We start from the raw sequence: 57,671 nt of genomic DNA on the forward strand, positions 1-57,671 counted from the left end.
GCGGGCGCAGAAGTTCACCTGGAACGCGGACGGCACGCCCAACTTCGGCACCCCGGTCAACAGCGGCGTGGCCATCCAGGCCCCGTCCGGCGAACCCGCTTCCTGATCCGACACTCAAGTGCCGTGGCGCGCGACCCAGCGCGCGCCACGGCGTCGGGACGGCCTACGGCTCGGTGGGCGTGCCGAGGTCGGTCATCGTGCCGCGGTACCAGAAGAACGCGTGGCTGGACGCGTTGCCCGGAAGGCTCGCGGAGCCCACGACGGCGCCGCGGTCGTTGACCCCGTACGCCGTGGAGTAGGGCCCGCCGAGGGTGCCGAGATCGGTCATGGCGCCGTCGGCCCAGAGGTAGGCGTGGCTTTCGACGCCGCCGGTCAGGCCGCTGGAGCCGACGGCCTCGCCGCGCTCGTTGACGTCCCACACATCCGTGACCGCGCCGCCGAGGGTGCCCAGGTCGTGCTCCTCGTACCCGCCGTCCGAGGGTGTCCACAGTGTACCCTTCGACCACGCGGTCGAGCCCGGCTGGGTGGCGACGATCTCGCCCGCGTCGTTGAGGTCGCCGAGGCGGTCGGCCCCGGTGAAGGGCTGGCTCCCCAGCAGGGTGCCCTGGCGGCAGGCGTCCGCGCCGTGCCCCACGCGCAGGTAGCCGAAGCTGTTCACACAGGTGGCCAGCACGTCGCCGCGGTCGTTGACGGCGTGGGCCTCGCCGTCCCCGAGGTCGAGTACCCGCCCACGCGACCACAGGACCGCACGGTGGTGGTAGCCGGGCGGGGTGTTGCAGTATCCCACCGCCTCGCCCCGGTCGTTGACGTCCACCGCGACGCACTCGGTCGTGCCCGGCAGCACGCCCAGGTCGGTCATGCCGCCATCGCCGGACCACCGGAACGCGTGCCGCGAGCCGTCCGGTGTGTCGCTGACGCCGACGACCTCGCCGAGATCGTTGACGCCGAGCGCCGCGCTGTGTTTGCCGCCGAGGGTCCCCAGGTCGCGCGCGTAGTGCTCGCGGTCCCAGAAGACCGCGTGCCGCTGGCCGGAGCTCGTCGTCGACTCGCCCGCCACCTCACCCCGGTTGTTCACCGCCCAGGCGACGCTCCGCGCGGCGGCGGTGACGGCCGCGCCGGCGCTTCGCGGGTGAGCCACCACCGTGCCGGCCGCGGCGACCAGCATCACGAGGAATATCCGTTGTAGACGCACGACGGCGAAGGTGCCACACGCCGGTTTCAAAAAGCCTTCACGGCGCTGACACCGACGGGATCAGGCCTGCGGGCGCGGGCCGGTAGAGTCGCGGACCACGAGCCGGCACGGCTGCCGCACCACCCCGGAGGCGGGCTCGCCGTCGAGCGCCGCGAACAGGTGCTTGACGGCCGTCTCGCCGAGCTGCTGAAGGTTGAGGTCCACAGTGGTCAGCGGCGGCTGGCAGTCGGACGCGAACTCGTGCCAGTTGTCGTAGCCCACGATGGAGATGTCGTCGGGTACGCGGCGGCCGAGCTCGCGGACCGCGCCGGCGACCCCGGCGGCGATCTGGTCGTTGCCGCAGAAGATGGCGTCGATCTCGGGGTTGGCCGACAGCAGGATCCGGGCGGCGTTTCGGCCCCAGCGCTGCGACCACTCGCCGTAGAGCGGGTCGCCGCCGGCCAGGGCGAGGCCGGCGCTGGCGAGCACCTTGCGCACGCTGGTCACGCGGTCGCGGGCGGCGCGGTAGCTCTCCGGGCCGGTGATGTGCGCGATGGTGCGGCGGCCCAGCGACACGAGGTGCTCGGTGGCGAGGCGGGCGCCGTGCTCGTCGTCGGCGAGGACGGACAGGTCGTGGGGATTGTCCGATTCGCCGTACACGTAGACGACCGGGACCGGGATCTGGCGGGTGAGCGACGGGCGCAGGTCGTTGGAGTCGCCGAGTACGACGAAGCCGTCGACCTGGCGGGCGATCAGCGTGCGGATGTAGTGCTGGCGCCGGATCGCGTCGCCGCGGGCGTCGCAGAGCAGCACGGACATCTGGCCGTTGGCCAGGGCGTTTTCCACGCCGAGCAGGATCGGGATGGAAAACCGGTGGGCGAGCTCGTCGGTGAGCAGCCCGATCGTGCGCGTGTTGCCGGTCAGCAGGCCGCGGGCCAGGACGTTGGGCTGGAACGACAGCTCCTCGGCCGCCTCCAGCACCCGCCGCCGGGTCTCCGGGGCGACCTCGTCGCGCGCGTTGAGCGCCTTCGACGCCGTGGCCACCGACACGCCGGCGAGACGCGCGACATCGGTCAACGTGACCGTCCGGGATCGCTGCCTGCCCACCGAAATCCTTTCGAAAAAGCTTTCGGGGCGAAAGCCTACATCATCGAAATAGGCAAACTCCTCTCTTGACGTGTGCGTAATATCGCCGCTACATTGCCGAAAAGGTTTTCGGCCACCGGGCGGCCAGCGGTCCCGAAGGGGTGACCATGATCGGACCGGTGCGTCCATCGGCGGGTGCGCTGCGCCCGCTAGGCCTCGACGCCGTGCGTATCACCGGCGGCTTCTGGGGTGAGCGGCAGGAGCGCAACGCCAAGGCTTCCATCCCGCACGCCCATCACTGGTTGGAGGAGACCGGCTGGTTGGGCAACTTCCGCTTGGCGGCGACGGATGACCTGGTGCCGCATCGTCGGCGAGGTCGGGAGTTTTCCGATTCTGAGGTGTTCAAGCTGGCGGAGGCGATGGCGTGGGAGTGTGCGCGTGGTGGTGACGTGTCGGTGGGTGAGTTGTCCACTGTGGTCGCGGCGGCGCAGGAGCCGGGTGGCTATCTGAATACGATGTTCGGTCGGCCGGGTCAGCAGCCGCGTTACTCCGATCTGACCTGGGGTCACGAGCTGTACTGCTACGGGCATCTGATCCAGGCCGGTGTGGCCCGGCTGCGCGGCGGCGTCAAGGACGCCCTAGCCACGACCGCGATCCGGGCCGCCGACCACGTGTGTGTCGAGTTCGGTCCGACCGGGCGGCAGGCGTTGTGCGGTCATCCGGGGATCGAGATGGCTTTGGTGGAGTTGTTTCGGGCTACCGGGACGGCCCGTTATCTGGATCAGGCGCGGTTGTTCGTGGATCGGCGTGGTCAGGCGTCGTTGCCGGATGTCGAGTTGGGTCGGGCGTATTTCCAGGACGATGTTCCGGTCCGGGAGCGGGTGGTGTTCGCGGGGCATGCCGTGCGTGCGTTGTATCTGGCGTGCGGTGCGGTGGATGTGGCGGTGGAGACCGGTGACGACAAGTTGTTGGCGGCGGTGGTGCGCCAGTGGGAGCGGACGGTCGCGGCTCGTACGTATGTGACTGGTGGGATGGGTTCGCGGCACGAGGGGGAGGCGTTCGGAGAGGATTTCGAGTTGCCGGCTGATCGTGCGTATGTGGAGACGTGCGCGGCGGTGGCGTCGGTGATGTTGTGTTGGCGGTTGTTGCTGGCTACGGGTGAGGCGCGGTTCGCGGATTTGGCGGAGCGGACCTTGTTCAACGTGGTGGCGGCGTCGACGTCGTTGGATGGGCGGGCGTTTTTCTACACCAATCCGTTGCGGCAGCGGGTGGCGGGTGAGGTGTTGGATCGGTCGCGGCCGTGGCCGCGTGCGTCGTCGGGCGAGCGGGCGCCGTGGCGGGATGTGTCGTGTTGCCCGACGAATGTCGCTCGTACGCTGGCGTCGTTGGGTGGGTATGTGGCTACGGTCGACGACGGTGGCGTGCAGGTTCACCAGTACGCGGCCGGCACGGTGGCCAGCGGTGACATCGCGCTCACCGTGGCGACCGGCTACCCGTGGGACGGCGGTGTGGAGGTGCGGGTCGACCGCACGAGCCAGCGGCCGTGGCGGCTGTCGCTGCGCGTGCCCGCCTGGGCCGGCGAGGCCACGCTCGTTACCCCCGAAGGCACCCAACGGGTCACGCCGGGATACGCGGTCGTGTCCCGCACCTGGCGATCCGGCGACACCGTGCGGCTCGAACTGCCACTTACTCCACGGTGGACCGCACCCGACCCGCGCATCGACGCGGTACGCGGCTGCGTCGCCGTCGAACGCGGCCCGCTCGTCTACTGCGCCGAGTCGGTCGACCACGACCCGGCCACGGCGCTGGACGCGGTCAACGTCGACCGCTCCGCACCGCTCACCGAGCGGCCGCTGCCGGCGCTCGGCCGGGACGTCGTCGCGCTGGCGGTCCCGGCCTCGGCGACGTCCGATCCGAGGAGCGAAGCGACGAGGACGGACGAAGCCGACGACCGGGACCCGAGCGAGCCAGCAGGCGGAGTCCCGGCACGCACCACCCCCGCTGCCGGCGACGGCTGGCCGTACGGATCGATCAGCACCGCGGAAGCAGAGCCGGGCAACCTCACCCTCGTTCCGTACCACCTGTGGGCCAACCGCGGTCCGGCGACCATGCGGGTCTGGCTCCCGGTGGCCTCGTCCACACAGGACAGGAGGTAACCCGTGTCCCTCTCCCGCCGCACCGTGCTGCGCGCCTCCGCCGCCGGGGCCGTCGCGGCCGCCGGTGTCACCGCATCGCGCACGACGCCCGCCGTCGCCGCCCGCCCGGACACCGGGGTTTCCGTCTACCCCTTCCCGCTCTCCGCCGTCTCCCTGCTCGCCGGGCCGTTCCAGGCCAATACCGGACGCACTCACAGCTACCTCGGCTTCCTCGACGCCGACCGGCTTTTGCACATGTTCCGGGTCAACGTCGGGCTGCCCTCGTCGGCCACGGCGATGGGCGGCTGGGAGTCGCCCACGACCGAGCTGCGCGGCCACTCCATGGGGCACGTGCTCACCGCGCTCGCCCAGGGCTACGCGAACGGCGGCCCGGCCGCGTTCAAGACCAAGGGCGACTACCTCGTCGCCGAGCTCGCCAAATGCCAGGACAGGGCCACGACCGCCGGGTTCAACACCGGCTACCTCTCCGCCTACCCGGAAAGTTTCATCGACCGGGTCGAGGCGCGGCAGTCGGTGTGGGCGCCGTACTACACGCTCCACAAGATCATGGCCGGGCTGCTCGACACGCACCTGCTCGCCGGCAACGCACAGGCGCTAACCGTGCTGACCCGGATGGCGGGCTGGACGAAGTTTCGCAACGACCGGCTCACGCTCACCCAGCGGCAGAACATGCTGGACACCGAGTTCGGCGGGATGAACGAGACGCTCACCAACCTCTACCAGCTCACCGCCGACCCCAACCACCTGACCACGGCGCAGTACTTCGACCACGCCGAGATCTTCGACCCGCTCGCGTCCAACGTGGACAACCTGAACAACTACCACGCCAACACGCAGATCCCGAAGGTGCTGGGCGCGATCCGCGAATACCACGCCACCGGCACCACGCGGTACCGCGACATCGCCGTCAACTTCTGGGACATCGTGACCAGCCGCCACTCGTACGCGATCGGCGGCAACTCCAACGGCGAGTACTTCAAGGCGCCCAACCGGATCGCCGGCGAGCTGTCCGACACCACGGCCGAGTGCTGCAACACGTACAACATGCTCAAGCTGAGCCGGCAGCTGTTCTTCACCAACCCGGCCCGCGCCGACTACATGGACTACTACGAGAAGGCGCTCTACAACCACATCCTCGGCGCGCAGAACCCCAGCTCCAGCCACGGCTTCCACTGCTACTACGTGCCGCTGCGGCCCGGCGGCATCAAGACGTACAGCAACGACTACAACGACTGGACGTGCTGCCACGGCACCGGCATGGAGAGCAACACCAAGTACGTCGACAGCATCTACTTCCACGACGGCGGCGACACCCTGTACGTCAACCTCTTCATCGCCTCGGTGCTCAGCTGGCCCGGCCGGGGCATCACCGTACGGCAGGAGACCACCTACCCGGAGACGCCCTCGACCCGGCTCACCGTCACCGGCTCCGGCACTTTCACTCTCCGGTTGCGTATCCCGTCGTGGACCAGCGGAGCGCAGATCCTCGTCAACGGCACCGCCGCGGGCGTGACGGTCACCCCCGGCACCTACGCGACGATCACCCGCGCGTGGACGTCGGGCGACGTCGTCGACGTGACCCTGCCGATGGCGCTGACCCGCGAGTCCACACCGGACAACGCTGCGGTGCAGGCGGTGAAGTACGGGCCGATCGTGCTGGCCGGCGCCTACGGCACGAACAACCTCTCCACCATGCCGGCGCTCAACGCGTCGACGCTCGCCCCGACGTCGACGCCGCTCCAGTTCACCGCGACGGCCAGCACCGGGGCGGTGACGCTGCTGCCGTTCTACAAGATGCACGGCCAGCGGTACACCGTCTACTGGAACGTCGACAACACGCCGCCGCCGGCCCCGTTCGTCGCGCACTACCGCTTCGACGAGACCTCCGGCACGAGCGCGGCGGACGCCACCGGAAACGGCCGCACCGCCACCCTGGCCGGCGGCGCCGGCTGGACCGCCGGCCGCACCGGGGGAGCGGTCAACCTCAGCGGCACCAACGCGTACGTCGCGCTGCCGCCGGGGATCCTGGCCGGCGCCACCGCCTGCACGGTCGCCACCTGGGTCCGCCTCGACACCATCGCCAACTGGACCCGGCTGTTCGACTTCGGCTCGGGCTCCTCGACCAGCATGTTCCTGACGCCGCGCGGCAGCGGCGGCACCGCCCGCTTCGCCATCACGACCTCCGGATCCGGCGGCGAGCAACGCATCAACGCCCCGGCCGCGCTGCCGACCGGCGTGTGGACGCACGTCGCGGTCACGCTCTCCGGCGCGGTCGGCGTCCTGTACGTCGACGGCGCCGAGGTCGCCCGCAACGCGGCACTGACCCGCCGCCCGGCCGACCTCGGCAACACCACACAGAACTGGATCGGCCGCTCCCAGTACGGCGCCGACCCGTACCTGGACGGTGCCGTGGACGGTTTCCGCCTCTACAGCCGCGTGCTCACCGCGGCCGAGGTGGCCGACCTCCACGCCACCGGCCAGTAACCCACAGACCCCGGCTGGGGGTCCGACCTGCGCCCGGCTCGTCGGACCGCCAGCCGGCCATCCGTAGCCCCCACGGCCCCCCGCCCTGTCCCCCAAGAGGGCAGCCCTGTCACTGTCTGGGCGGGTATACGGGAGCCCTGTTGGGACTTCACGCCCAAGAGGGCTGCCCTCTTGGGGGACAGGGCTTGGGGCGCGGAGCTGGCAGCGGGGGCCGGGGGTTTCGGCGAGCCCTGGCGAGCCGCCGGGTCCCGCGGTCTCCGGCGGGAGCGGCGGTCCGCCGCTGACGCGGACCCGGGTAATGCAACAAAGGAGCTAAAGGGGGAACCCTCCCAGCATCTCGTCCGGGACCTCTTCGAAGACGAGTTGGGTTTGGGTGTTGCGGACGCCGGGGATCGACTGGATCTCGTCGAGGACGAGCGCGCGCAAATGCGCCTGGTCGGGCACGCGGACCAGCGCGATGATGTCGAACGCGCCGCCGGTCAGCGCGAAGTGCTGGATCGCGGGCAGGCGGATGAGGCGCTCGCGGACGTCGCGCCAGGCGTTCTGCTCGATCCGCATCGTGACGTAGACGGCGGTGGTGAGGCCGACCTGGGCCGGGTCGAGGCGTACCGAGAAGCCGCGGATCACGCGGTCGCGGACCAGCCGGGCGAGCCGGCTGTAGGCGTTGGCGCGGGAGATGTGCAGCCGCTCGGCCAGGGTGCGCACCGCGATCCGGCCGTCCTTGACGAGCTCGGCGACCATCCGCCGGTCGACGTCGTCGAGGGTTGCCGCCGGTTGTCTCGCCGGCGGCGCGGGTGTCCCTGATGGCGTGCCCGTTTGTCTTTCCACCGTGCCCCCCGGTGCGCATCTGTCTTGAAGATGTCCCAGTATATGGACAGATCTTCGAGGGCGGCCGCATGGTACGGAGATGGACCTGCTTCCCACGGCCGAGCCGGTGCGGCTGATCGAGGCGGACGGCACGCCGGTGGCCGGGCGCGCGCTGCCCGGCGGCACGGCGCTGCGGGCGGCGTACCGGGCGCTGGTGGTCGGGCGGCGCTTCGAGCAGCAGGCGACCGCCCTGGTCAAGCAAGGGCAGCTCGCGGTCTACCCGTCGGCGCGCGGCCAGGAGGCGGCCGAGGTCGGCGCGGTCCTCGCCCTGCGGCCCACCGACTGGATCTTCCCGACGTACCGGGACAGCGTCGCGCTGCTCACCCGCGGCGTCGACCCGGTCGAGATCCTCACGTTGCTGCGCGGGGAGTGGCACTGCGGCTACGACCCGTACGCGCACGGCGCGGCGCCGCAGTGCACGCCCCTGGCCACCCAGGCGCCGCACGCGGTCGGGCTCGCCTTCGCCGCGCAGGCCCGGGGTGAGGACACGGTGGCGCTCGCGTTCGTCGGTGACGGCGCGACTTCCGAAGGAGACTTTCACGAGGCGCTCAACTTCGCCGCGGTCTTCCACCTGCCGGTCGTATTTTTCGTGCAGAACAACCAGTACGCCATCTCCGTGCCGGTGAGCCGGCAGACGAGCGCGCCGTCGCTGGCGCACAAGGCCGTCGGCTACGGCATGCCGGGTGTGCTCGTCGACGGCAACGACGTCGCGGCCGTGCTGACGGTGGTGGGCGAGGCGGCGCGGCGGGCCCGCGAGGGCGAGGGGCCGACGCTGGTCGAGGCGATGACGTACCGGGTCGACGCGCACACCAACGCCGACGACGCCACCCGCTACCGGCCCGACGAGGAGGTCGCCGGGTGGCTGGCCCGCGACCCGCTGGACCGGCTGTCCGCGTACCTGACCAACTCCGGCCAGCTGAACGTCGACGTCGAGGCGGCCGTCGCGGCCGAGGCCGAGGAGCTCGCCGCCGACCTGCGCGCCCGCCTCGTCGCCGAGGTGCCGCCGGCGCCGGAGGAGCTTTTCGCGCACGTGTACCACCGACCCACGCAGCGGCTGCGCGCCCAGGCCGCGCTGCTGCGGGCCGAATCCGCCCCGTCGCGGGCCGAGTCCGACGGGAGCTGAGCGGCGTGGCGGTCTCGATGGCACAGGCGATCAACCAGGCGCTCGCCGACTGCCTGGCGGAGGACGAGCGGGTGTTCGTGTTCGGCGAGGACGTCGGCACGCTCGGCGGCGTCTTCCGGATCACCGACGGCCTGGCCGCCAAGTACGGCGAGCGGCGCTGCTTCGACACCCCGCTGGCCGAGTCGGGCATCGTCGGCATGGCGGTCGGCATGGCGATGCACGGCATGCGCCCGGTGGTGGAGATGCAGTTCGACGCGTTCGCCTACCCCGCGTTCGAGCAGATCGTCAGCCACGTCGCGAAGATGCGCAACCGCACCCGCGGGAAGGTGAGCCTGCCGATGGTGATCCGCGCGCCGTACGGCGGCGGCATCGGCGGGGTGGAGCACCACAGCGACTCCTCCGAGGCGTACTACGCGCACACGCCGGGGCTGACCGTCGTCGCGCCGGCGACGGTCGCGGACGCGTACAGCCTGCTGCGCGCGGCGGTCGCCTGGCCCGACCCGGTCGTCTTCCTGGAACCCAAGCGGCTCTACTGGAGCAAGGACGAGGTCACGCTGCCGGTCCAGGGCGAGCCGATCGGGCGCGCCGCGGTCCGGCGGTCGGGTGCCGACGCCACGCTCGTCGCGTACGGGCCCAGCGTGCCGGTCGCCCTCGCCGCCGCCGACGCGGCCCGCGACGAGGGCTGGGACCTCGAGGTGGTCGACGTGCGGAGCATCGTTCCGCTCGACGAGGAGACGCTCGTCGCCAGCGTCCGCAAGACCGGCCGCGCGGTCGTCGTCGCCGAGGCGGCCGGGTTCGCCAGCGTGGCCGCCGAGATCGCGGCCCTGCTCTCCGAACGCTGCTTCCACGCCCTCGAAGCTCCGGTGCGGCGGGTCACCGGCTTCGACATTCCCTACCCTTCACCGAAACTCGAACACCACCACCTGCCCGACGTGGAACGGATTCTGGACGCCGTCGCCACCTTGCAGTGGGAGGACGCGTGACCGCCCAGCAGTTTCGCCTGCCCGACCTCGGCGAAGGGCTGACCGAGGCGGAGGTGCTGCGCTGGCTCGTGAAGGTCGGCGACACCGTGGCCGTCGATCAGCCTGTGGTCGAGGTGGAGACCGCGAAGGCGAGCGTCGAGGTGCCGACGCCGTTCGGCGGTGTGGTGGCAGAGCTGCACGCGGCCGAGGGTGCGACGGTCTCGGTGGGTGCCCCGCTCATCTCGGTCGCCTCGGCCGAGGGCTCGGGCAACGTGCTCGTGGGCTACGGCACCACGCAGTCGCGGCGGGCCCGGCGCCGCCGGCCGGCCGCCGGCCCGCGACCCCTCGTCATCTCGCCGATTGTGCGCAAGCTGGCCCGCGACCACGACGTGGACCTGTCGGCGCTGACCGGCACCGCTCCCGGTGGCGTGATCGCCCGCCGCGACGTGGAGGGTGCGATAGCCGCGTCGGCGTCGCCGGCGCGTGGGCCGGTGGCTCCCGTCGATCCGCTGCCCGTGCGCGAACGGGTGCCGCTGACCGGCGTGCGGCGGTCGATGGCCGAGCGGCTCACCCGCAGCCGCCGGGAGATCCCGGACGCCACCACGTGGGTCGACGTCGACGTGACCGCGCTCGTCGAGACCCGCCGCCAGATGCTGGCCCGCGATCCCGGCAACCCGGTGGGCTTCCTGGCGTTCGTCGCCAGGTTCGTGGTCGCCGGGCTGGCCCGCTATCCCGACCTGAACAGCCGCGTCGACCTCGACGCCGGCGACATCGTGCACCTCGACGGCGTCAACCTCGGCATCGCCGCGCAGGGCGAGCGGGGGCTGCTCGTGCCTGTCGTCCACGACGCACACCGGCGCAACGTGCGCGAGCTGCACGCCGAGATCGCCCGCCTGGCCTCGGCCGCCCGCGCCGGCGAGCTCGGTGTCGGCGACCTGACCGGCGGCACGTTCACGCTCAACAACTACGGCGTGTTCAATGTGGACGGTGCGACGCCGATCGTCAACCACCCGGAGGCCGCGCTCCTCGGCGTGGGCCGGATCCTCGACCGGCCGTGGGTCGTCGACGGCGCGGTGGTGCCGCGCAAGATAGCCCAGTTCTCGCTGACGTTCGACCACCGGGTCTGCGACGGGGGCACGGCGGCCGGCTTCCTCCGCTTCGTCGTCGACTGTGTCGAGCACCCGGCCGAGGCGCTCGCCCGGATCTGACTCTCCGGGTGATGTCGGGGTTGCCCCGGATGGCTTCTCGCCGCCGCGGCGATCGACGATGGACGTCGTGACCTTTCGTGGTATCGCCGCCGCTGTCGCCCTCGTCCTCACCGGGACACTCGTCGCCGCCGCGCCGGCGCGGGCGTCCCGGCCGACCCTGGCGTGGGGCACGTGCGCGGACGACCTGCCCGGCGTGCCGATGGATCCCGTGGTGGGATGCGCGACGCTGCGGCTGCCGGTCGACTGGGCCGAGCCGCGCGGCGCCACGTTCGCGCTGTCGGTGGCCCGGCGCCCGGCGCGCGAGCCCGGGCGGCGGGTGGGCACGCTCGTCTTCGGCCCCGGCGGGCCGGGCGACTCCGGCGTCGAGCGGATCCGCAAGGGCGACCGCTTCAGCGACGAGCTGCTCGACCGCTTCGACATCGTCAGCTTCGACCCGCGCGGCGTCGCCCGTAGCGCCGCACCCCGCTGCGCGCCCGACCCGACCCTCCCCAAACCGCCGGTGCCGCTGGCCGGCCAGGCCGACCTCGACGCCATGGCCGCGTACAACCGTGAGCTGTGGGCGCGCTGCCGGCCGACCAGCCCGGTCTTCGACCACGCCGACACCCTGAGCCAGGTGTACGACCTGGAAGCGCTGCGCCGGGCGCTCGGTGAGCCGCGCCTGACGTTCCACGGCAGCTCCTACGGCACGCTGCTCGGCCAGCAGTACGCCGAACGGTTTCCCGGCCGGGTCCGGGCGATCGTCCTGGAAGGAGTCTTCGACCACAGTCTCGACCCGCGCGCGTTCGTCCGCACCCAGGCGGCGACGCTCCAGGACTCGTTCGACGAGTTCGTGTCCTGGTGCGACCGCTCGACCGAGTGCGTGCTGCACGGCACGGACGTGCGCGCCACCTGGACGTCGGTGCTCGCCCGCGCCGACCGGGGCGAGTACGCGCCGAGTACCGCTTTCGACGTCGCCGCGCTGCCGCTCGGCATGCTCAACGGTCCGAACTGGACAGGCTTCGCCCGGACCGTCGAAGGGCTGGCCGCGGGCGTGGCACCGCCGCCCCGCGCGCTTCCGCTCACGACGGCGGTCTTCTGCGCGGACTTCCCGGTGCCGCTCCGAAGCTACGCCGAGTACGCCGCGCTCGTGCGGGTGGCCGCGGCCGCCGCGCCCGACGTGCGGTACGGCGGCGGGCTGATGGCGCTGCACGCCTGCCTCGGCTGGCCGAACCCGGTGCGCAACCCTCCACATCGGACGAAGGTGACCGGCGACGCGCGGCTCCTGCTCGTCAACGGGCTGCACGACCCGCGCACCGGCTACGAGTGGGCCACGAGCGTCGCGGCGCAGCTGGGCCGGCACGGCCGGCTGCTCACCTACGAGGGCTGGGGGCACGGCGCGTACGAGCGCACGCCGTGCACGGTCGACGCGGTCGACCGCTACCTGGTCGACCGCGTCCTTCCCGCGCCCGGCGCGCGGTGCGCCGCGCCCTAGCCCTCGGCTGTCAGGCCACGGTGAACGTGTACGACCCGGACGGCAGCGCGTAGCCGGCGGCGCCGGCGGCGTAGCCCTGCGGCACCGCCTCCGGTGGCGCGGTGACCGCCGCCGCGGAGGGCGCCGGCACCTGGACGGTGGCGGTGGTGTTCGGTGGCACCACCACCCGCAGGGTCAGCCCGGTGCCGTTCCGCGTCCACTCGGTGCGCGCCGGCCCGTACCGCGTCACCAGTGAGGTGGCCGCGGCTGTGAGCGAGCCGCCGGGCTTCGGCGCGACCAGCAGGCGCTGGTATCCGGGCGCGGCCGGGCCGAGGCCGCCGACTGTCCGGTAGAGCCAGTCGCCGACCGAGCCGAGGCCGTAGTGGTTGAAGGAGTTCATGCCGGCGTCCTGGAGTGAGCCGTCGGTGCGGATGCCGTCCCAGCGCTCCCAGATCGTGGTGGCGCCGCGCGCGTTCATGTAGCCCCAGCCGGGGTAGTCGGGCTGCTGGAGGATACGGTAGGCGGTGTCGAGGTGCCCGTGCTCGGCCAGTACGGGCAGGAGATTCTCCACGCCCATGAAGCCGACCGACAGGTGTCCGTTTCGGGACGCCACCTTCGCGGCCAGCCGGTCCGCGACCGCCTGTGTCCGCTGTGGAGGGACGAGGCCGAACGCCAGCGCGAGCACGTAGCCGGTCTGGCTGCCGTTGCCGACGGTGCCGTCCGCGGCGACGAACCGGTTGGCGAACGCGGCCGCGATCTGGTCGGCGAGCGTACTGTAGGCGGCCGCCCGGTCCGGACGCCCCGTGGCCGCGGCCATCCGCGCGACGAGCCGCGCCGACCACCCGAAGAACGCGGTGCTGGTGAGGTCGTTGGCGGTGGGATCGTCCACGTTGAGCCAGTCGCCGTAGGTGTCCTGGTCGCGGACGAGGTCCGCACCCGAGGTGGCGCGCAGGTAGTCGACCCACCGCGCCATCGCGTCGAAGTGCCGGTCGGCCGCGGACAGGTCGCCGTAGCGCTGCCACAGCACGTACGGGACGATGACGCCCGCGTCGCCCCAGCCGGCCTTGCCGGCCCAGCCGAGCACGTCCGGTGCCACGTCGGTGAACGCCCCGTCGGCGCGCTGGGCGTCCACCAGGTCGTCGGCGTACTTGGCGAGCAGCCCGTGCGTGTCGAAGTTGAACGCGGACGTCGCGCCGAAGGCCGCGATGTCGCCGGTCCAGCCCAGCCGCTCGTCCCGCTGTGGACAGTCGGTCGGGATGGAGAGCAGGTTGGAGCGGGCACCCCACAGGATGTTGTGCTGGAGCTGGTTGACCAGCGGGTCGGAGGTGGTGAAGGTGCCGGTCTCCGCGCCCGCCGTCCACGCCGCCAGCCCGGTCAGGCTGTCCACTGTGGGCGTACCAGGAAAGCCGGTCAGCTCCACGTACCGGTAGCCGTGCACGGTGAACGACGGTTCGAAGGTCTCCACGCCCTGCCCGGCGAGCGTGTACGTGTCGGTCGCCTGCGCGGCGCGGAGGTTGGCGGTGTAGAGCGTGCCGTCCGCGTTCAGGATCTCGCCGTGCCGCATCGTCACGGTCGTGCCGGCCGGGCCGCTGACCCGCAGCCGGTTCCACCCGGCGAAGTTCTGGCCGAGGTCGGCTATCCACACGCCGGGCCTGGGCTGGGTGAGGCGCACCGGCCGCAGCTCCCGCTGCACGGTCACGCCGGGGTCGACCTGCGCGACGAGGCGCGGCTTCGGTCCGGTGTGGACGGTCACCGGCTGGGCCGGTCCGCCCGCCACCCGGGCGTCCCGGTCCTCGCCGTGGTAGAGGTCGTCGGAGACGATCGGGCTGCTCGTCCACGTCCACGACCCGTCGGTGCGCACGTCCGCCCGCGTCCCGTCGGTGTACTCGACGACCAGCTGCGCCGAGTACCAGGGGGACGTGCCGTAGTAGCGGCTGCCGGCGAAGCCGACGCTCCCGGAGTACCACCCGTTGCCGAGCAGCGCGGAGAGTGTGTTGCCGCCCTGCCGGAGCGTGGCCGTCACGTCGTACGCGCGGTACTGGAGCCGCGTGGTGTAGTCCGTCCAGCCGGGCGCGAGGCGTTCCGGGGTGACCTTCTCGCCGTTGAGGTACGTCTCGTGCAGGCCGAGCGCGGTCGCGAAGAGCCGGGCTCGGGCCACCGGCTTGCCGATGGTGAAGGTCTTGCCGAGCCGGGGCGCCGGGCTCGGCACCGTGACCTGGTTGCCCCACGGGCCACTCTGGTACGCCGCGGCCACCCGGGCCGCCGGCCAGCCACTGTCGTCATAGGACGGTTGCTCCCAGCCGGCCGGCCCGCTCTGGGACGCCTTCCAGGCGGCGTCGGTCGGGACGGTGACCGCGCCATGCAGCTTGGCGATGGCGGCGGCCGGGCCGGGTGAGGTGTTCTGCGCGGCGACCGCGACGGTGTTGCGGCCGGTGCGCAGGTGCGCGGTCACGTCGATCGTCGTGGCGCGCTTCCACGAGTCGGTCACCCGTCTCGACGCCGCCACCTTGACCCCGTTGACCCACGCGTCGGCGGTGTCGTCGCCGGTCACCACGAGCGTCGTGCGGCCCGGCGTCGCCACGTCGAAGGCGCGGCGGAAGTAGCGCGTCGCGACCGGGGCGTCCACTGTGGGATCCCCTTCCGGATACCAGATCCACGAGGCGCCGGCGAGGTCGGCCGTGCCGGGCGCGCCGATGAAGTCCGCCGTCCAGCTCGCCAGTGCGGTGTCGAAGCGGGCGGGCGCGCTCCAGCCGCTCGCCCGGCCCTGCGCGTCCCAGACCCGCACCCGCCAGTGGTACGTGCGGTTGGCGGCGAGGGCCGGCCCGCCGTACGGGACGTCGACGGACTGCCGAGACGCGACCTGCCCGCTGTCCCAGACGTCCGCCGCACCCGGGCCGGTGCCGACCGTGACCTGGTACCTGCCCTGGAGTTGGCCGGTCGCTGCGGTGGCGAGCTGCCAGCCGAAGCGGGGCCGCGGCGCGTCGACACCGACCGGGTTGGCGCGCCGCTCGGTGGTGAGGCCGGTGACCGAGACGGGCGAGGACCCGCCGGGGACCGGGACCTGGACGTCCGACCGCCACGGGCCGGTGCCGTACGCGCCCAGGTCCTGCGCGGCCACCCAGGCCTGCGGCACCGCGTTCGCGGCCTGCCAGGCCCCGTCGGTGGCGAGGCTGACGGTGCCGCCGGTCGCGGCGACGGTGAGCTGGCCGGCGACCCCGGCCGGGCCCTGGCTGGTGTTGCGGGCGGCGACCAGGAGGGTGTTGGCGCCGGGTCTGAGCGCGGCCGTGAGGTCCACGTAGACGCCCTGGCGCCACGAGTCGGCGACCCGCGGCGAGGCGGCGAGCCAGGTGTCGTTGAGCCAGACGTCGACGGTGTCGTCGCCGGTGACGACGAGGTGCGCGTCGGTGTACGGCCCGGACGGCGCCGTGAACGTCCGCCTCAGGTAGCGGGTCGCGGCGGGTGCCGCAACGGCGGGATCACCCTCGGGAAACCAGATCCAGTGTGCGTTCGTCAACGTTTCAACACGCTTGTGCCTCGGGGCGGCGGTGGCCGTGGACGCGGGCATCATGGTCGCGACGGCCAGGACGGAGGCCATGGCGAACCGGAGTGTTGCGGACATGCGGGCTCTCCTCGGTGGGCGGAGAAGGCACGGTAGCCAATCAACGATTTAAACGGTTCAATGCCATGGCCTCATGAGGATAGGCCGATACCGGTGCTTTATTCAAGAGTCTTAATTGAACGGGGCGGCGGACCCCGGCATGCGGCTGGTTGGATACCCGCCATGCAGCAGATGGTGGAGCGGCCGTGGGGTGTGTCGGCGTACGGGGCGGCCAGCGTGAAGGCGATGCCCGACCTGGTGCGGATCCGGTTCCAGGTGGTGCGGTCGGAGCAGGTGCCGGCGGAGTCGTTCGCCGGGGCCAACGAGGCCGTGCGGGCGGTCCGGCAGGCGCTGCGCGAGCACGGCGTGGCGGACAGCGGGGTGGAGCGCTCGCGGCTCGACCTGAGGTCCCGGTGGGACTACGGCAACAAGCGCACGTTCCTCGGCTACGAGTGCAAGGCGTCGTTCACCGTCGACTCGACCGACCTGGACGGCGTGGAGCGGCTGTTGGTCGACCTGGTGGCGGCGGGTGCCAACGAGATCGAGGACGTCGAGTTCGACGTGCGGGCCAAGCCCGACCTGCGGGCCGAGGCGCGCCGCGAGGCGGTGGCCGCCGCCCGGCGCAAGGCCGCGCTGTACGCCGAGGCGGCCGGGGTGCGGCTGGGCGCGGTCCTGCACATCGAGGACGTCGACCCGGAACGCGTCGGCGCGGAGCGCTACCGCGGTCACGGCTCGGCCGGCGCGGCGTCTCCGCAGGACCTGGCACCCGGCCACGTGGTGGTATCCGCCGCGGTGATCCTCGGCTTCGCCGTCGCGGCGGGTTGAGCTTTGTGGTCGGCTTCTCGCGGTGGGATCGAGCTTTAGGGCTTCGCGGTGGGGTGAGTCGCGGTGGTGGGGTTGAGCTTCAGGGGGTGAGCTTTCGCGGTGGGGCTGAGCTTCTGGGGTGAGCTTTCGCGGTGGGGTGCTGGGGCGCCAGGTCAGGATGGGAGGTCGACGATCGTGCCGGTGGTGCGGGCCCGCTCGGCGGCCCAGACGACGCGGTGGCTGAGCAGGCTCGACGCGGCGTCGGAGGGGAGCAGCGACGGGTCGCCCTCGGCGACGGCGGCCAGGAACGCGTCGGTGATCGCCGCGTCGCCGCCGTGGTGACCGTCGGCGGCGGTGTGCCCGCCGGGCGGGCCGGTGTCGATCGTCTGCCGCTCGCCGGTGCGAAAGTCGGTGTGGTGCAGCAGCGTGCCGTCGCCGTCGAGGTAGCCGTGCGTGCCGAACAGCCGCGTCTTGCGGTCTTCCATCGGGGTGAACGCGGTCAGCGTGAACGCACACGTCGCACCGTCCGCGAAGGACATCGAGACGACCTGGTGGTCGACCACGTCGTTGGCGCTCGCGTAGACGCACCGCCCGTACGGCCCGGTGCGCAGCGCCGCCTCGACACCCTCGGGCGTGTGGTCGGCGGTGACGGCGGAGAGCGGCCAGAACTCGCGGTCCGGGTCGCCGACGCAGGGGAGGTAGAGCTTGGGCGCCGAGTAAGGGCAGGTCGGCTCGACCGGGCAGGTGAGGCAGGTGTCGGTGGCGCCTTCCGGCCGCTGGTCGGGCCGAAAGTGGCTGAGCCCGCCGAAGGAGCTGACCCGGGTGGGCGCGGCGCCGAACAGGTACAGCAGCCAGTCGATGTCGTGGCAGGACTTGGTGAGCAGCAGCGGGGCGGACGTGTCGCTGCTGTTCCAGTTTCCGCGGACGAAGGAGTGGGCGTAGTGCCACCACCCGATCGGCTCGAGGTGCTGCACGCTGACGAGCCGCCCGATCGCCCCGCCGTCGAGCAGCCGCTTGAGCGCGTTCGTATACGGCGTGTACCGCATGACGTGGCAGACACCGAAGATGACGCCGGCCTTCTCGACGGCGGCGGCGATGCGCAGCGCGTCGTCCTCGGTGGTGGCCATCGGCTTTTCCAGGAGGATGTGGTAACCCAGCTCGGCAAAGGCCACCGTGGGGTCGGCGTGCATCTGGTCCTGGGTGGCGACCACGATCGCGTCGCCGACGCGGCCGGCGGCGGCCAGGTCGCGCCAGTCCGCGAACACCAGGTCGGCCGGGACGCCGAACTCGGCGGCGAACCGCGCCCGGCGCACCGGATCCGGCTCGGCGACCGCGACCACCCGGGCGCGCCCGGAAGCGGTGGCGCGGCGGGCGTAGCCGAGCCCGCGCAGCCCCGCGCCCGCCACGACCAGCCGCACCCCACCTAAAGTCATTTCACGTGCCTTCCGCCGGAGCTACTTTTTAAACTATCCATCATTAGTGGGCGGGCAAGACCCGGACGTCAAGGGGTGCGCACGTGACCGGACAGTTCGCCGGCGGAGACCTCTCCCGGCTGCGACAGCTCAACACGCTCGCGGTCGTGCACGCCCTGCGCCGCCAGCCGCCGCGGACGCTGACCGAGGTCGCCCGCGCCGCCGGCCTGTCCCGCCCCGCCACCGAAGACGTCGTGCGCGAGCTCGAAACGCAGGGCTGGGTCGAGCAGGTCGACCCGGCGGCCGGCACGATGGGGCGGCCGGCGCGGCGCTACAGGTTCCGCGCCGACGCGGGCTGGGTGCTCGGCGTCGACATCGGCGGCCACACGGTGCGGGCGATCATCACCGACCTCGACGGCAGCACCCAGTTCGGCACGCGCCAGCCGGTCTCGCCCGAGGCCGGGCGGGTCGACCGGCTCGCGGTCGTCGACAAGGTGGTGGCCGAGTGCCTGGCCGGCGCCGGCCGCAAGGGCTCGGAGATGTGGGCCACCACGGTCGCCACCAGCGGACTCGTCGACGCCGCCGGCCGGGTGGCGCTGTCCGTCGCGCTGCCCGAGTGGACCGGCCTGCACCTGGCCGACCACCTGCGCCGGCAGGTGTCCGGGCCGGTGCTGGTGGAAAACGACAGCCGGCTCGCCGCGCTGGCCGAGACCTGGCGCGGCGTCGCCCGCTACGCGCGCGACGTCGTCTACGTGCTCGCCGGCCTGCGCACCGGCGCCGGCCTGATCATCGACGGGCGGCCACACCGCGGGTTCGGCGGCGCGGCCGGCGAGATCGGTGTGCTGCCGGAGATGGGCTGGATCCGCGCGCAGGACCACCTGCGCGACTGGTCCGGCGCGCCGGACGGCACCGACCCCGACGACATGGCGGGCTTCGTCTTCGCGGCCGCGCGCGAAGGCGACCGCCAGGCGCTCGCGATCGTCCGGCGGTACGTGAAGGACCTGGCCCTCGGCACGTCGGCGCTGGTGCTCGCGCTCGACCCGCAGCTTGTGGTCGTCGGCGGGGGCTTCTCCCGGTCGGCCGACGTGCTCCTCGAGCCGTTTCGCCGCGAGCTCGACAAGCGGTGCGTCCGCACGCCCGAGGTGCTCCAGTCGGCGCTCGGCGAGGACGCGGTGGCGCTCGGCGCGGTGAAGCACGCCCTCGACCACCTGGAGCGCCACATCTTCGACCCCGGCAGCGGCCTCGCGGCCCCGGAGGCGCCGGCACGCTGAGGGTTCCGCCGTCGATCAGAGACCCGGCGGAGCGGCGCGCCCCGCGACTCACCCACGAAACCCTGACCGCCAGCGGGCGCGCGCCGCGACGGCTGCGCGCCGACCGCGCCGCGGGACGGCTGCGCACGCCACGGGCCGACCGCGCCGCGGGACGGCTCCGCGCGTCGCGGGCCGACACGCCGCGCGACGGCTGCGCACGCCGCGGGCCGACCACGCCGCGGGCCGAGGGCGCACGCCGCGCGGCGCGACGGCGGCTGCCGCGTCGAGCGAGTCGCGCGACGGGCGGTGTGGCGGGCAGCGGCGGCCGTGCTGAGCGAGTCGCGTGACCGCTGGCGGCGAATCGCGCAACCCACGGTCTGGGAGCCGGCCACCGGCTTCAACACCTGCTGCACACGGTGACCGTCGGCTGACTCTATCCACAACAGACCTTCGGAAATCAGCAAATCTCCGGTCGGCCGCAACGTTTCCCCCATCCGCGTCCTCTTTATAGATGGCGGCGCGCCTTTCGTCTCTGGCGAGGAGTGGTGCGGGCGTGGCCGTCATGGTCTCTGGTGGGTCCTCGCTGCCCGGATTCGACGCGCGTTCGCGCCGCCGCGTCGACCGGGCCGCGTGGGCCGCCACCGTTTGTGTCCTGCTGGGCGGGGCTTTCCGGCTGGTGCTGGTCCTGACCGGCATGCCGCCGACCAGCAGCGACGAGGCGACGATGGCGCTGGCCGCCCTGCACATCGCGGAGGGCCGGCACTTCCCGGCGTACTTCTACGGGCAGCACTACATGGGCACGCTCGAGGCCTTCCTGGCGGCGCCGGTCTTCGCCGTGGCCGGGCCCTCCCTCGTAGCGCTGCGGCTGCCGCTCGTGCCGATGTACCTGCTGTTCGGCTGGCTCATGTACCAGCTGACCCGCCGCCTCTACACGCGGTGGTTCGCGGTCGCGGTGGTGGCCCTGCTCGCGCTCGGCTCGCACAGCGTCGTGCAGGGGCAGGTGTTCGCCGGCGGCGGCTACCCGGAGATCCGGCCGCTCGGCGCCGGCGTCCTGCTGCTCGCCCTCCTGCTCGCCTCCGGGTGCCGGTGGCGGCTCGCCGCGTTCGCCGGGTTCGGGCTCCTCGCCGGCCTGGCGGTGTGGGACGACTGGCTGATCCTGCCGTACGTCGCGGCGGCCGGCCTGCTGCTCGCCGCCGGCTGCGGCCGCGAGCTGCTCGGCCGGTCCGGTGCCGTGCTGCTCGCCGGTGTGCTGGTCGGCGCCGCGCCGGCCGTCGTGCACCACGTGGCCCTGGGCGTGACCGGCACCAGCCTCTCGGCGATGCTGCACCTCGCGGAGGGCGAGCCGGCGCCGCTCGCCGACCGCCTGTACGGCGCGGTGCTGCTCGGCGTCCCGCTGGGCGGCGGGCTCTGCGCTCCCGGCTCGTGCGAGGGCTGGCCGCTGCTGCTCGGCGCGCTCTACCCGTTCGCGCTGCTGGCCGCCGGTGGGGGCGCGGCGGTGGCGCTGCGGCGGGCGGCCGCGCGTCCGGAGAGGATCCGCCAGATGGGCCGCCTGGCGCTCGCCGTCGCGGCCGCGGTGACCCTCGTGGCGTACGCCCGCAGCGGCGCCGCCGGCCACACCCCGGGCGCCAGCGTGCGCTACCTGACCCCGCTGCTCATCTCGCTGCCGGCCGTGCTCTGGCCACTGTGGACCGCGGCAGCCCGGCTGCGGCGGCAATCCCTCGGTCTATTGTGGATAGTACCGGGACGGGCGGTGGCCGCCACCCTGCTGCTCGTCACGATCGTGGCCGGGATGCTCCTCCCGACCGTCGCGCTCGCCCGCGACCTGCCGCGCGGCGCCGCCGAGGCGGCCCGCGAGCGCGCCCTCGTCACCTCCCTGGAGCGCTCCGGCGTCACCCACCTCTACACCGTGTACTGGACCTGCAACCGGCTCGCCTTCGCCAGCCGCGAGCGGCTCGTCTGCGCCGTGCTCGAGAACGACCTGCGCCCCGGCCTGGACCGCTACCGGCCGTACCGGGACGCGGTCGCCGTCCACCCCAACCCGGCGTACGTGTTCCCGATCGGCTCGCCGGCCGACCGGGCCTTCGCGGCGCGGTTGGCGGCCACCGGCGTCCCCGCCCGGATCGAGGAGGTGGGCGGCTACCGCGTCTACCATCCCGCGTGGCGGCCGATGTAGCCGGCGCCGTTACGCGTGCGGGGGCTCGCGCGTTGAGCGTGCGGGTGGACCTGGAGGTGAACGGTGGGGGGATGCCGTGCGCAAGGGCCGCTGGCCGTAGACGTCGTGGCGGCGTTGGCGGCGGCGGAGGCACCACTCAGCCCGGCCGAGGTGCAGGCGGCACTCGGGTCGGGGCTGGCGTACGACACGGTGCGGACGAGCCTGGTCCGGCTGTGGGAGAAGGGGGTGGTGGCGCGCCGGCTGGCTGGGCGCGACCACGTGTACTGGCCGTTGCGGGCGGCCGCCGCGGACGCCGCCGGGCGGATGCGGGCGGCGCGCCTCGGACGGCACCGCCGGCCGGCGGTACGTCGCCGCGCTGATTGAGGGTGCCGGCGCGGTCTTCACGGCCACGCCGGCACAACCCTCAAACAGCACTTCAATGAAACACTTGAAGCATGCGTGCCAGTGAGATGAGGCGGTACATCAGCGCGGAGTTCGACGGGGTCCGCGTCGCCGAGGCTTCGGGCGACAGCTTCTTCCTCTACGACCCCGACGGCGACCTACCGCCCGCGCGGCAGATGCCGTTCGCGACGATCGTGACCGGCGACCACTACGACGACGTGTCCAAACTGGACGGACGCGACGCATACCGGCTCAACATCGGCCTGACCAAGGCCACGTACACGGCGTCGTTCGGCGACCCGCCCACCGACTACGCGGCCGAGGACACCCTCATGCCGCACCCGACCTACGCGTCGCAGTACTGGGTGTGCGTGGTGAACCCAGGCGAGGCGACGCTGCCCACGGTGCGCGCGCTGCTCGCCGAGGCGCACGGCTACGCGGCCCGCAAGTACGCCAACTATCGCCGCCGGGCGGCCGCGGACGGGTGAGCCCACTTCTTCGATAGATCATCTCAACCTGCGCTCGCACCGCCTGTGCGACCGTTCCGGTGCGAGTCGGTCCACGATGGAGGTAGGGCCGGTCCACTCGATTCCGACGGCCCGACGACGACCGGCGGCACGGGCGAAATATCACATACGACACCCTCGCCCGGCTTCGCCGAGATCCAGCAGCGGGGGGCGGGATGGCCGTTCAGGAGGAAGAGCCGGCGGATCCGGACGGCGAGGACGCGGCGGGGTTCGACTTTCCGTTCGTCCTCGGGCCGCCCAACCGCGGCCGCCACCGTGACCCCACTCCGATCGCGCACGGCTTCGGGCGGCGGGGGACCAGCGCCGCGCGGCACGGACGCCGCCCGAACAACGACCGCGCCTGACGCCTCCCGGCGCGCCTCGCGCCACCTCGTCCCTGGAAACGCGCGGGTGGCGGCCCGGTGAGGTGGATCATGCGGGCTAGCCAAAACCGGCGGGCATAGTTAGCCTAACCTAACCCTGAGCACCAACGTCCCCCGAGAACGGAAGATCCTCCATGCGCGCATGGCGTCCGATATTGGCCCTGGTGGCGCTCAGCGCCCTGCTCGCGGGCTGCGGCGACGACTCCACCACCGGCGGCGAGGCCGCCGCCGCCCCGGCCGGACCCTGGCAGTTCACCGACGGCTCGGGTCAGGTCGTGAAGGCCGACAAGACCCCGACGCGGATCATCGCGCACGCCGGTGAGGCGGCCGCGCTGATGTCGTTCGGCATCAAGCCCGTCGGCATCTACGCCGACGAGTCGGTGAAGACCGACCCCAACCTGAAGAACCTCGACCTCACCGGCATCGAGATCCTCGGTCAGGAGTGGGGCAAGATCGACGTGGAGAAGGCGGCCGCCCTGCGGCCCGACCTCATCGTCGGCGACTGGTGGCCGGCCGAGAAAGCGCACAGCGGCATGGAGGAAGGCGTCGACGAGAAAAGCAAGAAGCTTGCCGAACTCGCGCCCGTCGTCGGCGTGTCGCAGGGCAAGTCGATCGTGGCGCTGGCCGACGGGTACGAGAGCCTCGCCAAGAGCCTCGGCGCCGACGTGAGCAAGCCGGAGATCGCCGCCAACAAGCAGCGCTTCGAGCAGGCGGTCGCCGCGTTCAAGGAGGCGGTCGCGGCCAAGCCGGGCCTCACGGTCGCGGCGATGTCCCCCGCCGACGACAAGGTGTACGTGGCCAACCCGCCCTACGCGCCGGAGCTGCTCGACCTGAAGAGCTGGGGCCTGGACGTGCTCACCCCGGCCAGCCCCGACCCCGGCTTCCCGTACTGGGAGAACCTCAGCTGGGAGAACGCCGACAAGTACCAGCCCGACCTGATCCTGTGGGACGGCCGCTCCTTCACCGCCACCGCCAACGCGGAGTGGGGCAAGAAGCAGCCCACCTGGTTCAAGATCAAGGCGGCGAAGGCCGGCGCGACGGTCTCCTGGCCGGCGTTCTGGCTGCACACCTACGGCGACTTCGCCACCGAGCTGGACAAGCTGACCGCGGCGGTCAAGGCCGCCGACCCGAATGTCGGCGACTAGCGCCTACGCGACGCGCACCGCGCCTCGCAAAGCACGGCGGGCTGTGGCTCTCGGGCCAGGGCTCGCCGTGCTCTGTGCGGTCCTCGTGCTCGTGGCGTTCCTCAGCGTGACGATGGGGTCGCGGTCGCTCGGGCTGTGGGACGTGCTGCGCGCCCTCGTCAGCCTCGACGACGACGGGTCGATCACCAGCACGGTCACCCTGGAGATGCGGGTGCCGCGCACCCTGCTCGGCATCCTGGTCGGCGCGGCGCTCGGCGTCGCCGGGGCGGTGCTCCAGGGCGTCACCCGCAACCCGCTCGCCGACGCCGGCATCATGGGCATCAACTCCGGTGCGGCCGCCTGCGTCGTCTTCGCCATCACCGTGCTCGGCGTGCGCGGCGTCGGCGTCTACATCTGGTTCGCGTTCGCCGGCGCGATCGGGGCGCTCGTGCTCGTGTACGCGATCGCCTCGATGGGCCGCGAGGGCGCCACCCCGGTCAAGCTGGCGCTGGCCGGCGTGGCCGTGACCGCCGGCCTCGCCTCGGTCACCAGCGGCATCGTGATGACCAATGTGGACGCCCTCAACGAGCTGCGCTTCTGGCAGGTCGGCTCGCTCGCCGGCCGGTACACGCCGATCCTCACCGGCGTCGCGCCGTTCATCCTGGTCGGCCTCGCCGTCTCGATGTTCTTCGGCCGCGCGCTCAACGGGCTGGCGCTCGGCGAGGACATGGCCCGCGGCCTGGGCCAGCACGTCACCCGGACGAGGGCCGCCGCGTTCGCGGTGGTGGCCGTGCTCGCCGGCGCGGCGACCGCGGCGTGCGGGCCGATCGTCTTCGTCGGACTCGTCGTGCCGCACCTCGCGCGCTTCATCTGCGGGCCCGACTACCGGTGGATCCTGCCGTACTCGATGCTGCTGGCACCGATCGTGCTGCTGCTCGCCGACGTGCTCGGCCGCGTCGCCCTGGCACCGGACGAGCTCCAGGTCGGTGTCGTGCTCGGCGTGCTCGGCGCGCCCACGTTCGTCGCCATCGTCCGCTACGCCCGCCTGTCGGAGGTGTGACCGTGACCGCCACGATGGCCGCACCGACCGCACTGCGCCTGACCCGCCGGCGCCGCGCCACCCGCTCGGTCGCCGTGACCGGTGCGCTCGCCGTCGTCGTCGCCGCCCTCTTCGTGTTCACGATGATGGTCGGCAGCTTCCGGCTCAGCGCGACCGAGGTGATCGCCTCGGTCCTGCACCTGCGCGACGACCCCAGCGTCGACTTCGTCGTGCGCGGCCTGCGGCTGCCGACCGCCGCCTCCGCGCTGACCGTCGGGCTCGCGCTCGGCGCCTCCGGCACGATTTTCCAACAACTCCTGCGAAACCCCCTCGCCTCACCCGACCTCGTCGGCATCGCCAACGGAGCCGGGCTCGCGGCGGTCGTCGGCATCGTGGTCCTGGAGGTCGGCGGGCTCTTGGTCAGCGGGCTGGCCCTCGGCGGGGCGATCGTCGCCGGGCTGCTGATGTACTTGCTCGCTTGGCGCGGCGGCGTCACCGGCTACCGCTTCATCCTCATCGGTATCGGGATGGCGGCCTTCTTCGACGGCGTCGTCGGATACGTGCTGGCCAAGGCCAAGCTGTTCGAGGCCCGGCAGGCCATGCACTGGCTGACCGGCTCGGTCGGGCAGGCCAGCACCGACGAGCTGTGGCTGCTCACCGGCGCCCTGGTCGTGCTGCTGCCCACCGCGCTGCTGCTCCAGCGTCCACTTCGGGCACTCGAGCTCGGCGACGACGCCGCCCGCGCGCTGGGCACCCGTACCGAGCTCGGCCGCGCCGGCCTGCTCGCCACCGCGGTCGTGCTCGTCGCGCTCGCCGTCGCGGTGGCCGGGCCGATCGCGTTCGTCGCGCTCGTCGCCGGGCCGATCGCCAACCGGCTGCTCGGCCCGGCCACCGGCGGGATCCTCGCCGCCGCGTTCGTCGGCGCCGCGCTGCTGCTCAGCGCCGACCTCGTCGCCGTACACGTGCTGCCCACCCCGCTGCCCACGGGCGTGGTGACCGGCGCGGTCGGCGCACCTTATCTGTTGTGGCTGCTGGCCACCACGAACCGGCAAGGAGCGGGTGGATGAGTGAGCGTGGAGGGCGGCGGCCGACCACGACGACGCTGAGCGAGCGATCAGAGGTGGCACCGTGACCCGGTTGCGCGCGGAGGGGCTGACCCTCGGGTACGACGGCCGGACCGTCGTACCCAACCTCGACGTCACGGTGCTCGACCGCAAGATGACCGCGATCGTCGGTGCCAACGCCTGCGGCAAGTCCACTTTGCTGCGTGGACTGGCCCGGCTGCTGCCGCCCAAGGACGGCGCGGTCTACCTCGACGGCAGGTCGCTGGCCGACCTGAGCACGCTCGACGTCGCCAAGGTGCTCGGGCTGCTCCCGCAGACCCCGGTCGCGCCGGACGGCATCACCGTCGCCGACCTCGTGTCTCGCGGGCGGTACCCGCACCAGGGCTGGTTTCGCCGGTGGACCGCGGGCGACCACGACGCGGTCGCCCGCGCGCTGGAGGCCACCGGCACCGCGGACCTCGTCGACCGCCCGATCCGCGAGCTGTCCGGCGGGCAGCGGCAGCGGGTGTGGGTCGCCATGGCGCTGGCCCAGGACACCGACCTGCTGCTGCTCGACGAACCCACGACGTTCCTGGACATCAACCACCAGGTCGAGCTGCTGCGGCTGCTGCGCGCGCTCAACGCCGAGTCCGGCAAGACCATCGTCGCGGTGCTCCACGACCTCAACCTCGCCTGCCGCTTCTGCGACCACATCATCGCGATGGCGGACGGCGCGATCGTGGCCGAGGGACCGCCCGCCGAGGTGGTCACCGCGGCGCTCGTGGAGAAGGTCTTCGGCATGGCCTGCCTGATCGTGCCGGATCCGGTCGCCGGCACGCCGATGGTCGTGCCAGCCTGAGCCGTCGGTCGGAAACCCGACCGCGCGTGCCGGCCGGGAGCACTAGCGTGAGCCGATGGCGGACAGCTTCCTACCGTCGCGGCACGGCTTCGCGTTCGACAACTCCTGGCCGTCCCAGCCGGCCGTGGTCCTGCCGACCCTGTTCGGCGACATCCGGGTCGGCGACGCCGCCGACGGCCTCTGCGGCGGCATGACCTTCGCCGCGCTCGACTACTGGCGCTCCGGCGCCGCGCCGCCCGACGACCGGCCGGCGGCGGGCCAGCCGCTCTACCGGTACATCGTGGACAGACTGATCGCGTCGTGGCACGTGCCGGCCGGCGTCGCCCAGTACTACCAATGGATGAACCTCCCCGACGGCGACGCCACCTTCCGCGTCTTCGGCCGCCGGGTCCTCACCGAGCGGGGACTCAGCTGGCGCACGATCCGGATCCAGTGGCCCCAGGTCCGAAAGGACCTCGACCGTGGCTTGCCGGTGCCCATCGGGGTGGTGACGGTCAGCTCCAAACGCCCGCAGGACCTCGGCCTCAACCATCAGGTGCTGGCGTACGGCTACAGCGGCACCGGCAGCCGGGTGACCCTGCGCGTCTACGACCCCAACCGCGGCCGCCGCGACGACGTCTACATCGGATTCGACACGGCGGCACCGGCGAAGCCCACCCCCTTCGCGCATAACCTCGGCCTCGGCCAGCGCCGCGTCCGCGGTTTCTTCCGCGCCGCCTACTCACCCGGCGACACCCCGGCTGAACTTCTTTCGCCCACGTCCGCGTCACCTGCGGACCGCATGCTCCCGCGGGCACCGCTCCGGCCGGCGGCGAGCTGACGCTCGCCGAGATCCCCGGCCTCCACTGCCAGGTCCGCGGGCCAAGCCCACCGTTCACCTCCGGGTCGTGCTCCGGGAGGCTTGCGGTGCTCGCCGCCTCGTTCGTCGGGATGATGCTGCCGCGCGGTGCGGGCATGCGCGCCAGGTCGACCCGCACGCGCAGACGGGGCAGCTCGACAGCAGGCCGTAGGGCGCCGCCTATCGACGTGAAGACGCCGGGGGAGGAAGCGGTCCGAGGCCATGCGGGCGATAGGCGGCGGCTCCGATCCGCGGCCGCGCATCACCTCGCGGCCACGCCGACCAACACCAATCGGAAACAGGGGGCGGACCGCGCGTTCGGGCTACCGCCGCACGTTTGGTCGGACGCCGTCTTCGCGAGACCATTGGATAATGGCTCGCTATTCTCGGCGCGATTTCAATCGCAAAGTTGGTCGGCCGGTGGTCCGGCCGCGGTGGACGCGGTGTGGAACGCGGTCCAGGTCGGAGGGCAGCGCCAGTCCGGCTGGGAACGGGCGATGACGGGTGCACCGGTGATCTCTCTGGCGGACGTTTTGCCGGCGCGGGTGTAGGCGGATGAGACGGCTCCGTGTGGTCGCGGCTGTTGCCCGGCCGAGCGGGCTGACCTTTCCTGGCCAGGTGTTTCGGGTGTCGCTGCTGCTCAAGCCGCGTAGGCGCCGAGGGCACGGGTCGAGTCGGGTCTGGTGGGCGAGTCTCGCGCGGGCCCGCCGCTGGAGTGGCACGCGCGCTCTTGCGCAGGCGGCGCATGCGCTCGCCATGGCGCTGGACCAGACCCCAGGCGCGATGGCGCTCGTGCGCGCGACGAAACTCCTCGCGCGCGGGAGAATAGTTGCGCGACTTGGTGCGGTCACGCATTTCGGCGAGTGCGGCCGACGTGAATAATTGAAGTTGCCGCATGCGCCAATTATCCTATGATCGCCCGGAAATTGGTGCCCCGAACGGTGATCGATCATCCCCAATTTGTGGATGGGTCGCAGGGCTTACGACATGCCAATACTTCGAATACGCCGATGATGTGAATTCGAGCCAGCAAAAGGCAACCTTGGAGCCGTGCGGGGCGGCGAGCGGGGCGATGGGTGCCGAGGTGCTGCGCAGATCCAGCCAGAGAGTGACTATCATCGATCTGTGAAGCGAGCGGTGGTCGTCCTGGTGGCGTTGGTGGGGTCGCTCTTCGTGGTGCCGGGGGCGGCCGGTGCCCATGACCGCCCGCCCGCGACAGGGACCGTGGTCGCCGTGCGGCCGCTCCCCGCCGAGTTGCGGCTCGCCGGCACCGGCGCGGCGTGGCGGGTCTGGTACGTCTCCACGTCGTGGAACGGGCGGCGGACGGTGGTCAGCGGCACGGTCACCGTGCCGGCCGGTCGGGCGCCCACCGGCGGTTGGCGGGTGGTCGGCTTCGGGCCGGGCTTCAACGGCACGCCCGACGCGTGCGCGGCGTCGCGGGCCGGCACGCCGCCGTTCGTGCGGCCCCTCGGCGAGGCGCTGCTGGCCGCCGGGTACGCGGTGGCGGTCACCGACTACGAGGGGATAGGCACGCCGGGCGAGGGTTCCGGGGTGAACGGGCGGGCCGAGGCGGCGGCGCTGATCGACGCGGTGCGGGCGGCGCGGCGGATCGCGCCGGTGTCGCGCGCGTGGGCGGCGGTCGGCTACTCGCTGGGCGGGCACGCGGCGCTGTGGGCCGGCGCGGTGGCCGCGTCGTACGCGCCGGAGCTGCGGCACCTCGGCACGGTGGCGGTGGCGCCGACCACGCAGTGGGGGCTCCAGTCGGCCGCCGCCGGTGTGCCCGCCGCGCCGCTCAACCCGGCCGTGCCCTACCTGGGGCGGACGCTGCCGGTGACCGACCGGGGCGCGTTCCGGGCCGAGGACGTGTTCACGCCGCGCGGGCTGGAGCTCGTCGCGGCCGCCGGTCGGCTGTGCGTGGCCGACCTGGCCGCCACCGCGGCGGGCGTCACCAACGGAGACGCGTTCCTCGACCCGCCGGCCGCGGGCGCGGTGTTCGCGTCGCTGCTCGCCGACGACGAGGTGCCGGTGGCGCGGTACGACCGGCCGGTGCGGCTGGCACACGGCACGGCCGACGCCCTGCCGGCCGCGCTGACCGAGCTGACCGCCGGCCAGCTCGCGGCCGCCGGCACCGACGTCGGGTACGTGCCGGTCGCCGGCGCCGACCACTTCACCGTGCTGGCGGCGGTGGCGCCGCGGGTGGTGGGGTGGCTGTGCGAGATGTTCAGCTCGTGAAGAGCTTCGCGGCGGTGATGACGGTCTGCGTCACGCCGTAGCCGAGCAGCGCCGCGACCAGCAGCCACGACACCCACAGCCGGGTCGTCTGGTTCATCGGGTGGGACTCCCTTCCGCCGCGACGGTCTCGGTCGGCGGCGGCCCGGCGGCGGGCTCGTGGTGGTGGTCGGGGACCGGCCGGATCAGCAGGTTCGCGACGAAGCCGACGGCCAGCACACCGACCATCGTGAACAGTGCCGGCCGGTACGCCGCGGCGGTCAGCGTGCCGGGCTTGCCCTGCGCGTCGAGGAAGCCGTTGACGATGAGTGGCCCGGCGATGCCGGCGGCTGACCAGGCGGTCAGCAGGCGGCCGTGGATCGCGCCGACCTGGAAAGTGCCGAACAGGTCGCGCAGGTACGCCGGAACCGTCGCGAAGCCGCCCCCGTAGAACGACAGGATGACGCCGGCGAGCAGCACGAACAGCCCGGTCGCGGCGTGCCCCACGGCGGCGAGCAGCGCGTACAGCACCATGCCCACGCCGAGGTACACCATGTAGATGGGCTTGCGGCCGATCAGGTCCGATGTGGACGACCAGGCGAACCGGCCGGCCATGTTGAACAGCGACAGCAGCCCGACGAAGCCGCCCGCCGCCGCCACGGTCACGCTCGACGTGCCGCCGTCCCGGAAGAAGTCCTGGATCATCGGGCTGGCCTGCTCCAGGATGCCGATGCCGGCGGTCACGTTGCAGAAGAGCACCACCCACAGCAGCCAGAAGGAGCGGGTGCGGATCGCGTTCGAGGCGGAGACGTTCGCGGTGGTGACCAGCGGTTTGGCGGCGACGGTCGCCGGGTCGAAGCCGGCCGGCCGCCAACCCGGTGGCGGGACGCGGACGTTGACCACGCCGAACATCATGATCACGAAGTATCCGGCGCCCAGTGTCAGGAACAGCCCGACCAGCGCGCCGCTGGAGGCCACCGAGCCGGCGACACCCGAGTCGTAGCCGGAGTCGTAGAGCTCCAGCAGCTGGCGGGAGAGCGGGCTGGCGACCAGCGCGCCGCCGCCGAAGCCCATGATGGCCAGCCCGGTGGCCAGGCCCGGCCGGTCGGGAAACCACTTGATGAGCGTGGAGACGGGGGAGATGTAGCCGATCCCGAGCCCGATACCGCCGAGGAACCCGTATCCCAGGTACACGAGCCACAGCTGCTTCGTGGCGATACCCAGGGCTCCTACGACAAAGCCGCTGGCCCAGAACGAGGCGGAGACGAACATCGCCTTGCGCGGCCCGTTCGCCTCCACCCAGGTGCCGCCGACCGCCGCCGACAGGCCGAGCATCACGATGGCGATGCTGAAGATGACGCCGATCGCGGTCTGGCTCGCGTCGAAGTGCGCGATGAGCGAGTTCTTGTAGACGCTGGTCGCGTACGCCTGCCCGATGCACAGGTGCACCGACAGTGCCGCGGGCGGGATCAGCCAGCGGCTGTATCCCGCCGGGGCGACGGTGTGCTGGTGGTCCAGCGCTGACAGCAGACGCACGGTGCCTCCCGCCCTCCGCGAACGAAGCTCCTCTATCGCTCGGAACCTAATGCGCAAGTCGGGCGATGCGCGCCCAGTGGTCTATTCCACGCGCCCGGTGGCACCCGAAATGAGCCGAATGGTCAGCGTGGCCCACTCGCCGTGGCGGGCGCGGCCGTCCACTGTGAGCAGTGCGGTGGCCAGGGCCTAGCGGGCCACACACCGGCCCGGCGCCAGGCCGGCCTGGTTGCCGAACTCGACGTGCTGCCCGGCGCCACCGCTGCCGGCTCCGGCCCGGGCGGGGGCGGTGAAAGGCGGCGGCGGACAGCACCAGGATCACGGCGAGAGTCTTCCCCAGGCCCGTAACGTGCACCCGCGTCTCATGGACGAGGACCGATGTGTCGCGCACCTGACGGCTTCCCGGCCACGGCGTACACGACGTTGGTCTCCACCTCGCGGATCGCCCGTGCCTCGACGCGCGCGACGGTCGCCGCCCGCACCCGTGCCACCGCCTCGGGGTCGAGCCGCGCGACGGTCGCCCGGTAGCCGGTGCCGAGCACGACCGTCCACCAGTCGCCGGGGTCAGCCAGCGGGTGCGTGCCCGCCTCGGCCACCACGGCCGGCGCCGCCGCGCCCGCCCGCGTGAAGAGGTCGGCGAGGGCGGCCGGCTCGGTCACCCGCGTCCACGGGTGGAAGCCGCCCACCAGGTCGGGACGCTCCGCACCGACCGCGGCCCAGAACTCCCCGGTCGCCGGCTCGAACAGCCGCGGCCCCCAGACCGTGACCGCCAGCCGCCCGCCGGGGCGGACCAGCCGCCACAGCCGGCGGACGCCGGCGACCATGTCGGGCAGGAAGAAGACGCCGAACACGCACACCACCGCGTCGAAGTGCTCTGGCGCGAGGTCGACCCGCTCGACGTCGGCGACGCGGAACTCCACGTTGGACAGACCGCGCTCGCGCGCCTTGGCACGGGCCAGCGCCAGCGCCGGCTCGCTGAGGTCGACGCCGAGGACGGTGCCGTGCGGGCCGACCCGCCGAGCGGCCGGCAGCGCGGAGGCGCCGGTGCCGCAGCAGGCGTCGAGCACCCGCTCGCCGGGCCGCAGGCCGAGCCGGTCGACCGTCCGCCGGCCGAACCGCTCCCAGAACGGCAGCGCGTCGAAGTGGTCGGCCGCCGCCGCGTACGCCGCGGCCGCGGCGGCCTTGATGTCCTCCGCCACGCCCCTCAGTATCGCCCCGCCATCGCCCGGCGATAGGAACGTTCCGGTATAGCCGATTGGATTGAAAGATGTCCCTAAATGGATAGCGTGTGGGCGGGGTCACCCCCCACGACGTCCAGGAGGTCATCAATGGTCCTAAGAAGACTGTCGGTCGCGGCGCTCGGCGCCGTGATGGTCGCGGCGCTGAATGTCGCCGGCGCGGCACCGGCCGGCGCGGCGCCACAGTTCTACGGAAGCGCCGCCGCCACCGATCCCGGCGGCACCGTCACGCCGATGATCGTCGGCGGCCGGCCGGCCTCGGAGAACTACTCGTTCCTCGTGTACACGTCCGGCTGCACCGGCTCGCTCATCAAGGCGAACTGGGTCGTCACCGCACGGCACTGCCCGACGCCGTCGTCGGTTCGGGTCGGCAGCATCAACCGCACCAGCGGCGGGACCGTGGTCGCCGTCAACGGCGCGGTCAGCCACTCGCGGGCCGACGTCAAGCTGCTGCGGCTGGCCAGCTCGGTGACGCAGGCGCCGGCGCCGATCCCGACCACCTCGGGCGCGGTCGGCACCGCCACCCGGATCATCGGGTGGGGCCTGACCTGCCCGACCCGCGGCTGCGGCTCCACGCCGACGATCGCCAACGAGCTCGACACCTCGATCGTCGCGGACAGCCGCTGCCTCGGCATCGACGGCCCGGTCGAGATCTGCACCAACAACACCAACGGCAACTCGGGCGCCTGCTACGGCGACTCGGGCGGCCCGGAGGTGCGCCTGGTGAACGGCCGCTGGAACCTCATCGGCGCGACCAGCCGGTCCGGCAACGGCAGCGCGGTCTGCGCGACCGGCCCGTCCATCTACGGTGACCTCCCGGCGATCCGGGCGTGGATCAACACCCAGGTGGGCGGCCTGCCCAGCTGAGCGCGCACCATCCGGCGGCGGGGCGGCGAACGGCCACCCCGCCGCTCTCAGCTCGAGCGGCGGCGCGCGCCGGTGTCGGCCATCGCCGCGATCAGGTCGTCGCGGGCCCGGGCCACCCGGGAGCGGATCGTGCCGACCGGGCAGTCGCAGACCTGGGCCGCCTCCGCGTACGAGAGCCCGAGCACCTGCGTGGCGACCAGCGCGTCCCGCCGCTCGGGCGCCAGCCCGTCGAGCAGCCGCCGCAGCACGACGCCGTCCTCGACCGGAAACACCCGCGTTTCGGCCACGGCCGGAAAGTCGTCCAGCGCGGCGGTCCGGGGCCGGGCCGCGGCGGTGCGCCGGTGGTCGACGACGACCCGGCGCGCGATCACGAAAAGCCAGGTGAGCGCCGACGAGCGGGCGGCGAACCCGGGCAGGCTGCGCAGCGCCCGCGCGTAGGTCTCCTGGGTCAGGTCGTCCGCCTCGCCCGGCCCGGCCAGGTGGGCGACGAACCGCCACACCCGTTGCTGGGTCGCCCGGACGAACGCGGCCGCCGCGACCCGGTCACCCTGCCCGGCGGCGAGCGCCAGCTCCGTCTCGTCGTCCACGCACGGATAGTCGGCGGGCGCGGCGCTCTGGTTCCCCGCGGTGCGGTGAAATTCATGATGTTTTATTTGGGCTGCCGCGATGTCCGTCGTGGTCGCCCTCCGTCGCTCCCGCGGCCTCACCCGTCCGCCGCTGGTCGCGGTCACCCCACGGGGGCCTGCGGCCCGGGCGCGCCCCGGACCGTCGGGATGGCACCGGCGGGTGGCGTCTGATCCCTTGATCGACGGGCGACCTTGTAGATCGTGGTCATCCGAACCCCCTCCAGGGGGCCTGAACGACCACGATCACCAGGCTGCCGCCCACTCTCGTCGCCGATCAAGGCCCGCGGCAACACGCCGGCCACCAAACCGTATGCTCCCGCGGGCACCGTTCCCGGCCGGCGGCTCGCGGGGCGAGCCGAGTTCCCCGGCCGTCCACTGCCGGGTCCGCGGGACAAGCCCCGGGTTCGTTCGCTGGGCGGCCGCGGCCCTCTCTACCTGCCGCATCCTGACGTAGCGTCAGCAGCGTCGGGGGTCGGGCTTTGAGATCTAGGAGACTTAGGGTTGATATGGCGCCCTAACTCTCCAAGATCTGGCATTGGATGCCGTCACGCCCGCTACGGCGGTTACTCCTGGTGACGGTGCCTCTGTCCGGGTCTGTTGCGGTCGCCTCGGTAAGGGGCATTGTGGACAAACGAGCCGTGCGCGGTGCGCCCCGCCCCCGCATCGTCACGCCGACGCGGGTCGAGGTCCTGGCGCGGTGCCCGGCCGGCCGCGGGGTGGGCGTGACCCGCGGCGGACGGGTGAGGCCGCGGGAGCGACGGTCTGGACCACGACGGGCGTCGCGGTAGCTCAAATCTTCGAGATCGGGGTCTCGGTTCGCCGGCGTGGCGTTGAGAACGGTCACAAGGCGCGGGCGGGGGTGCGGAGGCCGGCCGGGCACGGTGGGTGGTCGTGGGTGCCGTTATCGCTTTGTTATGCGGAGGGTGACGGGGCCGACCTGCCAAGATCAGAACAATACGGTCACGCGGGGATCGGGCCGCTGGTGGTGCGGCTGATCGATACGTCGGGTGATCTCGTTACGCGACCGTGACTGGTGGATGTCCTGGGCACACCTTGACGGCGCGAATGTGAGCGCTAACAATGTGGCTCAACCTGATCTTCGGGCCTGCATGACACGTGATCCCGGAGGGGAGAGATTTGTGAACAGGAAACTTCTGGCCGCTCTGGGCGGCGCGGTGCTGGCGTTCAGCCTCGCGGCCTGTGGTGGAGAGGGTGCCGGTGGGGATACCGATACCGCGGCTCAGGACCCTAAGGACCTGACGATCGGCGTCTCGATGCCGACGCAGACCTCGGAGCGGTGGATCGCCGACGGCAACTCGGTCAAGGAAAAGCTGGAGGCCAAGGGCTACAAGGTCGACCTCCAGTACGCGAACGACGACATCCCGACGCAGTCGCAGCAGGTCGACCAGATGATCACGCAGGGTGCCGACGTCCTGGTGATCGCGGCGATCGACGGCACGGCGCTCAGCGGCCAGCTCCAGGCCGCCGCGGACAAGAAGATCCCGGTGATCGCCTACGACCGGCTGATCCGCGACAGCAAGAACGTCGACTTCTACGTCAGCTTCGACAACTACAAGGTCGGCGTCGCGCAGGCCAACGCGCTGCTGGTCGGGCTCGGGCTCCAGACGAAGGAGGGCGCGAAGGGCACCAAGACCGGGCCGTTCAACGTCGAGCTGTTCGCCGGGTCGCTGGACGACAACAACGCCCACTTCTTCTTCGACGGCGCGATGGACACGCTCAAGCCGTTCGTCGACAGCAAGGCGCTGGTGGTCAAGTCGGGCCAGACCGCCATCGAGAAGGTGGCGATCCTGCGGTGGCAGCAGGAGACCGCGCAGAAGCGCATGGAGGACCTGCTGACCTCCTCGTACAACGACGGCTCGAAGGTCAACGGTGTGCTGTCCCCCTACGACGGCCTGTCCCGCGGCATCATCACCGCCCTCCAGAACGCCGGCTACGGCAAGGGCGCCAACCCGATGCCGGTCGTGACCGGTCAGGACGCGGAGATCGCCTCGGTCAAGCTCATCAACGACGGCGTGCAGAGCTCGACGATCTTCAAGGACACCCGGCTCCTGGCCGAGCAGGCCGTCATCGGCGCCGAGGCGTTCCTCCAGAAGAAGACGCCGACCGCCAACGACACCAAGACGTACGACAATGGCGTGAAGGTCGTGCCCTCGTACCTGCTGCCGGTGGTGACCGTCTACAAGGACGACATCAAGAAGGAGCTCATCGACTCCGGCTACTTCACGGCGGAGGAAGTCGCCGCCGGCCAGGCCAAGTAGACGCGCGGTCGGGCTCGGCGGTGGCGGCCGCCGAGCCCGACCCCGTGGCCGGCGTGCGGACGATGAACGGAGGATGCGGGATGGGCGACGACGTACTACTCGAGATGCGCGGCATCACCAAACGGTTTCCCGGTGTGACGGCGCTCGCCGACGTGTCGCTCGCCGTCCGGCGCGGGGAGATCCACGCGATCTGCGGGGAGAACGGCGCCGGCAAGTCCACCCTCATGAAGGTGCTGTCCGGCGTGTACCCGACCGGCAGCTACGACGGCGAGATCATGTTCGACGGCCAGCCGGTGCACTTCGGCGGCATCCGCGACAGCGAGGCCGTCGGCATCGTGATCATCCACCAGGAGCTCGCGCTGGTGCCGTACCTGTCGATCGCGGAGAACATCTTCCTCGGCAACGAGCGCCGTGGCCGCGGCGGCTTCATCGACTGGAACCGCACGAACGCCGACGCGGCCGCGCTGCTGGCCTCGGTGGGGCTGGACGAAAACCCGGTCAACGCGGTCATCCAGCTCGGCGTCGGCAAGCAGCAGCTGGTCGAGATCGCCAAGGCACTGTCCAAAGAGGTGCGTCTGCTGATCCTCGACGAGCCGACCGCCGCGCTCAACGACATCGACTCCGCGCACCTGCTCGACCTGCTGCGGCGGCTGCGCGACCAGGGCATCACCTGCATCATGATCTCGCACAAGCTCAACGAGATCACCGCCATCGCCGACTCCACCACCGTGATCCGCGACGGGCGCACGGTCGAGACGCTCGACATGCGGTCCGGCGACGTGACCCAGGAGCGCATCATCCGCGGCATGGTGGGGCGCGACCTCGACAGCTTCTACCCCGACCGGGTCTCCGCGCCGGGGGAGGAGGTGCTCCGGATCGAAGACTGGACCGTGTGGCATCCGGTCCAGCCGCGCAAGGTGGTCGACGGGGCCAGCCTCAACGTGCGAGCCGGCGAGGTCGTCGGCATCGCCGGGCTGATGGGCGCCGGCCGCACCGAGTTGGCGATGAGCGTGTTCGGCCGCTCGTACGGGCGGGACATCACCGGCCGGCTCTTCATGCACGGCAAGCAGGTGCGCGCGCGCACCGTGGCCGAGGCGATCGACAACGGCATCGCGTACGCGACCGAGGACCGCAAGCGCTACGGCCTCAACCTCATCGCCGACGTGCGGGCCAACGTCTCCGCCGCGGCGCTCGGCAAGCTCGCCCGCGGCGGCTGGGTCAACGGCAACGAGGAGATCAAGGTCGCCGAGGAGAGCCGCCGCGACCTGAACATCCGGACCCGCACCGTGATGGACCAGGTGGGCACCCTCTCCGGCGGCAACCAGCAGAAGGTCGTGCTGTCGAAGTGGCTCTTCACCGACCCGGACGTGCTGATCCTGGACGAGCCGACGCGGGGCATCGACGTCGGCGCGAAGACCGAGATATACGCGATCATCAACAAACTCGTGGCGCGGGGGAAGGCCGTCATCGTGATCTCGTCGGAGCTGCCCGAGCTGCTGGGGATGTGCGACCGGATCTACACGCTCTCGGCCGGGCGGATCACCGGTGAGATGCCGGTCGCCCAGGCCACCCAGGAAAACCTCATGGCGCTCATGACGAAGGAGAAGGAGCTCGCCGGATGACCAGCACCAAGCCCACTGAGAAGGCGGAGCTCGCCCCGTCCGGGAGCGCCCCGTCCGTGGCGCTGCACGCCGGCACCAGCGACCCGCGCACGCTCATCATGCGCAACCTCCAGCAGAGCGGCATCTACGTCGCGTTCGTCGCCCTCGTGCTGCTGTTCGCGTTCCTGACCGACGGCGTCCTGCTCAGCCCGGACAACATCACCAACATCGTGCTCCAGTACTCGCACATCCTGGTGCTCGCGATCGGCATGGTGATCCTGATCGTCGCCGGCCACATCGACCTGTCGGTGGGGTCGGTGGTCGCGCTCACCGGGGCGGTCTCGGCCGTCGTCGTGATCCAGCAGGACTACCCGTGGTGGCTGGGCGTCGTCGCGGCCATCGCCGTCGGCGTCGCGACCGGCGCCTGGCACGGCTTCTGGGTGGCGTACGTCGGCATGCCCGCGTTCATCGTCACGCTGGCCGGCATGCTGCTGTTCCGCGGCCTGACGCTCCAGGTGCTCGACAACATCTCGCTCTCCCCGTTCCCGAGCCAGTACAACGACATCGCCATCGGCTTCCTCAACGGCCTGCTCGGCGGGCAGGGCTACGACGCGTTCACCCTCCTGATCGCCGCGATCGCCGTCGTCGGGTACGCGGTGAGCGTGTTCCGCACCCGGCTCGCGCGGATCCGCTACCAGCAGTCCGTGGAGTCGTTCCCGCTGTTCGTGGCGCGGGTGCTGCTGGTCGGCGCGGTGGTCATGTACTTCGCCTGGCAGCTCGCGCACTCGCGCGGCCTGCCGATCGTCCTGCTCATCCTGGCCGTCCTGGTGATCGCCTACGGCCTGATGACCCAGAACACCGTCTTCGGCCGCCAGGTCTACGCGATCGGCGGCAACCTGTCCGCCGCGACGCTCTCCGGCGTGAAGGTCCGCAAGGTCAACTTCTGGATCTTCGTGAACATGGGGCTGCTGGCCGGCATCGCCGGTGTCATCTACTCCGCCCGCACCAGCGGGGCGCAGCCGGGCGCCGGCAACATGTTCGAGCTCGACGCGATCGCCGCGGCGTTCATCGGCGGAGCGGCCGTCGCCGGCGGCGTCGGCAAGGTCACCGGCGCGATCGTCGGCGGCCTGTTCATGGCGGTCATGAGTAACGGCATGCAGCTCGAGGGCATCGACCAGTCCACGCAGTCGGTGGTCAAGGGTCTGGTCCTGCTGCTGGCCGTCGCGTTCGACATCTACAACAAGCGGCGGGCCGGGGCAACCCGCTGACACCCCGCACCGCGCGTGCACGAACAGAAGGGAAGGCCGTGACCGAGGACTCCTACCCGGGCAAAGAAGTCTGGTTCCTGACCGGGAGCCAGGGACTGTACGGCGAGGAGACGCTGCGCCAGGTCGCCGAGCAGTCCCAGCGCGTGGCCGCCGCCCTGGAGGCGGCCGCCGGCGTGCCGGTCCGGGTCTCCTGGCAGCCGGTGCTGACCAGCGGCGACGCCATCCGCCAGGTGATGGGCCGGGCCAACGAGTCCCCGGCCTGCATCGGCGTGATCGCGTGGATGCACACGTTCTCCCCGGCCAAGATGTGGATCTCGGGCCTGGACACGCTCCGCAAGCCGCTGCTGCACCTGCACACCCAGGCCGACGCCGCCCTGCCCTGGGCGACGATCGACATGGACTTCATGAACCTCAACCAGGCCGCGCACGGCGACCGCGAGTTCGGGTTCGCGCTGACCCGGCTGCGGGTCGCCCGCACCACGGTCGCCGGGCACGTGAGCGACCCGGCGGTGGCCGCGCGGATCGGCTCGTGGACCCGCGCGGCGGCCGGCGTGGCGGAGGCGCGGTCGCTGCGGCTGGCCCGCTTCGGCGACAACATGCGCGACGTCGCGGTCACCGAGGGAGACAAGGTCGAGGCGGAGCTGCGGGTCGGCGTCTCGGTCAACACCTGGGGCGTCAACGACCTCGTCCGGATCGTCGACGGGGTCAAGGACACCGCCGTCGACGCGCTGATCGAGGAGTACCTGGAGACCTACGAGCTGGACGCCGACGTACGCCCCGGCGGCGCGCGGCACGACAGCGTCCGCTACCAGGCCCGCGTGGAGGCGGCGCTGCGGCAGTTCCTGGAGGAGGGCGGGTTCCGGGCGTTCACCACCAACTTCGAGGACCTCGGCGGCCTGCGACAGCTGCCCGGCCTCGCGGTGCAGCGGCTGATGGCGGCCGGCTACGGCTTCGGCGGCGAGGGCGACTGGAAGACCGCGGCGCTGACCCGCGTCCTCAAGGTGGTCGGCGGCGACCGGCCGGGCGGCACCTCGTTCATGGAGGACTACACGTACCACCTGGCGCCCGGCACCCCGAAGGTGCTCGGCGCGCACATGCTGGAGGTCTGCCCGACGATCGCCGGGGAGCGCCCGCGCATCGAGGTACACCCGCTCTCCATCGGCGGCCGGGAGGACCCGGCCCGCCTGGTGTTCACGGCGGCGAGCGGCCCGGGCGTCGTGGTCGGCTGGGCCGACCTCGGGGACCGCTTCCGCTGGGTGGCCAACGACATCGACGTCGTACCGCCGGACGAGCCGCTGCCCCACCTGCCGGTCGCCCGCGCGGTGTGGGAGCCGCGCCCCGACTTCTCCACCGCCACCGAGGGCTGGCTCACCGCCGGCGGGCCGCACCACACGGTGCTGTCGACCGCGGTCGAGGCGGACGAGGTGCACATCGTGGCGGAGCACCTGGGCATCGAGCTGGTGCACATCGACGCCGGCACCACCCGCCGCGGCCTCGCCAAGGAGCTGCGCTGGAGCGCCGCCTACCACCGGCTCGCCCAGGGCCTGTAATCCGCGCGCCTTCTCGTGGTCAGAGCTCATCTCCGCTTTGAGAGGAGCTCTGACCGCGTCCGGGCGATCGCGAACGCCGCCGGCCGCACGCCCGGCGTGGCCCGTGGTGGCGTTTCCGCGGGCCCACTGTAGTGCGGTGGCCCGGGTATCGCGGAGCTTTGGGAAGCGGGCGGGTCGCGTGACCGGACTGACGTCGCGCGTTGAATCGGCGTGATGTCGATCGCAAATTCGGTTGGGCGGTGAATGGGCCGTAGTCGGCGCGTGACGCACCGCGGTTTGGTCGTGTGGAAAAGGGCGGTCCTACCCGATGTGGGCGATGGTCAATCTCGCCGGCGCGGGCTTGTCCAGTTTGGACACCGGCCCGGAGACGGCTCGGCGTGGCCGCGACTGTCGTCCGGCCAGGGTGTGCGCGCCGACCTTGACCGGCCGGTCACGCATTTGGGCGAGCGCGGCCGAGGTGAACAATTGAAGCTGCCGCATGCCTAATTGTCTCGCGGTCGCCGGGAAATCGCCGCCCCTGACCGATGGTCGATCATCCCAGGTATTTGTATACGCACGATAGTGGCTGTTGGTGCCAGGCCCGCGCAGGGCCAAATGGCAAATTCACCACGTGCGCGGGCGGGGGCAATGGCTCAGGAGGAGGCGGCCAGCTCGGCGTGGACGGCGAAGTGGTCGGAGGGCCAGACGCCGTCCACCGGGCGGTCGGCGGCGCGGCGTGCCGAGCGGACGTGGCCGAGGCCGCCGGGGCCGGGCCGGCCGACGTGGATGTAGTCGATGCGGGCGGGCGGCTCGTGGGTCGGGGCGACGTAGGGGTTGGCCGGGTCGAAGGTGGTGGCGGGCGCGGCCGGGTCGGCGTACGCCCAGGCGTCGATCAGCACCTGGCCGGGGACGGCGGGGGCGGTCTTGTAGCCGCCCAGTAGGCGGATCTCGTCCGAGTCGGGCAGCGCGTTGAGGTCGCCGGTCACGACGGCGGGGTGGGACGAGTCGGGCTGGCGGTCGGCGACGAACCGGGCCAGCGCGGTGACCTGGGCGCAGCGCACCGCGGAGTCGTGCCCCGCCGAGTTGAGGTGGGTGGTGAAGAACGGGATCGGGTGGCCGGGGGCGTCCACCAGGGCGTAGAGCGCCTGGTGTCCGTCGTCGCGGCCGCCCGCGGTGGGGAGCCGCAGCGTGGCGCGGTCGAGGATCGGCCAGCGGCTGAGGACGGCGACGCCGACGTCGGCCGTCGCGTCGCCGGCGCGCTCGTGCCACCGGCCGGGCTGGTCCGAGGCGGCCCAGGTCCAGTGCATGCCGAGCTCGTCGGCGAGTCTCCCGGCCAGGTGGTCGCGGCCGTCGGCCCAGACCTCCTGGAGGCCGACGAGGTCGCAGTCGAGGTCACGCAGGGTGGCCGTGATCGCGTCGCGGCGGGCCTGCCAGGGACCGAAGCGCCACCAGAGGTTCCAGGTCAGCACGCGGGTCACGGAGTGGTCCATCGTGCCGCATCCTACGGCCGCGGGCGATGTCCGGACGGCTGGGTCTCAGTATGAAAACGAATGAGTGCAATCGTATGCGCACGCGAGTATGGTCCGGTCAGGCCGGGCGAACCCAGATGTGAGGGGGCGAGGGATGAGGACGCGTCTCAGGTGGCCCGCCCTGGCGGCCGCGGCGATGTTGCTCGCCGGGGGGTGCGGCTCGGGCGGCGACGAGTCCAGCGACGAGCAGAACGCGCCGGCGGCCACCACCGGGTGTGCCAGCAAGGGCGAGTTGACGATGTGGGAGCGCTCGGGCGGCAACAAGGCGATGGTCGACATGCTCGTCGAGGCATGGAACGCCAAGAACCCCGACTGCCGGATCAAGCTCACGTACATCCCGCACACGGAGATGGTTGGCAAGATCGCTCAAGGGATCGCGTCCGGTGAGGTGCCCGACCTGATGGGCATGGACCTCATCTACGCGCCGCAGTTCGAGAAGGCACAGCAGCTCGTCGACCTCACCGACCGGATCAAGGACTGGCCGGAGCTGAAGACCGCGAGCAAAGGGCACATGGCGGTCGCGACTTACGAAGAGAAGTTGTACGGGGTGCCGCTCTACGCCGACGTGTCGGCGCTCTTCTACAACAAGGATCTTTTCGAACGCGCGGGCCTCGACCCGGAGAAGCCGCCGACCAGCCTGCCGGAGCTGCGCCAGTACGCCGACAAGATCACCGCGCTGGGCGGCGACGTCAAGGGGTACTACCTGCCCGGCAACTGCGCCGGCTGCAACATCTTCACGGTCGGGCCGCTGATGTGGGCCTCGGGCGCGACGATCGAGGCGAAGGACAAGGGCGACGAGCCGCTGGTCGGCGACGGCGTCAAGCAGGTGCTCCAGTTCACCCGCGACATGGTCCAGGCGGGCAACGTCCACGAGGGCGACCGCACGGAGAACGGGGAGACGTTCCACCTCCAGTTCGGGTCCGGCAAGGTCGGCATGATGGGCACCGGCAACTTCAACATCACCCTCGCCCGCGAGCAGAACCCGAAGATGAAGTTCGGCGTCGCGCTGCTGCCCGGGATGACGCCCGGCTCGTCGGCCTCGTTCATCGGCGGCGACCTCGTCGTCGTGCCGCGCGGCAGCGAGCGGGTGGCCGACGCGGTCAACGTGATGAAGTTCCTGCTCTCCGACGAGGTGCAGGTCGAGGTGTACGCGAAGGCGCTCAACCTCACCACCCGCGGCGACATGGTCGACAACAAGTACTTCCAGGCCGAGCCGCTCGTACAGGACGTGGCGAAGGCGCTCGAGGTGGGGCGGACGCCGTACACCCTGACGTTCTTCGAGCAGATCAACTCGCCGCAGGGGCCGTGGCTGAAGATGCTCCAGCGGGCGTACTACTCCGACGACCCCATCGACACGATCATCGCGGACGCCAAGAAGGCGATGAAGGACATCGCCGGCCAGTCCTGAAGCACGTGGCCGCGCCCACCGGATCCCCGCCCCGGTGGGCGCGGTCGCCAAGCCCGCGGAGGATCGCCGTGTACCGCAGCAGACGCGCCGGGCTGGTCGGGTTGGCCTACCTGGCGCCCGCCCTCGCCTTCGTCCTCGTCTTCACCGTCTACCCGCTCGGCCGCATGATGTGGATGTCCCTGCACAACTGGTCGCTGCTCACGCCGCCGGTGTTCGTCGGGTTCGACAACTACGAGCGGCTGTTCGGCGACCGCCAGTTCTGGGTGTCGTTCCTGTTCACGCTGAAGTACACGGCGCTGATCACACCCGTGCTGATCATTGGCGGATACCTGCTCGCCATGCTGACCGCGCAGAACACCCCACTGCGCAAGGTCACCCGCACCGTCGTGTTCGTCCCGGTGGTCATCGGGCTCGGCGTGTCGAGCCTGCTCTGGTACTGGCTCTTCAGCGCCGACTTCGGCCTGGTCAACCGGGCGCTCATGGACCTCGGCGTGGTCTCCGGGCCGGTGCTGTGGCTGGGCGTCGACGCCGACACCTCCAACGTCGCGATCAGCGCCTCCGTGGTCTGGAAGGTGATCGGCTTCGGGATGATCCTCTTCGTCGGCGCGATCCAGGCGGTGCCGACCGAGATCAACGAGGCGACGCTCGTCGACGGCGCCGGCTACTGGCAGCGGGTCACCCGGGTGATCCTGCCGCTGACCCTGCGCACGGTGCTGCTCGTGACGCTGCTGAGCGTCATCGGCTCGCTGCTCGCCTTCGACCAGTTCTACATCATGACCGCCGGCCAGCCGCAGAACGAGACGGCCACGTCGGTCTTCTACGTGTACCTGAACTCGTTCCCGTACCTGAAGCTGGGCTACGGCGCCGCGCTGTCGATGGTGCTCGCCGTGACCATCCTGGCGTTCACGGTCGTGCAGCTCCTCCTCGCCCGCCGGAGCGAGGTGTGAGGGGCCGCCGCGGCTACCTGGTCGGCGCGGTCTGCCTCGCCATCTGCACGGTCGTGCTGATGCCGCTGGTCATGTCGGTGCTCGCCTCGGTGAAACCCACCGCCGAGGCGGCCGCGTCACCGCCGACCTACCTGCCGCACGACGTGAGCCTCGACAGCTACCAGCGGCTCTGGTCGTACCAGCAGGGCCTGCCGACCTACCTGTGGAACAGCCTCGGCACCGCGCTGCTGACGATCGCCCTCACGCTGCTGCTCACCGTGCCCGCCGCGTACGCGCTGGCCCGCTTTCCCGTCCCCGGCAAGGAAGTCATCTTCGTCGTGCTGCTGCTCGCGCTGATCGTTCCCTACCAGGCGATGCTGACGCCGATGTTCCTGATGTTCGCCGACCTCGGGCTGACCAACTCGCTCTTCGGCCTGGCCATCCTGCACACCGCGATCCAGCTTCCGTTCAGCCTGTACATCCTGCGCAACAGCTTCGGCGCGGTGCCGCGCGAGCTGGCCGAGGCGGCCATTGTGGACGGTGCCTCGTCCGGGCAGGCGCTGATGCGGATCTTCCTGCCGTCGACGGTGCCGGCGATCGTGACGGTCGCGCTCTTCGCGTTCATCATGTCCTGGAACGAGTTTCTCGGCGCCCTGGTGATGATGAGCAAGGGCTCGAAGTTCACCCTGCCGCTGATCCTGGCCGCGGCCCGCACCGAGACCAGCCTGGGCGGCACCGACTGGGGCATGCTCCAGGCCGGCATCACCATCTCGATCGTCCCGTGCGTGCTCGTCTACCTGCTGCTACAGCGGTACTACGTCTCGGGCCTCATGAGCGGAGCGACGAAATGAAGGTACGGATCACGGACGGCTTCTGGGCGGACCGGCAGCGGCTCAACCGGATCCGCACCATCCCGCACGGGTTCGAGCAGCTGCACCGCTCCGGCGTCCTCGACAACCTGCGGATGGCGGCCGGCGCGGAGGGGTGCTACCAGGCGTACTCCGACAGCGCCGGCACCGGCCTGCGGTTTCTGGACTCCGATGTGTACAAGTGGCTGGAGGCGGTCGGGTGGGAGCTCGGCCGCGCGCCCGACCCGGGCCTGGCGGCGGCCGCCGACGAGGCGATCGGCGTGGTGGCCGCGGCGCAGCGCGACGACGGCTACGTCAACAGCTACGTGCAGGTGCTCGACGGCGGCAAGCCGCACCAGAACCTGGCCTGGGGTCACGAGTTCTACTGCGTCGGCCACCTGATCCAGGCCGGGATCGCCTGGCACCGCGCGCTCGGCGACGACCGTCTACTGTCGATCGCCCGGCGGGCCGCCGACCGGGTCCACGTCGAGTTCGGGCCGGGCGGCCGGGACGGCGTCGACGGGCATCCGGGCATCGAGATGGCCCTCGTCGAGCTGACCCGGGAGACCGGTGAGCGGCGCTACCTCGACCTCGCCGCCCGGCTGCTCGACCTGCGCGGGCGCGGGCTACTCGGCGCGGAACGCTTCGGCGCCGCGTACTGGCAGGACCACGAGCCGGTGCGCCAGGCCGCGACCGTCGCCGGCCACGCGGTGCGCCAGCTCTACCTCGACTGCGGCGCCGTGGACGTGGCGGTGGAGCTCGGCGACGCCACGCTGCTGGCCGCCGTCCGCCGCCGGTGGGACGACCTGATCCGCACCCGCACCTACCTCACCGGCGGGATGGGCAGCCGGCACCGCGACGAGGCGTTCGGCGACCCGTTCGAGCTGCCGCCGGACCGCGCGTACGCGGAGACCTGCGCGGCGATCGCGAGCGTCATGCTGGCCTGGCGGCTGCTGCGGGCGACCGGCGAAGCGTCCTATGGGGACGCCATCGAGCGGGCCATGTTCAACGGCGTGCTCTCCGGGCTGTCGCTGGCCGGCACCGCCTTCCACTACACCAACCCGTTGCAGCGCCGCACCTCCCGGACCTACGAGCCGCCCGGGTACGGGGAACGCGCGTCGTGGTACCCGTGCGCCTGCTGCCCGCCCAACCTGATGCGGCTGCTGAGCTCGTGGGAGCAGTACCAGGCGACGAGCGACGGGGCGGGGGTGCGCATCCACCAGTACGCGACGTCGGACATCGAGACCGGCGACATCGGACTGTCGGTGCGCACCGACTACCCGTGGCGCGGCCGCGTCACCGTCCACATCGGCCGGACGCACGACGAACCGTGGACCCTCGCCCTGCGCGTGCCGGTGTGGTGCCGCTCGGCGACGGTCACCGACCCGGACGGCACGCGGGTGGTCGACCCCGGCGCGGTCGCGTTGACCCGGCGCTGGCGGCCGGGCGACACGGTCGTGCTCGACCTGGACATGCCGGTGCGCATCACCGAGCCGGCCCCGCGCGTCGACGCGGTACGCGGCTGCGTCGCCGTCGAGCGCGGCCCCATCGTCTACTGTGTAGAGTCGGACGACCTGCCGCTGGCGACCGAGCTGGAGGAGCTGAGCTGGGACTCGGGACGCCAGGCGGTCGCGGTGCCCCGCCCCGACGTCGGCGCCGACATCGTCGGCGTGCGGGTGCCGATGACCGCCCCCGGCCACGGCGACCACCTGACGGCGGGCGCCATCCCGTACTACGCCTGGGGAAACCGTGGCGTCTCCGGCATGCGCGTGTGGATCCCGCGCTGATCCCGCGAGACGCAACGTCATGGCCCGGGCGTGAGGGTCCGCCCGCACCGTGACCAAAAGCGAAGGGTGAGGCCGCGGGAGCAACGGTCGAGACCACGACGGACGTCGCGGTAGCCCAATCAAGGAATGGCGGGCCAGGGTGGGGCGGTGGAGTCGCGGACGACCAGGGCAGGGTCGAAGACGTCGAGGTGCGGTGTGCGGGCGGCTTCGGGGTCGCGGGCCAGCGTGACCGCCTGGCGCACCGCGTGCGCGACGACCTCGGCGATGGGCATCCGCAGCGTGGTGAGGGCGGGCACCGTGTGGCTCACGATCAGGATGTCGTCGAAGCCGACGACCGACAGGCGCTCGGGGACGGTGGCGCCGAGGCTGTGCGCGGCGTGCAGCACGCCGATGGCGACAAGGTCGGTCGAGGTGGCGACCGCGGTCGGTGGCTCGGGCAGGGCCAGCAGGCGGCGGAGGGCGGAGTCGCCGCCGGCGAGGGTGTTGGGGCAGCGCTCCAGGTAGCCGGCCGGGACGGTGCCGAACCGCTCGCGCATGAAGTCGAGGTAGGCGTGCTCGCGGACCCGGTAGTCGTTGGGGAGCTCGGCGTTGACGAACGCGATGCGCCGGTGGCCCAGCGACGTCAAATGGGCGAGGCCGGTCTGGATGCCGGCGCGGTCGTTGGCGTCGACCGTCGGAAATTCCAGCGGGCTGGTGCCCTGCCACAGCGCGACGACGGGCACGCGGGAGGCGCGGAGGTCGGCGAGCAGCTGGGGCTGGGCGCCCATGTCGCCGAGCAGGATGATCGCGTCGGTGTGGCGGGTCTCGAGCACGGAGGTCAGGGAGGCGGCCGCGTCGAGGTGGTCGTGCACGTGGCCGATCACCACGTTGTAGCCGTGGGCCATCGCCTCTTTCACGAGTGCCTCGACGGCGCCGGCGTAGAAGGGGTCGCTGAAGTCGCGCACCACCGCGCCGATCAGGTTGGTGGAGGCGCCGCGCAGGCCTCGGGCCAAGGGGTTTGGCCGGTAGCCGAGCCGCCGCGAGGCCTGGATCACGCGCTCGCGGGTCTCTTCGCCGATGCGGACCTTGGTGGGCACGCCGCTGAGCACCCGGGAGACCGTGCTCTGCGAGACGGCGGCCGCGGCCGCGATGTCGCGCATCGTGACGGCGGCACGGGGACCCGCGGACGGCGCTGGCGGCTGACCCGCCTCGGGCGCCTCGTCCGGGGTCGACCGTGGACCGTTCGCGAGGTGCGACATCGCGGCCAGGTTACCACGAATACGATTGCACTCAGGGATTCTGCCTCCGAGGCAGATGTCACCGGCACCGCACCGGCTCAGAAGACCGTGCCGGCGTCGTTCGCCACGATGTGGGCCATGCAGCGTTCGGCGAGCGCGGCCACGGTGAGCGCGGGGTTGCAGGCGCCGGTCGAGCCGGGGATCAGCGCGCTGTCGACGACGTACAGGCCGCGGTAGCCGCCGAGCCGGCCGTAGCCGTCGCAGGCCTGGCCGAGGACGGCGCCGCCGAGCGGGTGGAACGTGTACGCCTCCAGCCCGTTCATGTCCAGCAGCCCGTACGGCGCCGCGGCGGCGAGGGCGAGGAGCGGGTCGGACGGCAGCGGCACCGGCGGCACCTGGGGCCAGCCCGTCGCGGTGACGAGCTGACGCAGCGTGGCCAGGATCGCCTCGCGCGCGGCCCGGTCGCCGTCGGCGGACCAGACGAGCTCCACGTCGCCGGTCGCCGGGCGGTACTCGAAGCGGCCGACCGGCGTGCAGAGGCCGATGCCGGGCAGCGGCATCGCGTGGGTCTCGACCGGGAACGGGGCCGGGCCGAACTCGACGGTGACCGGGTCGGGGCCGTCCCACCGCATGATGGCGACGCTGGTCGGGCCGCCCTGCTGGGCGCCGGTCGGCTCGGGTACGAGGGCGCGCAGGTAGAGGCGCAGGCCGTTGTTTCCCCAGTGGCGGCCGACCTGCGCGTCGAGCAGTGGCAGGGCACCGGTGTCGCGGGCGTGCACGAGCATCCGGCTGGTGCCCATCGAGCCGGCGGCGAAGAACACGGCGTCGGCGGTGAGCGCCACGCGTTCCAGCACGGCGCCGTCGGTGTCGATGTGGTCGGCGCGCACGACGTAGCCGCCGCGCGGGTCGGTGGTCACGCCGGTGACGACGTGCAGCGGCCGCACGCGGGTCAGGCCGGTCGCCTCGGCGCGGGCCAGGTAGTTGCGGTCGACGGAGGTGCGGGCGCCGCTGTTGACGCCGGTCAGGTACTCGCCGATCGAGGCGGACGGCACCGCGGCGCCGGCCAGCTCGGCGCGGACGACGTCCCAGTCGCAGGCCTCGTCGAGACGTTTCCGGCCGGACGGTGCGACCGGACGAACGCGACCCGAAGCGGCGGTGAACTCAGGCCGCCGCGACGGGGGTGGGGCGCAGGCGGGCGCGCACGTCGTCGGCGCTCGGATGGCCCAGGTCGTCGAGGATCTCCAGCGCCCGGCGCCAGGTCTCGCGGGCGCCGTCCGGCTGGCCGGCCTCGCCCTGCGTGTCGCCGAGGCGGGTGAGGGTGCGCGCCTCGTTGAGGCGGTCGGCGACCTCGTGGAACATGTCGACCGCGCGCCGGTACGCGTCCGCCGCCCGCGCGTGGTCGCCGCGGTGCTGGTGGACGTAGCCGACGCTGTCCCAGGTGACCGCCTCGCCGAACCGGTCGCCCAGCGACTGGAGCAGCGCGAGTGCCTGCTCGCAGTGCGCGAGGGCCGCGTCGTGGTCGCCGAGCAGGGCGTGCTGCCAGCCGACGGTGTTGAGCGCGTTGGCCTGCATGGCCTTGTCGCCGGCGGCCCGGTAGAGGTCGAGCGCGCGCCCCGCGTGGGTCAGCGCGTCGGCGTACCGGCCACGCTGCTCCAGTACCCAGGACAGGTTGCCGTGTGCGTGTGCCTGGCCGACAGTGTCGCCGCACGCGCGGTAGCGGTCGAGTGCCCGTTCCAGATGGACCTGGGCCTCGTCGAAGCGGGCCAGCCGGCCGAACGCGCGGCCGAGGTTGCGGTGGGTGTGTGCCTGTCCCCGGGTGTCGCCGAGGCGGCGGGTGGCGTCGAGCGCGACGCGGTGCGCGGCCACGTAGTCCTGCCAGTGGCCCTGCCGGTCGAAGAACGTGGCGAGGGTCCACGCGAGCTGCCAGGTGTGCGTGTCCTGCCCGGCCGGCACCCGCTGGATCAGCGCGGCGAGGTTGCGGTGCTCGGCCTGGAACCAGGCGAGCGCGCGTCGCTGGTCGGGCAGCTCCTCGGGCGTGACGCCGGGGTGCGCGGGGGCGAGCTCGATCGGGTCGCGTTGCGGGATGAGCAGCCGGTCGGCCGCCCACGCGGTGTGCAGGTAGTGGTCGAGGGTGCGGCGCAGCGCCGCCTGGCGTTCGGCCGCGGGCTCGTCGCGCTCGGCCAGCTCGGCCGCGTAGCCGCGGAGCAGGTCGTGGCTGGTGTACCGGCCGGGGCTCGGCTCGGCGAGCAGGTGGGCGCGGGTCAGCTCGGCGACGGCCCGGCGGGCGGCGCGCACCGGGATCCCGGCGACGCTGGCGACCGTGGCGGCGGACACGTCCGGGCCGGGGTGCAGGCCGAGCAGCCGGAACACGCGCGCGGTGTCCGGGCCGAGCATGCGGTACGAGGACGCGAACACCGTGCGTACGCCGTCGAAGTCGTCGAGCTCGCGCAGTTCGCCGGCGATCGCGGCGAGCGGGAACGTGGGGTGGGTGGCGGCGCGGGCGGCGACGATGGCCAGCGCGAGCGGCAGCCGGGCGGAGGCGGCGACGATCTCGTCGACCGCGCCGGGCTCGGCGGCCACCCGGTCGGCGCCGAGCCGGCGGGCCAGCATCTCGCGGGCCTCGCCGTCGCTGAGCAGCTCCAGCCGCAGCGGCGCCGCGCCTTCGGCGACGAGGCCGGTGAGGTCGGCGCGGCTGGTCACCAGCGCGAGGCAGCCGCCCGTGCCGGGCAGCAGCGGCCGGACCTGGTCGCAGTCGCGGGCGTTGTCTAGCACCACCAGCATCCGCCGGTCGGCGAGCAGGCTGCGGTACAGCCCGGCCCGTTCTTCGAGCCCGGTGGGGATTCGTTCGGCCGGCACGGCGAGGGCGTCCAGCAGCCCGCGTACGGCGTCGGCCGGGTCGACCGCGGTACCGGCGGGCTCGAAGCCGCGCAGGTTGACGTAGAGCTGGCCGTCCGGAAACTCGGCGCGGGCCCGGTGCGCCCACCGCACGGCCAGGGAGGTCTTGCCCACGCCGGCCGTGCCGACGATCGCGGCGACGCGCGCGCCCGGTCCGCGCAGACCGTCCAGGTCGGACAGCTCGGCGGCGCGGCCGACGAACGTGGCCAGGTCGGCCGGGAGCTGCCGGGGGACGTCCGGCCCGGCGGGTGGCTCGTCGCCGCGCAGGATGCGGCCCTGCGCCTCGCGCAGCAGCCGGCCGGGCTCGACGCCGAGCTCGGCGATGAGGCGGTCGTGCGCGCTCGCGTACATCTCCAGGGCTTCCGCCGTGCGCCCGCACCGGTGCAGGGCGAGCATCGACTGGGCGTGCAGCCGCTCGCGAAACGGGTGCTCGCGCGCGGCTTCGAGCAGCTCGCCGAGGATCCCGGCGTGGTGGCCGGCGTCCAGCTCCGCCTCGAACAGCTCCTCCAGCACGACCAGCCGCCGCTCCCGCAGCGCCGGGCCCTCGTGCGCGAGCAGCGGCTCGGTCACGCCGCCGAGGACCGGGCCGGTCCACAGCGCCAGCGCCGCCCGCAGGCCCGGCGCCGCGTCCCGCGCCCGGCCCCGCGCCGCGTCGGCCCGGGCCCGTGCGAGGGCGTCGTCCGCCGCGTCGAGGTCCAGCTCCCCGGGTTGTACCGCGATGAGGTAACCGGGCGGGCGGCGGGCGATGACGTCCGCGCCGAGGAGCTTGCGCAATGTGGACACGTGGGTGTGTAGCTGGCCGCGCACGGACGGCGGTGGGTCGTCGCCCCACACCATCGCGACGAGGCGCCGCTCGGACACCACCCGTCCGGCGTTGAGCAGCAGCGCGGCCAACACGGTACGCGGCTTCGGGCCGCCGAGTGGCACGCCGCCTCCGTCGCGGTGCACGCCGACGGGGCCCAGGACGTGGTATCGCACCGGGTTCCTCCCCAGACATCGGTGCCGATCATGCCAGGGGCGGCCGCGGAGCGGGAGGCCTAGGCCCAGGGGCGGTCGAAGCCGGCGGCGGTGTAGATCGCGTCGATGAGCGCCATGTTGGCGATCGGGTCGTCGCCCTCGGTGGGCATCGGCTCGCCGGTGCGCAGGGCGTCCAGCACGGCCTCCAGCTGGTGGTCGTACGTCGTCCGGCCGGCCACTGTGGACACGCGTGGGACGCCGTCGAGCTCCAGGTGGATGCTGTGGCCGGAGGAGGGGAAGACGATGTTTTCCACCAGGAGGCGGCCGCGCTCGGCCTCCAGCGCCAGCGCGGACCGCACCGGGACGCCCTCGACCATGTCGGCCCGGACGGTCGCCGTCACGCCGCCCTCGAAAGCGAGCTCGGCCTCCATGCGCAGGTCGGCGCCGGCCGGGTTGACGGCCGTGGCCTCGGCGCGGACGACCGCCGGCGGGCCCGGAAACAGCGAGCGGAGCCAGTGCACCGGGTAGCAGCCCAGGTCCATGAGCGCGCCGCCGCCCAGCGCCGGCTCGTGGCGCAGCGTGCCGGGGGCGAACGGGTTGGACCCGGTGAACACCGCTTCGGCGCGGTGGATCCGGCCGAGCGCGCCGGACTCCACAGTGGAGCGGATCCACGCGCTCAGCGGGTGGTAGTGGTCGTGGAACGCTTCGACGACCCGCCGGCCCGTCTCGGCGGCCGCCGCCACCACGCGGGTCGCCTCGGCGGCGCTCATCGTGAACGGCTTTTCGCACAGCACGTGCTTGCCGGCGCGCAGCGCGGCGATCGTCCACTCGGCGTGCATCGACGGCGGGAGTGCGTTGTAGACCAGGTCGACGCCGGGGTCGGCGAGCAGCGCCTCGTAGGTGTCGTAGGCGCGCTCGATGCCGTGCCGCCCGGCGAACTCCGTCGCCGCCGTCCGGGAGGCGACGGCTCCGATGTGGACGTCGTCGCGGCGGCGGACGGGCCAGACGACCGCGTTGGTCGCGATGGCGGCCGCGCCGAGCAGGCCGATCATCACCATGGAGGTGACGATACCCGGCGCCCTACTCTGGTCACCGTGACCAGTCAGGTGAACATGGGCCACCGCATCGGCAGAGCCACCCTCACCCTGCGTGGGCCCGACGGGCGGCCGCTCGCCGACCGCGCGGTCACCGTCGCCCAGCGGCGGCACGCCTTCGCGTTCGGCAACATCGGCTTCGATTTCGTGCCGCTCGTCGGTGGGCCCGAACCGGCGCCGGAGGGCGAGCTCGACCGCCTGGGCGGTCTGTGGCTCAACCTCTTCAACACCGTGACGCTGCCGTTCTACTGGGGCGGCTACGAGCCGCGGCGCGGTGCCACCGACGTGGCGCGGCTGACGGCGACGGCGCGATGGTTCGCCGAGCGGGGCGTCACGGTCAAGGGCCACCCGCTGGTGTGGCACACCGTGCAGCCGGAGTGGCTGCTCGCCCTCGACCTCGACGAGGTGGAGCGGCTCCAGCGGGCCCGCGTCCGCGACCTGGTCGGCGGGTTCGCCGGCACCATCGACCTGTGGGACGCCATCAACGAGGCGGTCATCATGCCCGTCTTCGAAAACGGCGACAACGCCATCACCCGGCTCGCGCACGCCCGGGGCCGCATCCACATGGTGCGGATGGCGTTCGAGGAGGCCCGCGCGGCCAACCCCGCCGCGACGCTGGTGCTCAACGACTTCGACCTCACCTCCGCCTACGAGTGCCTCGTCGAGGGCGTGCTCGAAGCCGGCGTCCGGATCGACGCGATCGGGCTACAGACCCACATGCACCAGGGGTACCGCGGGGAGGAGTACATGCGGCGGACGCTCGACCGGTTCGCGCGGTACGGACTTCCGCTGCACCTGACCGAAACCACGCTCGTGTCCGGGCACCTCATGCCGCCGCATATCGAAGACCTCAACGATTACCAGATCCCGGAGTGGCCGAGCACCCCCGAGGGCGAGGCGCGGCAAGCCGACGACATCGTGCGGCACTACCGTTCGCTGCTCGCGCACCCGGCCGTCCAGTCGGTCAACTACTGGGGCCTCACCGACGCGGGCGCGTGGCTCGGCGCCCCGGCCGGCCTGGTCCGCGCGGACGGCAGCCGCAAGCCGGCCTACGACGCGCTCGAAGCCCTCGTCAAGGGCGAGTGGTGGCTGCCGCCGACCCCCATGCGCACCGGCGCCGACGGCACGCTCACGGTCGAGGGCTTCTTCGGCGACTACACCGTCACGGCGGCCGACACCGCCGCGTTCACCATCGCCCCCACCGACACCACGGCCACCATCGACGTCGCCATCTAGAGACCTTTCGAAGTCGGGCTTTTGAATTCCTTTAGGACGGAGATGTGGGCTACCGCGATGTCCGTCGTGGTCCGGACCGCTGCTCCCGCGGCCTCACCCGTCCGCCGCTGGTCACGCCCACCCGCCCCGGCCCGCCCCGGCCCCAAGAGGGCAGCCCTCTTGGGGATGAATTCTGAGAAGGGCTCCCGTATATCCGTCCAGACGGTGACAGGGCTGCCCTCTTGAGGATCGGTGGGCCGCGGCGGGGTTGGGCTTGGCGCGCGGAGCCGGCAGCGGAGGCCGGGGTTTCGGCGAGCGCGGCGCGGCCCCGGGTGACCGTGACCAACGGCGGAGGGTCAGGGCAGGAGCAGGGCGCCGGCGTCCTTGACGCGGCGGATGACCGGGGCGGTCTCGGCGCGGGAGACGCCGCCGAGTGAGCCGATGCCGGTGGCGATGTAGTCGTACAGGTCGTCGAGGTCGCGGCAGACCAGCGACGCGGCGATGGTGGCCGGGCCGGTGATGGCGGCGGCGAAGGCGACCTGCGGGTGGGTGGCGAGCGCCTCGCCGACGGCGGCCAGGGCGGACGGCTCGACGGTGAGCCACAGCGCGGCCTCGGCGGTGTGGCCGAAGAGGGCGGGCTCGATCTCCACGTCGAAGTAGAGCACCTCGGTGCCGCGCAGGTGCTCGATGCGGCGCCGGACGGTGGTCTCCGACCAGCCGGTGGCGGCGGCCAGGGCGGGGATGCCGGCGCGGCCGTCCTTGGCGAGCGTGGCGAGCAGCTGGTTGTCGGCCGGGGTGAGCGGGGCCGGTGCGGGGGCGGGCCGGGAGGGCGGGCGCAGGGCGGCGATCTGGTCGGGGCTGAGCGCGGCGGTGCGGACCGGCCAGCCGCCGGTGCCGGCCACCGCGCGCAGGACGCAGTGTGCGGTCACCGCGGTGACGCGCGCCGTGCGGGGGAGCTTCTGGAGCAGCAGGTCGCCCTCGGCGGTCTGGGCCCGGGTGCGGGTGATGCAGTTGATCTCGGTGCCGCCGGAGAGGAGGCGGACCCACGAGGTGTCGGCGCGGCGGGCCAGGGCTGAGGCGACCGGCATCGCGGCGTCCGGGGTGCAGCGCATGCGCACCATCCAGTCGACGTGGCCGAGCGCGGCAGCGTGCGGCAGCCCGACCACGCGCAGCGCGCCGGCCGAGCGGAGCCGCTGGTAGCGCCGGGCGACCGTGCGGTCGGACGTGTCGAGCACGGCCGCGATCTGGCTGAACGGGGCCCGGCCGTCGACCTGAAGCGCGTGGGCGAGCTGCCGGTCGAGGTCGTCGAGGGTGAGTGGATCCACCACCAGAACGTAGCAGCGTGTCGGAATACGCCACTTTGACGCACCTGTTCGCCGTGCGGGCGCGAGCCGGCGGAGGCTCCGGGCATGCGCAAATGGTTGCCTCTGCTCGCGGTATCGCTGAGCACGTTCATGCTGCTGGTCGACCTGACCATCGTCAGCATCGCCGCACCGGCCCTCGCCGAGGAGCTGCACTCGTCGTTCTCGGCGTTGCAGTGGACCGTCGACGTGTACGTGCTGGTGCTCGCGGCCCTGCTCATGGCGGCGGGGTCGCTGTCCGACCGGCTCGGCCACCGGCGGGTCTTCGTCGCCGGGCTGGTCGTCTTCGCGCTCGCCTCGCTGGCCTGCGGGCTGGCGCCGGACACCGGCGCGCTCATCGCCGCCCGGGGCGTGCAGGGCCTCGGCGCCGCCGCCATGTACGCCACCAACGCGGCCCTGCTCGCCGCCACCTACACGGGCCGGGACCGTTCGGTGGCGTTCGGCCTGTGGGGTGCCGCCAACGGCGCGGCCGCCGCGGCCGGGCCGGTCCTCGGCGGCGTGCTGACCGAGCACGTGGGATGGCGGTCGATCTTCTTCGTCAACCTGCCCGTCGCCGTCGTGGCCGTGGTACTCGCCCGGGTGGGCATCCGCGGCGGTGGCGGATCGGCCGCCGGGCGGATGGACCTGCCCGGCGTGGCCAGCTTCACGGTCGCCGCGACGCTCGCCGTCTACGGCCTCATCCGCGCCGGCGACGCGGGCTGGAGCGACCCGGTGACCGCCGGCGTGCTCGCCGGCGCGGCCGCGGCGACGCTCGTCTTCCTGCTCGTGGAACGGCACCGGGCCGACCCGATGCTCGACCTGGGGCTGTTCCGGCGGCCGGCGTTCGCGGTGCTCATGTTCGGCGCGGCGGCGCTGACCGCGTCCGCGTTCGCCAACCTCGTGTTCGTGTCGCTGTGGGCGCAGTCGGTGCTCGGCCTCGGCGCGATGACCGCCGGGCTGGTGCTGGCGCCCCTGGCGGTGGTGGCGTTCGTGGTCGCCGGCGCCGGCGGCCGCCTGCTGCACGCCGTGCCGCCGCGCCACACGATCGGCTGGGGACTGCTGCTCGTCGCCGCCGGCACCGCGTTGTGCACGCTGGTCGGCCCCGACTCCGGCTGGCCGGTGCTGGTACCCGGCCTGTGCGTCACCGGCGTCGGCGTGGGGCTGTGCACGCCGGTGCTGGCATCCGCGGCGCTGGCCGTGGTGCCGCCCCAGCGCGCCGGCATGGCCAACGGCGCGTCGAACACCTTCCGCCAGCTCGGCTACGCCCTCGCCCTGCCGGTCCTGGCCACCGTGGTGACCGGGCAGGCGCGGCACGTGCTGGGTGGTGGCGGCGGCGCCGGCGCGGCCGAGCGGCTCACCGGCGGCGGGTACCGCGAGCTGCTGGGGGAG

At 72.4% G+C, this 57,671-nt stretch carries 44 protein-coding genes (1 of these 44 running past the window's edge); 29 read left to right on the top strand and 15 right to left on the bottom strand.

Annotated features, from left to right (window positions below; all coding sequences use genetic code 11):
• Positions 1-163 precede the first annotated feature (163 nt).
• Entirely contained in the window at positions 164-1,192 is a 1,029-nt protein-coding gene (locus AC5L36_RS15465) for a hypothetical protein (protein WP_441216340.1), read from the bottom strand.
• Positions 1,193-1,252: 60 nt separating this feature from the next.
• Entirely contained in the window at positions 1,253-2,278 is a 1,026-nt protein-coding gene (locus AC5L36_RS15470; protein WP_441216342.1) for a LacI family DNA-binding transcriptional regulator, read from the bottom strand.
• Positions 2,279-2,424: 146 nt separating this feature from the next.
• On the opposite strand from AC5L36_RS15470, the gene AC5L36_RS15475 reads away from it, so the two are divergent.
• Together AC5L36_RS15475 and AC5L36_RS15480 are read left to right on the top strand one after the other, a co-directional pair.
• The gene (locus tag AC5L36_RS15475) at positions 2,425-4,413 is read left to right on the top strand and encodes a glycoside hydrolase family 127 protein (protein ID WP_441216343.1); all 1,989 of its coding nucleotides are present in this window, start codon (positions 2,425-2,427) and stop codon (positions 4,411-4,413) included.
• 3 nt (positions 4,414-4,416) lie between these two features.
• Positions 4,417-6,897, top strand: a complete 2,481-nt coding sequence (locus tag AC5L36_RS15480; protein WP_441216345.1) for a glycoside hydrolase family 127 protein — start codon at positions 4,417-4,419, stop codon at positions 6,895-6,897.
• 312 nt (positions 6,898-7,209) lie between these two features.
• Here AC5L36_RS15480 and AC5L36_RS15485 read toward each other — a convergent pair whose 3' ends face one another.
• A complete protein-coding gene (locus tag AC5L36_RS15485) occupies positions 7,210-7,725 on the bottom strand; it encodes an Lrp/AsnC family transcriptional regulator (RefSeq protein ID WP_441216346.1) in 516 nt (171 codons plus the stop codon).
• Positions 7,726-7,804: 79 nt separating this feature from the next.
• Here AC5L36_RS15485 and pdhA point away from each other — a divergent pair, with 79 nt between their 5' ends.
• Genes pdhA through AC5L36_RS15505 form a run of 4 tightly spaced genes read left to right on the top strand, consistent with a single transcriptional unit; the run spans position 7,805 to position 12,528 of the window.
• Entirely contained in the window at positions 7,805-8,887 is a 1,083-nt protein-coding gene (gene pdhA / locus AC5L36_RS15490) for a pyruvate dehydrogenase (acetyl-transferring) E1 component subunit alpha (RefSeq protein WP_441216347.1), read from the top strand.
• Between the two features lie 17 nt (positions 8,888-8,904).
• Positions 8,905-9,870, top strand: coding sequence for an alpha-ketoacid dehydrogenase subunit beta (locus tag AC5L36_RS15495; RefSeq protein ID WP_441216839.1), 966 nt, complete (start codon positions 8,905-8,907; stop codon positions 9,868-9,870).
• On the top strand, positions 9,867-11,057 hold the full coding sequence (locus tag AC5L36_RS15500) for a dihydrolipoamide acetyltransferase family protein (RefSeq protein WP_441216348.1): 1,191 nt from the start codon (positions 9,867-9,869) through the stop codon (positions 11,055-11,057). Before AC5L36_RS15495 ends, AC5L36_RS15500 begins: the two co-directional genes overlap by 4 nt.
• Before the next feature lie 58 nt (positions 11,058-11,115).
• Positions 11,116-12,528, top strand: a complete 1,413-nt coding sequence (locus tag AC5L36_RS15505) for an alpha/beta hydrolase (protein ID WP_441216349.1) — start codon at positions 11,116-11,118, stop codon at positions 12,526-12,528.
• Between the two features lie 10 nt (positions 12,529-12,538).
• On the opposite strand, the gene AC5L36_RS15510 is transcribed toward AC5L36_RS15505, so the two are convergent.
• Positions 12,539-16,126, bottom strand: coding sequence for a family 78 glycoside hydrolase catalytic domain (locus AC5L36_RS15510; protein ID WP_441216350.1), 3,588 nt, complete (start codon positions 16,124-16,126; stop codon positions 12,539-12,541).
• A gap of 162 nt (positions 16,127-16,288) precedes the next feature.
• Between AC5L36_RS15510 and AC5L36_RS15515 the strand changes: the two genes are divergently transcribed.
• Complete coding sequence (locus AC5L36_RS15515) at positions 16,289-16,930, top strand: SIMPL domain-containing protein (protein WP_441216351.1); 642 nt, start codon at positions 16,289-16,291, stop codon at positions 16,928-16,930.
• Between the two features lie 152 nt (positions 16,931-17,082).
• Here AC5L36_RS15515 and AC5L36_RS15520 read toward each other — a convergent pair whose 3' ends face one another.
• Complete coding sequence (locus AC5L36_RS15520) at positions 17,083-18,342, bottom strand: Gfo/Idh/MocA family protein (protein ID WP_441216352.1); 1,260 nt, start codon at positions 18,340-18,342, stop codon at positions 17,083-17,085.
• An 83-nt stretch (positions 18,343-18,425) separates the two neighbouring features.
• Here AC5L36_RS15520 and AC5L36_RS15525 point away from each other — a divergent pair, with 83 nt between their 5' ends.
• The 11 genes from AC5L36_RS15525 to AC5L36_RS15575 all read left to right on the top strand — a co-directional run bounded on the left by AC5L36_RS15525 (position 18,426) and on the right by AC5L36_RS15575 (position 30,149).
• Positions 18,426-19,592 carry an ROK family protein gene (locus AC5L36_RS15525; RefSeq protein ID WP_441216353.1) on the top strand — a complete coding sequence of 389 codons (1,167 nt, stop codon included), beginning with the start codon at positions 18,426-18,428 and terminating at the stop codon, positions 19,590-19,592.
• Positions 19,593-20,124: 532 nt separating this feature from the next.
• Positions 20,125-21,744 (top strand): glycosyltransferase family protein, encoded by a 1,620-nt coding sequence (locus tag AC5L36_RS15530; protein WP_441216354.1) that lies wholly within the window; start codon positions 20,125-20,127, stop codon positions 21,742-21,744.
• Positions 21,745-21,807: 63 nt separating this feature from the next.
• Entirely contained in the window at positions 21,808-22,107 is a 300-nt protein-coding gene (locus AC5L36_RS15535) for a BlaI/MecI/CopY family transcriptional regulator (RefSeq protein WP_441216356.1), read from the top strand.
• Between the two features lie 71 nt (positions 22,108-22,178).
• The gene (locus tag AC5L36_RS15540; protein ID WP_441216358.1) at positions 22,179-22,613 is read left to right on the top strand and encodes a DUF6194 family protein; all 435 of its coding nucleotides are present in this window, start codon (positions 22,179-22,181) and stop codon (positions 22,611-22,613) included.
• Between the two features lie 194 nt (positions 22,614-22,807).
• The gene (locus AC5L36_RS15545) at positions 22,808-22,996 is read left to right on the top strand and encodes a hypothetical protein (RefSeq protein ID WP_441216359.1); all 189 of its coding nucleotides are present in this window, start codon (positions 22,808-22,810) and stop codon (positions 22,994-22,996) included.
• Between the two features lie 152 nt (positions 22,997-23,148).
• Entirely contained in the window at positions 23,149-24,159 is a 1,011-nt protein-coding gene (locus AC5L36_RS15550) for an ABC transporter substrate-binding protein (protein ID WP_441216361.1), read from the top strand.
• 43 nt (positions 24,160-24,202) lie between these two features.
• Positions 24,203-25,198 (top strand): FecCD family ABC transporter permease, encoded by a 996-nt coding sequence (locus AC5L36_RS15555; RefSeq protein WP_441216362.1) that lies wholly within the window; start codon positions 24,203-24,205, stop codon positions 25,196-25,198.
• A 2-nt stretch (positions 25,199-25,200) separates the two neighbouring features.
• Complete coding sequence (locus tag AC5L36_RS15560; protein ID WP_441216363.1) at positions 25,201-26,244, top strand: FecCD family ABC transporter permease; 1,044 nt, start codon at positions 25,201-25,203, stop codon at positions 26,242-26,244.
• Positions 26,245-26,305: 61 nt separating this feature from the next.
• Positions 26,306-27,079: an ABC transporter ATP-binding protein gene (locus AC5L36_RS15565; protein WP_441216364.1), complete on the top strand. Its 774-nt coding sequence runs from the start codon at positions 26,306-26,308 to the stop codon at positions 27,077-27,079.
• Between the two features lie 55 nt (positions 27,080-27,134).
• Positions 27,135-27,899 carry a hypothetical protein gene (locus AC5L36_RS15570; RefSeq protein ID WP_441216368.1) on the top strand — a complete coding sequence of 255 codons (765 nt, stop codon included), beginning with the start codon at positions 27,135-27,137 and terminating at the stop codon, positions 27,897-27,899.
• Between the two features lie 1,143 nt (positions 27,900-29,042).
• Entirely contained in the window at positions 29,043-30,149 is a 1,107-nt protein-coding gene (locus AC5L36_RS15575) for a lipase family protein (protein ID WP_441216369.1), read from the top strand.
• On the opposite strand, the gene AC5L36_RS15580 is transcribed toward AC5L36_RS15575, so the two are convergent.
• From AC5L36_RS15580 to AC5L36_RS15590, 3 genes are all read right to left on the bottom strand, one after another.
• Positions 30,139-30,246 (bottom strand): MFS transporter small subunit, encoded by a 108-nt coding sequence (locus tag AC5L36_RS15580; RefSeq protein WP_441216370.1) that lies wholly within the window; start codon positions 30,244-30,246, stop codon positions 30,139-30,141. The two genes, AC5L36_RS15575 and AC5L36_RS15580, sit on opposite strands and share 11 nt — an antisense overlap.
• Complete coding sequence (locus tag AC5L36_RS15585; RefSeq protein WP_441216840.1) at positions 30,243-31,655, bottom strand: OFA family MFS transporter; 1,413 nt, start codon at positions 31,653-31,655, stop codon at positions 30,243-30,245. Before AC5L36_RS15585 ends, AC5L36_RS15580 begins: the two co-directional genes overlap by 4 nt.
• Before the next feature lie 365 nt (positions 31,656-32,020).
• Positions 32,021-32,857, bottom strand: coding sequence for a class I SAM-dependent methyltransferase (locus AC5L36_RS15590; RefSeq protein ID WP_441216371.1), 837 nt, complete (start codon positions 32,855-32,857; stop codon positions 32,021-32,023).
• 129 nt (positions 32,858-32,986) lie between these two features.
• Here AC5L36_RS15590 and AC5L36_RS15595 point away from each other — a divergent pair, with 129 nt between their 5' ends.
• Positions 32,987-33,763 (top strand): S1 family peptidase, encoded by a 777-nt coding sequence (locus AC5L36_RS15595; protein ID WP_441216372.1) that lies wholly within the window; start codon positions 32,987-32,989, stop codon positions 33,761-33,763.
• Between the two features lie 47 nt (positions 33,764-33,810).
• On the opposite strand, the gene AC5L36_RS15600 is transcribed toward AC5L36_RS15595, so the two are convergent.
• Positions 33,811-34,350, bottom strand: a complete 540-nt coding sequence (locus AC5L36_RS15600) for a sigma-70 family RNA polymerase sigma factor (RefSeq protein ID WP_441216374.1) — start codon at positions 34,348-34,350, stop codon at positions 33,811-33,813.
• 1,178 nt (positions 34,351-35,528) lie between these two features.
• Here AC5L36_RS15600 and chvE point away from each other — a divergent pair.
• From chvE to araA, 4 genes are all read left to right on the top strand, one after another.
• Positions 35,529-36,668 carry a multiple monosaccharide ABC transporter substrate-binding protein gene (chvE, locus tag AC5L36_RS15605; protein ID WP_441216376.1) on the top strand — a complete coding sequence of 380 codons (1,140 nt, stop codon included), beginning with the start codon at positions 35,529-35,531 and terminating at the stop codon, positions 36,666-36,668.
• A gap of 80 nt (positions 36,669-36,748) precedes the next feature.
• Positions 36,749-38,290, top strand: a complete 1,542-nt coding sequence (gene mmsA / locus AC5L36_RS15610) for a multiple monosaccharide ABC transporter ATP-binding protein (protein WP_441216377.1) — start codon at positions 36,749-36,751, stop codon at positions 38,288-38,290.
• Positions 38,287-39,537, top strand: a complete 1,251-nt coding sequence (gene mmsB / locus AC5L36_RS15615) for a multiple monosaccharide ABC transporter permease (RefSeq protein ID WP_441216379.1) — start codon at positions 38,287-38,289, stop codon at positions 39,535-39,537. Before mmsA ends, mmsB begins: the two co-directional genes overlap by 4 nt.
• A gap of 38 nt (positions 39,538-39,575) precedes the next feature.
• A complete protein-coding gene (gene araA, locus AC5L36_RS15620) occupies positions 39,576-41,087 on the top strand; it encodes an L-arabinose isomerase (RefSeq protein ID WP_441216380.1) in 1,512 nt (503 codons plus the stop codon).
• 632 nt (positions 41,088-41,719) lie between these two features.
• On the opposite strand, the gene AC5L36_RS15625 is transcribed toward araA, so the two are convergent.
• Positions 41,720-42,556, bottom strand: coding sequence for an endonuclease/exonuclease/phosphatase family protein (locus tag AC5L36_RS15625; RefSeq protein WP_441216381.1), 837 nt, complete (start codon positions 42,554-42,556; stop codon positions 41,720-41,722).
• Between the two features lie 133 nt (positions 42,557-42,689).
• Between AC5L36_RS15625 and AC5L36_RS15630 the strand changes: the two genes are divergently transcribed.
• From AC5L36_RS15630 to AC5L36_RS15645, 4 genes are all read left to right on the top strand, one after another.
• Entirely contained in the window at positions 42,690-44,003 is a 1,314-nt protein-coding gene (locus AC5L36_RS15630) for an ABC transporter substrate-binding protein (protein ID WP_441216383.1), read from the top strand.
• Between the two features lie 68 nt (positions 44,004-44,071).
• A complete protein-coding gene (locus tag AC5L36_RS15635) occupies positions 44,072-44,950 on the top strand; it encodes a carbohydrate ABC transporter permease (protein ID WP_441216384.1) in 879 nt (292 codons plus the stop codon).
• The gene (locus tag AC5L36_RS15640) at positions 44,947-45,780 is read left to right on the top strand and encodes a carbohydrate ABC transporter permease (protein ID WP_441216386.1); all 834 of its coding nucleotides are present in this window, start codon (positions 44,947-44,949) and stop codon (positions 45,778-45,780) included. Before AC5L36_RS15635 ends, AC5L36_RS15640 begins: the two co-directional genes overlap by 4 nt.
• A complete protein-coding gene (locus tag AC5L36_RS15645; RefSeq protein ID WP_441216387.1) occupies positions 45,777-47,564 on the top strand; it encodes a glycoside hydrolase family 127 protein in 1,788 nt (595 codons plus the stop codon). Before AC5L36_RS15640 ends, AC5L36_RS15645 begins: the two co-directional genes overlap by 4 nt.
• A gap of 119 nt (positions 47,565-47,683) precedes the next feature.
• Here the strand turns inward: AC5L36_RS15645 and AC5L36_RS15650 are convergent, their stop codons facing one another.
• From AC5L36_RS15650 to AC5L36_RS15665, 4 genes are all read right to left on the bottom strand, one after another.
• Entirely contained in the window at positions 47,684-48,802 is a 1,119-nt protein-coding gene (locus AC5L36_RS15650; protein WP_441216389.1) for a LacI family DNA-binding transcriptional regulator, read from the bottom strand.
• 77 nt (positions 48,803-48,879) lie between these two features.
• Entirely contained in the window at positions 48,880-49,833 is a 954-nt protein-coding gene (locus tag AC5L36_RS15655) for a GMC oxidoreductase (protein ID WP_441216391.1), read from the bottom strand.
• A 109-nt stretch (positions 49,834-49,942) separates the two neighbouring features.
• On the bottom strand, positions 49,943-52,654 hold the full coding sequence (locus AC5L36_RS15660; protein WP_441216392.1) for an AfsR/SARP family transcriptional regulator: 2,712 nt from the start codon (positions 52,652-52,654) through the stop codon (positions 49,943-49,945).
• 59 nt (positions 52,655-52,713) lie between these two features.
• Positions 52,714-53,691 (bottom strand): Gfo/Idh/MocA family protein, encoded by a 978-nt coding sequence (locus tag AC5L36_RS15665; protein WP_441216394.1) that lies wholly within the window; start codon positions 53,689-53,691, stop codon positions 52,714-52,716.
• 36 nt (positions 53,692-53,727) lie between these two features.
• Between AC5L36_RS15665 and AC5L36_RS15670 the strand changes: the two genes are divergently transcribed.
• The gene (locus AC5L36_RS15670; protein WP_441216395.1) at positions 53,728-54,963 is read left to right on the top strand and encodes an endo-1,4-beta-xylanase; all 1,236 of its coding nucleotides are present in this window, start codon (positions 53,728-53,730) and stop codon (positions 54,961-54,963) included.
• 335 nt (positions 54,964-55,298) lie between these two features.
• Here the strand turns inward: AC5L36_RS15670 and AC5L36_RS15675 are convergent, their stop codons facing one another.
• Positions 55,299-56,267: an Lrp/AsnC family transcriptional regulator gene (locus AC5L36_RS15675; protein WP_441216397.1), complete on the bottom strand. Its 969-nt coding sequence runs from the start codon at positions 56,265-56,267 to the stop codon at positions 55,299-55,301.
• Positions 56,268-56,351: 84 nt separating this feature from the next.
• Here AC5L36_RS15675 and AC5L36_RS15680 point away from each other — a divergent pair, with 84 nt between their 5' ends.
• Positions 56,352-57,671: the 5' portion of an MFS transporter gene (locus AC5L36_RS15680; protein WP_441216398.1), read on the top strand. Its footprint extends 177 nt past the window's final position; only the first 1,320 of its 1,497 coding nucleotides appear in the window; its start codon is at positions 56,352-56,354; its stop codon lies beyond the right edge, outside the window.

The organism is Phytohabitans sp. LZ39 (genome assembly GCF_059359075.1).

Excerpts from the sequence above, each read along its gene's own strand:
- AC5L36_RS15580 (WP_441216370.1), bottom strand. The coding sequence starts at position 30,246 with ATGAACCAGACGACCCGGCTGTGGGTGTCGTGGCTGCTGGTCGCGGCG.
- AC5L36_RS15665 (WP_441216394.1), bottom strand. The coding sequence starts at position 53,691 with ATGGTGATGATCGGCCTGCTCGGCGCGGCCGCCATCGCGACCAACGCG.
- AC5L36_RS15650 (WP_441216389.1), bottom strand. The coding sequence starts at position 48,802 with ATGTCGCACCTCGCGAACGGTCCACGGTCGACCCCGGACGAGGCGCCC.
- AC5L36_RS15540 (WP_441216358.1), top strand. The coding sequence starts at position 22,179 with ATGCGTGCCAGTGAGATGAGGCGGTACATCAGCGCGGAGTTCGACGGG.
- mmsA (WP_441216377.1), top strand. The coding sequence starts at position 36,749 with ATGGGCGACGACGTACTACTCGAGATGCGCGGCATCACCAAACGGTTT.
- AC5L36_RS15520 (WP_441216352.1), bottom strand. The coding sequence starts at position 18,342 with ATGACTTTAGGTGGGGTGCGGCTGGTCGTGGCGGGCGCGGGGCTGCGC.
- AC5L36_RS15515 (WP_441216351.1), top strand. The coding sequence starts at position 16,289 with ATGCAGCAGATGGTGGAGCGGCCGTGGGGTGTGTCGGCGTACGGGGCG.
- AC5L36_RS15510 (WP_441216350.1), bottom strand. The coding sequence starts at position 16,126 with ATGTCCGCAACACTCCGGTTCGCCATGGCCTCCGTCCTGGCCGTCGCG.
- AC5L36_RS15505 (WP_441216349.1), top strand. The coding sequence starts at position 11,116 with ATGGACGTCGTGACCTTTCGTGGTATCGCCGCCGCTGTCGCCCTCGTC.
- AC5L36_RS15595 (WP_441216372.1), top strand. The coding sequence starts at position 32,987 with ATGGTCCTAAGAAGACTGTCGGTCGCGGCGCTCGGCGCCGTGATGGTC.
- AC5L36_RS15550 (WP_441216361.1), top strand. The coding sequence starts at position 23,149 with ATGCGCGCATGGCGTCCGATATTGGCCCTGGTGGCGCTCAGCGCCCTG.
- AC5L36_RS15570 (WP_441216368.1), top strand. The coding sequence starts at position 27,135 with ATGGCGGACAGCTTCCTACCGTCGCGGCACGGCTTCGCGTTCGACAAC.
- AC5L36_RS15495 (WP_441216839.1), top strand. The coding sequence starts at position 8,905 with ATGGCACAGGCGATCAACCAGGCGCTCGCCGACTGCCTGGCGGAGGAC.
- AC5L36_RS15545 (WP_441216359.1), top strand. The coding sequence starts at position 22,808 with ATGGCCGTTCAGGAGGAAGAGCCGGCGGATCCGGACGGCGAGGACGCG.
- AC5L36_RS15630 (WP_441216383.1), top strand. The coding sequence starts at position 42,690 with ATGAGGACGCGTCTCAGGTGGCCCGCCCTGGCGGCCGCGGCGATGTTG.
- pdhA (WP_441216347.1), top strand. The coding sequence starts at position 7,805 with ATGGACCTGCTTCCCACGGCCGAGCCGGTGCGGCTGATCGAGGCGGAC.
- AC5L36_RS15645 (WP_441216387.1), top strand. The coding sequence starts at position 45,777 with ATGAAGGTACGGATCACGGACGGCTTCTGGGCGGACCGGCAGCGGCTC.
- AC5L36_RS15475 (WP_441216343.1), top strand. The coding sequence starts at position 2,425 with ATGATCGGACCGGTGCGTCCATCGGCGGGTGCGCTGCGCCCGCTAGGC.
- AC5L36_RS15625 (WP_441216381.1), bottom strand. The coding sequence starts at position 42,556 with ATGGACCACTCCGTGACCCGCGTGCTGACCTGGAACCTCTGGTGGCGC.
- mmsB (WP_441216379.1), top strand. The coding sequence starts at position 38,287 with ATGACCAGCACCAAGCCCACTGAGAAGGCGGAGCTCGCCCCGTCCGGG.